This is a genomic window from Actomonas aquatica (assembly GCF_019679435.2).
Taxonomy (GTDB): Bacteria; Verrucomicrobiota; Verrucomicrobiia; order Opitutales; family Opitutaceae; genus Actomonas; species Actomonas aquatica.
On the sequence record NZ_CP139781.1, the window covers coordinates 4,919,061 to 4,976,104 of the forward strand.

Here is a 57,044-nt window from a genome sequence, read left to right on the forward strand (position 1 = left end):
TCGTCGCGGCGTTCCATGCGGGCCATGATCTCCTGGCCGTCGGCGACGAGGGGGATGACACGGGGATCGACGCTGAACTGCATGGTCATGGCTTTCATCACGCCGGGCACCTCCTCGTGCGCGACGAGCAGGGCGTTGCGTTCCGTCATGACTTTTTCGATACGTCCGCGCATGGCGTGGCCGCGGCTGGTGTCTTCCTGCGGACCGCAGCCGCAGTCGTCGACCGCGGCGCCCTCTTCGAGCGGCAGGGTGGCGATGTAGCTGGCGACGCCGGTGGGCTCGGGGCGGAGAATGAGCAGGCGGGCGGGTTGGTCGCTGCGGTTGTCGAGCAAGGTCATGCGCGGCCGGTCGTGGGGCGCGGCGGACGCCTCGCTCGGCGGCAGGGGCAGGCGGTCGATGGCGTGCATGACGCCCTCGGCGTCGACGCGGCGCAGGGCGTAGGTGCCGGGCGCTTCGACCCAACCGACCCACTGGCTGCCGTCGCGGGTGACGGCGACGGAGGCGCGGCCGATCGGGCGGGCGTCGGGATCGCTGACCGGACCGACGAGGTTCCAGCTGCGGCCGATGTTGTTGGAGCGGGCGGTTTTGACGACTGGCTCGCCGTCGGCGGCAGTGAACCAGGCGGCGGCCACGTGGGCACCGCGGCGGGAGAGGGCGGGACCGTTGACCGGGCAGGCATTGATGGTCCAACCGTCGCTGGTGGGCGCGGTGGCCTCGGTCCAGGCGCCGCGACTGTAGCGGCGGTAGGCGATGTCGCGCACCTCGTCGTCGCTGCGATCGCGGTAGGCGAGGAGCACGGAGCCGTTGGGCAGGACGGTGGTGGCGAGGCTGCAGCAATCGCAGACGCGATCGTCGATCAGAGTATCCGGTTCATCACTACCGAGCAGGCGGCTGCGCAATTGCATGGGACCGCCGTCGGTGTGGGCGCGACCGTCGAGCCAGACGGCCAGCCACTTGCCATTGATGAGCGGAGTGATGGTGGCAAATTCGGTGACGTGGCTCTCGATCGAAAGCGGGGCCGGGGGACTCCAGGTTTGGCCGTGGTTGTCGGAAGTGGCGTAAACGGCGTGGTAGGCGTGCGAGTGAGCGTCGCCGTCACCGCGTTCGAACCAGACGGCGGCGACCTTGCCGCGCAGACCGGCGGCGACGGACGGCGTGTCGGCGCTGTTGATGAACCAATTGGATCCGCTGGCGACGGTGCCGGGAGCGAGCCAAGCGTCGGCTTCGCGGTCGAAGCGCGTGATGCGCAGGGCGTGGCCGCCGTCGGTCGTGGGTTCCACCCAGGAGGCGTAGAGCGAACCATCGTAGGCGCTGGCCAGCTGCGGGGCAGTGGAGCCCGGGGCGGCGTCGAGCTGCAGGGCGTCGAAGCGCACCGGCTGAGCCCACAAAGGCGCGACAAGAAGGAGGGCGAGACGGAGCAGCGGCAGAAGCTTCATGGGTCGAAGGCGCATATTGAAGTCAGGGTGCGGGCGTTGCCAAGTCTGAGGCGGTGGTGGACGGGTGGCCGGGTGGCGGAGGGGCAGATGGAGAGGGGGAGGAGAAGGAAAACCGCGAAAGACGCGAAGGGCGCGAAGCCAGCAGGGTGGATAAGATGTCGGTTGTTTATCTTTTTTCGGGATCTAAGTAATTTGGAACTGGATCGTTGTGAGAAGTATGCGCCGCGTTTTGAGCTGGGTTTGTTCCTTCGGAGTAGTGGTCAGTGTTGCCCTTGCGGCGGAGGTGCCACCGCAACCCAAACCGGATCGCGGTCGCGGGCTGATGCCGGTGGAGCGTGAAGCGCTGCAACAGGAGTTTTGGCAGGATCTGCAGGCATGGCGGGAGGCGTTGCCGCCGGAGCAGTTGGAGGCCTTGCGGCAGCGGCAGCGCACGTCGCCTGATAGTGGGACGGGGGCAGGAGAGTCGGATTACGATTGGAAGGAGCTGGCAGATCGAATCGGGCTCACGCCGGCCGACGTGGAGCGGCTGCAGCGGGATAAGCTCATGATCGAGGACGTGCAGCTGAAGCAGATCTTTGAGGCCTACACTGAGCCGCAGGGACCGGTCTTTGTGACGAGCGATGTGCTGCTGAATGCCTTCATGGTGCTTTTCGAGGATTCGATGCGGGAGGTTGAATTGCGCCGAGCCGGACAACTGCGCATCGCGCTGGAATCGTTGGTCGAGTCGGCGCGAAAGGAGATGGCGAGCGAGCGTAATGCCTACACGGCGGAAGCCTTACGCGGAGGATGGGAACGGGCTCAGCGGGTGGTGGGACCGGCGGCGTGTTTGCTGGGCACCGATCCGGAGTTTTTCGACGAGGCGGTGCGGGTCGATATCGCGCGGGAGGTGGCGAGGATCAGAGCCGCCGCAGTCGTTGCGTTGCCCGAGTGGGTGGGGCCGCCGCGGCCGTCGCTGCAGGCGATCGACTACCGGTCGATGCGCCCGGTCGGGCTCTATGCTGGAGGGGAGTTATTGCAGAATTACTTCCGCGCGGTGCGATGGCTGCAGACGGTGCCGTTGCGGGCGGAGGTGGATGAGGAGCTTACGGCGATCGCGCTGCTGGGTTACGCGCATGGTCGGCGGGGGCAAGCGGTGTTCGACGACTTTACGGTGTGGTGGGGACGGCAGGATGATCGTGGGTTGGAGGAGGCTAGCCACGAGTTTCAGAATCTGTTGGATGGGCGTGGACCGTCCGGGGCAGAAGCAGATTGGGACCTGAAGCTGGCGGACCGGCGCCGTTGGCTGTTACGGGAGAGGATGGACACCGAGGCGTGGGGGCGGCTGCGCAATACCCTGCAGTTGCCGGATGGCGGAGAAGAGGAACTGGCGGAGTGGGAGTTTCGCGTGCTCTCCGGGTTTCGGCTGCCGGATGCCTTAGCTTTGCAGGGGGATGGCAAGCCGGGGGCATTCCGGCCGGGTCTGGTGGTGGCTGCGATGTTGGGCTCGGAACTGGCGTGGCGTGAGTTGGATCGACGTGGTGATGTTGGGCGGGACGATGAGTTTGTCGCCGCGGGCCGGGCCGAGTGGCGACCGGAGGATTTGCGGAAGGCGTATCCGCCGAGCTTATACGACGATTACCTGGAGGTTTTGGCCGCCTTGGTGGAGCTGGCGGAACCGGACGCCCCGGAGTTCATGCGTGGGGAAGCCTGGGCGGCGAAGTCCAACCAGACATTGCTGGCGGGATGGGCGCAGATGCGGCATGCGGCGACGCTGCAGGCCAAGGAGAGCGCGTTGTATTTTGGAATGGTGATGGTGCCGCCCGGGTTTGTGGAGCCGAACCCGACTTTTCATCATCGCTTCGCCAATCTGGTGGCGCGGGTGTTGAGCGAGTTGGAGAAAGAGAAGGTTTTTGAGCCGTCGGTGGCGGTGGAGGTGGATCGGCTGCGACAAGCCGCGGATGCGTTCGAAGCGTTGGGACTGCACCGGGAGGGGGCGACGGCGGCGGACTTTGAGGCGTTGTCGGAGGAGCAACAGCGCGACTATCAGGCCGCTATGCACGCCGGTTCGGAAGAGGTGTTTTTTGGAGTGATGGTGCTGGGGACAGAGGACGATTCACCGGTGGGTTTTGCCAAAGCGCATGCGGATTATCTGCAGCTCCTGCGGCAAAAGGCCGACGATCTGGAAGCGGGGCGAGTGGCGCCACCCGAGGGCGATGGGGCGTTGGAGGGCCGCTGGCGGAGCTTGGAGCGTTTGACCCGGCAGCTTGAGGCGATGGTGCACAAACAACTGCGCGGGCAGGCTTGGACACCGGAGGAGGAGCGTCTGCTCCGCGGCTTTGGCGAAGCGATGGGCGGGGTGATGGGTTACGATGGTAACTCCTGGCTCACGCCGCGTGATGATGCGCCGCGTTGGACGGCGGTGTTGAATGATCCGGCGTTTGATCGGGTGCTGGCGGTGGGCACCGGCCGACCGCGGCTGATTCATGTGCTGTATCCATGGAATGGGCACGAAGTCCTGTGCCAAGGCGCGGTGATGTCCTACTACGAATACGCCGCCCGCGAACGCCTCACGGACGGCGAATGGTTGGAGTTGTTGGACTCGAAGTATGCCCCGGCCCTGCCGGAATGGGTCGAGCCGATTTTGGTCCGGTAGGGCGGTGCCGACGGGGACGTCGGCGGTGGCGGGCGGGCGGCGGAGAGTCACGGGGAGCGGCCGAGACGGCCGCTGCTACATTCGGAATTGTAGCCGCGGGCGTGTCGCCTGCGTTTCGTTGGCCCGGTAGAGCGGTGCCGAGGCTGGAAGCCTCGGCCACGGTATCAGGCGTGGGCGCGGCATCTTGCCGCGGTCGGGGGAGTGCTGGGGCCGACGGGGGCGTCGGCGGAGAGGCACGGGGAGCGGCCGAGACGGCCGCTGCTACATTCGGGGTTGTAGCCGCGGGCGTGTCGCCCGCGTGTCGTTGGTCCGGTAGGGCGGTGCCGAGGCTGGAAGCCTCGGCCACGGTATCGGGGGTGGGCGCGGCATCTTGCCGCGGCGTCGGCGGTCCCGGCGGTCTATTGTTTCGCAACGACGGTGACGTCGTCGAGATACCAAGTGTTGTCTTCGGCGCGGTGCAGGGTGGCGGTGATGGTGTCGCCGATCTTTACTTCGTTGAGGACCTTGGGGGCGACGCGCAGGAGCATGGTCATGGCGCCCATCACACCGTGGATTTCTTCGTGCTTCACCAGCAGGGCCTGGCGATCGGGGACGACGGACTCCACCAAGCCGCGGAGCGGGTGTCCGGCGTCGGCGGGTTTGGTGGCTTCGGTCGGTTCCTCGCAGGTGCAGGCCATGGTGCATTGGTCGGCACCACAAGCGCAGGCGGCGGTGCTGGTCGCGGGCGCGAGCAGCAGGCCGGTGAGGAGGAACAGGAGGGAGGAGAGGGAGCGTTTCATGGTTGGGAGAGAAAGCAGGGGGAATTAATAACGGTAGTCGCACTTAAGCCAAGCGAAGCGACCGGGTTCGTTGACGCGGGTGGTTTGGATAAATCCGGCCACGGCGGCGCCGGCCCGACTGATGTGTTCGGCGTAGGTGGTGTCGAAGAGGTTGTCGATGCCAGCGGAGAGGCGCAGGGCGGCGGTGGGCGTCCAAGAGGCGTTGATCGACACGACGTCGAAGGCCGGCGAGCGACCGATGTCCTGGCCGACGATGTTGCCTTGATCGATGGCGACGCGGTTCTGGCGGGCGACGCCGCGCCAGAGCAGACCGGTGGACCAGGTGTCACGCTGGTAGGTGAAACCGAGGCGGGCTTCGAGCGGCGGCAGTTGGGCGAGAGGGAGCGCGTCGGTGTCGTTCTCCCCGCGCACGTAGGCCAGGCTGGTGTCGAGGTGGAGGTTTTCGCCGAAGCGGTAGCCGAGGCCGAGTTCGCCGCCGAAAGTGGTGGCGTCGATGTTGCGCGTGATGGTGGCGAGCCGCGTCATGCCCATCATGGCGGTGGGTTTGGCGACGTTGCGCTGGATGAGGATGAAGTCGTCGATGCGCGAGGCGAAGGTGGAGAGCGATAGGTCGAGGTTGCCGCGACGGTAGAGCCAACCGGCGTCGACTTGGGTGGTCTTCTCGACGGAGGTATTGAAGGCGCTGGTGCTGGTGGCGCTTTCCGGTGTGACGAGCTCCCAGTAGTCGGGGAAGCGCTGGGTGTGGCCGAGACCGAGGTAAACGGTGGAGCCGGGCGCGAAGTCGTGTTCCAGGCGGGCGAAGGCGCCAGGCAGGGTGCTTTCGCGCTGGAGGTCGGCGGTGGGATTGGGGGCGGTGCCCATCATGCCAAGACGCACATTGGTGCGCTCGTCGCGGGCGGTCCAGCGGTCGGCGCGCAGACCGGCGTAGGTCCGGGTGTCACGAGAGAGTGAATACGCACCCTCGGCGAAGACGCCGGTCTGGTGGAAGGTGGCGTTGGTGGAACGCGGCATGGCCTCGTAGGGCATCATGTCCTGATTCATGGAGTTGCGCACGCGGTGGCGGTTGCTCTGGTGATCGAGGCCCACGTCGAGACGCAGCGCCTCTGATGGCGTGAGGGCGACGGCGAGGCGGCCGCCGTAGGTGAGGCGGTCTGGATTGGAGACAGCCTTGCCCGGCATCATCATGGTGGGGGCGAAGTCGCGCAGGCTGTAGTTGTCCATGACGTGGTCGACGGCGTTGACGTAGGCCTGGGCTTCGACCTCGGCGATGAGGTCGGAGAGGCCGGTGCGGCGCAGGCGGAGGCCGAGGTTTTCGCGGTCGAACAATACGCCATCCATCATGCGATCGGCGTAGCTGGCTTCGCCGTCGGAGCGGGCGCCGGTGAGCTCCACAAAGGTTTGGGCATCGGGCGTCCAGGCGAGGGACGCGTGAGTCGACCACCGTTCGTAGGCGGAGTGCACGGTCTGGCCGGAGCCGTCTTCGTAGTCGTCCATGGACGACCAGGTGGCGGCGAGGCGACCTTGGAGCGCGGTATTGCCGCCGCGCAGATCGAGGGCGGCATCGGTGCGACCGAAGTCGCCGAGGGTGGCGGTGGCAAAGGCCGTGGCGCCAGTCTCGTCGCGGCGACCGGAGTCGCGTTCGAAACGCACGGCGCCGGCGGGGCTGACCGGACCGTAGCGGACGGACTGCGGACCTTTCACGACGGTGATGCGGTCGAAGGCGGCGGGGAAGATGTAGGCGGTGGGAGGATCCATGCGTTGGCCGCAACCGCCGAGTAGGCCCTCGCCCTCGACGAGGATGCCGAGGCGGGAGCCGGCCATGCCGCGGAAGGTGGGATCGCCGTCGGCGCCGCCTTTGCGGATGACGGCGAAACCGGGGATGTTTTTGAGCACATCGGCGCCGTCGTGGGCTGGCACGGGCTGGGCGGGGGCTTTGGGGTCGGTGACGACGGTGAGCGGATCGACGGAGCGGACGGTGGTGACGACGACCGGGTCGAGTTTGGTGGGCTCGCGGGTGGTGGATTGAGCGGCGAGGATGGAGGAGGAGAGTGCGACGATGGTGGTCGCGAGCAGGGAAAGGGAACGGGACATAGGGAGAGTGGGTTGGAGAAGGTTGCTTCAAGGCGGGCCGACGCGTCCGCGCAGGGAGGCGTGTCGGCAAACTCCGATGGCGCAGCTCGCGGGTGAGCATGCGCGTGGGAGGTGATAAAAGGTGAGCGGGCGGCGCGGGGCCTCAGGCGAGGCGCGGCGGCGGGACCGGTGGCGCGAGCGGACGCGCGGCGGGCAGGGCACAGTCGCTAAGCGACCACGGTTCGGCGACAGGGGCGGTGATCACCACGGGGGCGGAGCACGCGAGGCCGAGTTGGATTTTTTGGGTGCCGGATTCGGCAGGGGCCGGTGAGCCGTCGGTGTCGGCGGTTTGTTTGGCGTCCTGCACAAACTCACACACCCCGCACATGCCATCGACGCTGAAGGTCAGGCGGGCGGCGTCGACGTAGGACATGGTTTGCGAGTAGCTCGCGAACATTTTGCCCCAGGCGAAGGTTTGCACCAAGTCCCAGTGGCTGCCGGTGGCGAAGAGCCAGGCAACGAGGGTGAAGGCGAGGGACAAACGGCGGGGCATGGCGAGGAGAGCAAGACATGCGGGGCGGCTGAGGTGCCGCAAGGCGAAACCGAGACTTGCTTGATCTGGGTCAAGTGTCCCGGATTTTGGCAATGTCGCACGAATTGCCGCCCCTACCTGCCGAACCTCAACCCGGTCGTTACCGTCATTACAAAGGGGGCGAGTATGAAGTGGTGGGGCTGGCGCGCCACTCTGAGACGCTGGAGCCGCTGGTGGTGTATCGCGCGCTCTACGGTGAGGGCGGGCTGTGGGTGCGCCCGGCGGGGATGTGGAACGAAACCGTCACGCTGGCCGACGGGCGCAGCGTGGTGCGGTTTGCGCGGGAGGGTTGAGGGAGGCCGAGCTGGGTGGGAGCCGGCGGGGAGGCCGCACCTTGAAGGGTCAGGCTTGGATCGTGGGCACGTCGTAGCGCGGGATCCAGGCGTCGCGCGTTGCCAGGACCAGCCCTTCGCACAGCGCTTGGGCGATGAGCAGGCGGTCAAACGGGTCGGAATGGAGGGGCGGCAACGAGAGCGTGTGCGTGGCGTGGGCCGCGGTGACGGGGAGTTCATCGAAACCGTCGTCAACCAAGATGGCCGTGAAATCGGACGGGATCCGCAGTTTGCCTTTGGCGACCTTCAACCCGAGTTCCCAAATTGAAGCCGGGCTGAAATAGGCGGTGTTGCCGGGGTCCTGCAGCAATGGACGCAGCTCCGGGCTCAGTTGCCGGGGATCTTCCAGCCACCAGATCAGGACATGCGAATCGAGCAGCAGTCTCACGGACGGTCCTCGGCGGCGTGAGGGGGGAGGCTGGGCTCTACTTGATGGTAGAGGGGAGCGTCAGACATCTGTGCGATGAGATCCTCGTCGGTCTCCCAGCAATCGGGTGATGCCCAAATCTGCCCCTTGAGCTGGCCACCTACCCGTGGCTTCCTGGCGACCTGAAAAGGCACGAGTTTGGCCAGCGGTTTTCCGGCCTTGGCCAGAATGATCTCCTCTCCGGCGGCGGCTTGATCCACCAAACGCGACAGGTGGGTCTTGGCCGCCTGAATGTTGATGGTTTTCATATCAACCAGACCAAGTCTGGTCTGGTCGGGTTGTCAACGGCGTTGCCGCGGGCTGGGGCCGATCTACGGTTGGTAGAACATGGCCAGGGCGTAGACCATGGAGGCATCCCAGTTGATGGCGTTTTCGTTGGTGCGGTAGCTGGGCATCTCGTCGAACCAGTCGGTTTCCTTCGGGTTCGGTCCACCCACGAGGTGACCCGGCCAGGGGGCGTCGATGTCGTCGCCGGCGCTGGGGCGATGATGCGGGTGGAGCGGCGGCTCGTGGCCGTCGCCGGTCACGAAGGAGCGGGCGAAGGGATTGCGACCGTAGAGGTAGGCGACCTGATTGAAGGCGGTGTCGCGGTAGATCGCGGCGTCGGTTTCGCGGTGGGCGGCGTCGAGCAGGACGGCGAAGTTGGCGATGGCGCCGTTGACGCCCCAGAAGTTGTGCGGCGTGGCGCGGCCGTAGGCGTGCTGTTGGCTGCGAACCACGATGGCGTCGGCGGCACGTTGGAGGTCGGCGACGAGGTGGGCGCGGGTGGTGGGATCGGCGGCGGCGGTGTCGCTGGCGAGCCAGGAAAGCAGACCGAGGTTGCCGGCGTTGCCCCAACCCCAATCGACTTCAAAGATCGGTTCGGCGGAGCTGAGGATGGCGGCGAGTTCGGCCTGTTCGTCGGCGGTGAGGAAGTCGGTGCCGAAGGCGAGGCTCAGCTCGAGGAGGCCCCATTGGTGATTGCTGGCAGGGTCGGCGAAATAACCGCCGGTGGAGAACATGGAGGTATCGGGATGTTCAACCGGCATGGCACGGGCGGCGACCCAGGCACGTTGCGCGGCGTCGAGCCAAGTCTGCGCGTAGGCGGCGTCGAAGGGCGCGTAAACGCGGGCGATCATGCAGCCGAGCGCGGCGAAGGATTCGGTGGCGTAGCGGCTGTTGGGGCTGAAGTAGCGGGGGGCCGGGTTCTGGTGGGGCAGGACCATGCCGCCGAAGTGCAGGGTGGTGAGCTTGTGGGCGACCTCGCCGTTGGGCATCTGCATTTTGAGCTGCCAATCGAGGTTGTATTTCAGCTCGGCGAGGTAGTCGGGCAGGGCGCCACCGTGCTCGGGAATCATGGGCAGCTCGAGTTGGCCGAGAGCTGCGGCGTGTTTTTCCCAGGCGGCGAGCATGACGCCGGAGGTGAAGGCGGAGTTGACGGTGTATTTGCCGTAATCGCCGGCATCGTGCCAACCACCGGTGCCGTCCTGACGTTCGCCGGCGCGGGCCGGGTCGTTGTAGTCGAGGTAACCGTCTTCGAGGTGGCAGGCCGGGTAGCTGTAGGTGTTGCCGTTCCAGGTGAGCTTCACGGCTTGGCCGCAGCGTTGGCCATAGAAGCCGGCCATGAGGCATTCGAGGGAATGGTTGAGGCTCTGGTCGCCGATGGTGAAGGCGGGGGAGTCGGGCAGACCCGGCACGCGCAGGATGTAAGAGCCGGATTGGCGGAAGCCGCTGAAATCGGCGGTGCGGGCCTGCTCGTCGGTCTCGGGGCTGGCGGTGACGGGGCCGAGCGAACCGGAGAGGGCGGTCTCCTGAGAGGAGGCATCGATGAGGGCGAAGGATTCGGCGTCGTCGGCGCCGACCACGGTGGCCTGCTTTGGGGAGTCGGGCAGATAACCGACGGTGGACAGTCGCACGCCGGGACCGGCGGGGTCGGTGGCCGGCAGAGAACCGGCGGTGGCGGCGGCCGTGGCAGAGGCCAGGAGACGGAGAGTCCAGCGATGGCGGAGGCGGCGGATTTGGAGCATGGCGGAGTCGAGGTTACGGGGAAAAGGGGGAGGGGAAGTGACGATTTATCGATAAACCAGGATAAGAGGTCAACCTCCACCGCGTGCTGACAATTGATTGCGGTTGAGGTTGCATCGCGGGTTGTGGGGATCACCGGGCAGAATCGGCCGTTCCGGCTGGCATGGGCGTGTGTCTTGCTCATGGTGCGCGCCATGTCTGCTCGCACCAATCACCCCCTACGCGAAGAAGGCTTCCGGGCTCTCCGGGAGGAGTTGCACCTCTTGACCAATGGTTTTGCCGCCGTCCTGCGCCGGATGGGCGAGACGGAACTCGCCGATGTCCTACCCTGGGTCGGCGCCAAGGCCGAGCAGGCGGGCGACTTCAAACGCTCCCTCGGGCAGGCGTATTCGATCGCCTTCCAGCTGCTCAACATCGTCGAGGAGCGCACGGCGGCCCGCGTGCGGCGGCGGCGCGAGATCAAGTCGGGTCCGCAGGCCGAGAAGGGCCTCTGGGCTGACAACCTCGCCCACCTCTGCGACCTCGGACTCAACGAGGACCAGATCCTCGAAGTGCTGCGCGATGTGACGGTCGAGCCCGTGCTCACCGCCCACCCGACCGAAGCCAAACGCGCCACCGTGCGTGAGCTGCACAAGGAAATCTACCGTCTGATCAACGCCCACGAGAACACCGACTACACCCCGCGGGAGTTGGCGCGGTTGCGGCACCACATTGAGACGCGCCTCGAGAGCCTGTGGCGCACCGGCGAGATCCAGGTAACCCGACCGACCATCGAGGCCGAGTTGGACAACGCGCTGCACTACCTGCGCGACATTTTTCCGGAGGCGGTGAAACGCAGTCACGTGCACCTGCGCGAGGCGTGGAGCACGCACGGTTTTGATGCCGACCGGTTGGCGGAAGCGGGCAGCTTTGTGCGATTCGGCACGTGGATCGGCGGCGACCGCGACGGGCATCCGTTTGTGACGGCCGACGTCACGCGCTCGTCGCTTTCGCAGCTTCGCCACAACGCTCTGCGCGTGCATCGCCGCGGCTTGGAAACCTTGGCCACCGACCTGCCGTTGAGCTCACTCTTTCAGGCCCCGCCGGCCCCGCTGGCGTCGATGATCAAACGTATTGAGCGCGAGTTGAAGGCGGCGCCGACGGCCGAGGTCGAAGCGATCCGTGACCGCGATCGGGAGGAGCCGTGGCGCCGCGCGACTTATCTCATGCGGGAGAAAGTCCTGCAGGCGATGGCGGATCCGGATGCGCCGGGCGCCTACCAGAAGCCGGCCGAACTCGATGCCGATTTGCAGGTGTTGGCCGAAGCACTCACCGAGATCGGCGCGGCTGCGCTGGCCCGCGATTACATCGAGCCGCTGCGCTGCCAGCTGCAGGTGTTTGGGTTTCATCTGGCGACGCTCGACGTGCGCCAGAACTCCGCCTTCCACGAGAAGGCGCTGGGGCAATTGCTGGAGGCCGCGGGCGTCGTCAAAGCCGCCGAGTTTGCGGCGTGGGACCGCCCGCAAAAACGTGCGTTGCTCGATCGCGAACTGGCGTCACCGCGCCCCTTTCTGGCCGATGGGGCGAAGGTGGGCAGCGAAGCCGAAGCGGTGCTCTCCTGCTACCGGGTGCTGGCGGCGCATGTCGCCCGTCACGGGCGCGACGGACTGGGCGCGCTCATCGTGTCGATGACGCGCTGCACCGAGGATCTGCTCACGGTTTACATGCTGGCCCGCGAGGTGGGACTGGCGCAATGGGAGGACGGCCAGCTGCGCTGTCCGCTGCCGGTGGTGCCGCTCTTCGAAACCATGGGCGACCTCGAAGCCGGACCGGGTATCGTATCCGATTTTCTGGGACACCCGGTTACGCGGCACAGTCTGGGTTTGGACGTCGCGGGCGAAACCGCCCCCGCGCGGCCGATCTTCCAGATGATGGTGGGTTACTCCGACTCCAACAAGGACTGCGGCATTTTCGCGAGTCAGTGGGCGTTGCATCGCGCGCAGCACGAGCTCGCGCAGGTGACGCAGGCGATGGGCGCGAACCCGGTGTTTTTCCACGGTCGCGGTGGCACGGTGGGGCGCGGCGCGGGACCGACGCATTGGTTCATGGAAGCGTTGCCGGCGGGCTCGCTGCACGGCTGTTTGCGCATGACCGAGCAGGGTGAAACCATCGCGCAGAAATACGCGCACCAAAGCTCGGCGGTTTACAACGTGGAGTTGCTCATGGCCTCGGCGACGGCGACGACGGCGGCGCATCGTTTTGGCGCGGATCGCGACGAATCGCTGTGGCCGCTGCTCGATCAAGTGGCGGGCCGGAGCCGCGATGCGTATCGTGAGCTGCTGCATGCGCCGGACTTCATCGCGTTTTATCGTGAAGCCACGCCGATCGATGCGCTCGAAAATGCGCGCATCGGTTCGCGGCCCTCGCGGCGCACCGGGCAAGCTTCGCTGGATGATCTGCGTGCGATTCCGTGGGTGTTTTCGTGGACGCAAAGTCGGTTTTATCTGCCGGGGTGGTTTGGCGCCGGCTCGGCGTTGGAGCGACTGCAGGCGGAGGACCCCAAAGGTTTTAAGCAGCTGTGCAAAGCGGCGCGCGCGATGCCGTTCCTGCGCTACGTGCTGACCAACATCGAAAGCTCGGTGGCGAGCGCGAATGTGGAGATCATGGAAAGCTACGCCGCGCTGGTGAGTGATGCGGCGGTGCGCGAACGCTTCATGAATGTGATCCGCGGCGAGTATGATCGCACGCGCAACATGATGAAGGAGATCTTCCGCGGCACCTTTGAGGAGCGCCGACCGCGGCTGGCGTTTACCTTACAGATTCGCGAGGAGGCGTTGGTCCAACTGCACCGTCAGCAAGTGAACCTGCTCAAGGAATGGCGGGCGCTGAAAGGCCTCGAAGCCGAAGCGCTGCTGCCGGACCTGTTGCTCTCGATCAACGCGATCGCCAGCGGCCTGCGCACGACGGGCTGAGGGTGGAGGATTTTCTTTTTACAGGAGGTAAGGTAGCAAAGAAAGCAAAGGTCCCGGCGGGCCACTTCTCTGTAGCCAGTCTCGTTGAGGCCGGGCCGGGGTTAATGACCCCGACTACAACATTGAACGATTTTCGCCGCGCGAACGCCTTCAGTAGGTTCGGCGTCGTTGCAGAACGGATACGATGACCAGGAGGACGAAGGAGAGGACGAGCAGCGTCGCGGCGAAGGCGTGGGCGGACGGGTAGTCGAGCTTTTGCACTTCGTCGTAGAGGGCGATGCTGGCCACGCGGGTTTCGCCGGCGATGGAGCCGCCGATCATGAGCACGACGCCAAATTCGCCGAGCGTGTGCGCGAAGCCCAGCGTGAGTCCCGCACCGATGCCGCGGCGGGCGAGGGGCAGGTGCACCCGCCACCAGGTGCGCCAGGCGGTCGCGCCGCTGGCCCGACTGGCGTCGAGCAACTCCGTGGGCACCGCGCGCAGGGCGGCTTGAAAAGGCTGCACCGCGAAGGGCAGCGAATACACCACCGAGGCCAGCACGAGGCCTTCGAAGGTGAAGGAGAGCGGCTCGCCGGTGAGTGCGACCCACCAACTGCCGGGCGGGTGTTGGGGCGAAAACGCGACCAATAGGTAGAAGCCGATTACGGTCGGTGGCAGCACGATGGGCAGCGTGACCAGCGCTTCGAAGATCGGCACCAGGCGGTTGCGGGTGGAGTTGAGCCAATGCGCCAAGGGCAGGCCGAGCAGAGCGAGGAAACCGGTCGTGACTGCGGCGAGTTTGAGCGTGAGACCGAGCGCCTGCCAGAGTGGCGGCGACAGCCAAAGGGTGCTCAACACGGCGGTGGATTCCATCACACGCTCAGTGAGCGGGTTTTGTGCCTAGTCGTCGATGCCGGGATTGGTTGCCGGTGGCGCGGGCGGAGGGGCGTAGCCGTGTTGCTGCAGCAAAGTCTGAGCGGGTGGGCTGAGTAGCCAGTCGAGAAACACTTGCGCATCCTCGCGGGACGAGGCGCGGTGCAGGATAACGGCAGTGTGATTCAGTGCTTCGGTTTCGACGGTGAGCACCAAGCAATCGGCGGGGGAGTCGACGGCGTTGCCAACGAGTAGAGAGAGCGCGACGAAACCGTAGTCGGCGTTGCCGCTGGCGACGAAGTGCAGAGTTTGCGCGACGTTTTCGCCGGTGACGAGGCGGGGCTGTAGCGCATCCCAGAGCTCGGCCTCGCGCAGGAGTTGACGAGCGGCGCGGCCGAAGGGGGCGGTGTCGGGTTGGGCGATGGCGATGCGACGCACGGCGGGGTCGAGCAGGGCTTGTGTCCAGTCGGCGGGAGCGCCGTGAGGGGTGGGCCAGAGCACCAGTTGGCCGGTGGCAAAGGGGATCACGCTGTCGGCGGTGGCGTCGCCGCTGGCGACGAGCGTGGCCGGGTGGTCGGGGTCGGCCGCGAGGAAGACATCGAAGGGCGCACCGTGGCGAATCTGGGCGACGAGGTTGCCGGTGGCGCCGAAGGAGGCGCGCAGATCGAGCTCGGGGTGGGCGGCCTCAAAGGCGGCTTCGAGCGGCGCCATGACGCGAGTCATGTTGGCGGCGGCGGCGACGCGGAGGGGGCGGGGACTGGCGGCCAGAGTGCTGAGCGCGAGCAGGCCAAGCAACCCGCTGCCAACGATCACACGGCGGACCCGACTCATGGCAGGGAGGGGACGCGGAAGGTGACCGCGGTGCGCAGCTTCTCGCGGCTGTGTTGGTTCATGCCAATGAAGGTGGCGGTGATCGACAGGCGCTCATCTGCGATGTCGATGAGCCCAAAAAACTCTTCGGTGGGGTCGGGCTCGATGGGGCCTTGGGTCCAGTCGCCGGAGGTGGGTGAGGTGGGGCGCAGGTCGATGTCGCCGACTTGAAACTCCGGCAGCACGAAGGGGGTGCTGCCGCCGGATTGGGCGGCGAGGGCGCCGGCGTTGGCGCTCACCCAGATGACGCGGTCGATTGCGTTGGCAATGAGCCAGTCCTTGAGGGCGGCTTTTTCGGCGGGGAAATTGGCCCAGGATTCGACTGCCGGGTCTTCGGCGTTGGCGGCGTCGGCATGCCACGGGACCGATGATAACACGAGCGTGAGGGCGTGGGTTTGTTGGGCGGCGGCGAGCTCACGACGTAGCCAATCGTTTTGCCAGAGACCGAGCATGGTGCGGGTCGCGGGGTCGCCGGTCGACTCGCGGGCCGAGCGGGTATCGAGCACCAGCACGCGCACCCGACCGATGGAGAAGGCCTGCGCGACGGGACGCTCGTTGAGTGGGGTATCGCCGAAGAGCGCGCTGCTGTCGGCCGGGAAGGGATGGTGGGGCGTGAGTTGGCGGAAAGCGTTTTGGGCTGAACGACCGGAGGTGGCGCCGCGCTCGCCGTAGTCGAAACGATCCCACGTGTAGACCAGCGGCACACGACGCACGAGTTCGGCGCGGGCGAAGGAGTCGAGCGAGGCGAGGTAGGCCTTGGTAAAGTGGGCGGGGTCGTCGGCCTGTGGGGTGGCGTTGTGCAGGTTGCCCAGCTGCACGAAGAAGAGCGGTTTTTGGTAACCGATCTCAGCGAGTCCTCCGGCCTCGGAATCAGCCTCGGAGCCGCCGGCGACGGCGAAACGGAAGGACGTGGGTTGGCCTTCGAGCGGGAAGGTGCGCAGCTCGCCGATGCGTTCGTATTCGCGTTGGTTACCGGCCCGCACGCGGTAGTAATAAAGCGTGTCGGGCTCGAGGTTATACAGCTTGTAGCGAGTGAGCAGGGGGATGTCCTGCGGGCGCCGCGGCTGTTCCGGCACGGAGGTGAAGCGCGTGAAGTCGCGCACCTTGCTGATCTCGAGACTGGTGAGGCGCGACTCGAAGAGCACGAGGTTCACCTCGGCCGAGTAGGGAGTGATCGCTCCGCTCCACGGACCACGGGCGACGAGTTGGGCGAAGCTCGGGGTGGCGCTCAGCAGGCACAGGCCCACGAAGGCGAGGAGTGGCAGCATGCGGCGGCGCATGGTGGAGGCGGGACGGCGAATCGAGTCGAGGAAGGGAAAGGGCTCGCGCGACGACGCTATGGTGTGGTGGCACCGGCGGTCGCGCGAGCGGAGTGGTGGGCGTGAAACCGGCTTAGAACGGCGGTTCCTCGTCCATGTTCCCGGCATCCATCTCGGGCTCGCGCAGGGGAGGACCGTCGTCGGGACCGGATGCGCTGGCGCCGCCGGACTCGATTTTCCAAGCGTTGAGATTCACGTAGTAGTTTTCCTTCCACTCGCGGCCGCGGATGTCGAAGGACACTTTGATTTCGTCGCCGACCTTGAGCGGATCGAGGAGGTTGGTCTTGTCCTTGACGGTCTCGAACTTGATGTCCTGCGGGAAGCGACCGTCGGGGACCGTCAGCACAAACTCCCGCTTGTTGAAGCCGCTGCCAAAGGTCTGCTCGTCGAAGATTTTTTTAATGGTTCCGGAGATTTCGAACATGAGGCCCACAACGTGAAAGCGGGGCGGGCGCTCGGCCAGAACGCATTTGGCGTTTTTTTGGCTTTCCCGGATACGCCCTATGGAACGCGCTGTTCGCGGGCCTGCTCGGTGAGTTGGTCCACGATCAGGTGGCCGGCGATCGCTACGACCACGACGTAGAGCACGACAAACAGCGTCTTGCGCAGCTGGCTTTCGTCGGCCCGCGGGGAGGACACCTTGCTACTATGATGGCGCACCCAACGGCGGACACCGCGACGTCGTCGCCGACGCGGCGGAGTCGTCCCAGCGGCGGTCGAGTCCGGTCTCTCTGCGGTCGAGGACGATGATTCGGCGGTCGAGGTGGAGGCGCCTTCGGGCTCAGGATAGGGGAGCAGCAGCGGCGCCCCGTCGTAGGTGGTGTGGATCAACGCGGGGCCGTCGGTCGGCGCGGCGATCTGTTGCAGAATCCAGGAATCGAGGGAAGCGGGGTGGTGGGTCCCGGGGGCGGCGATGGGCGGAGCCCACGTGATCATGTTGACCACCCGGGCAATTTGGGCGGTGAGCGGACCGAGGCGGGGGCCCAGTCCGAGGATCGCCAGAACCTGGCCGTCCGTATGATGGCCGAGTGACATGCGCAAGGGGGCCACCAGATCGTCGAGGATGGTGGAGGGGAATTCCGTCCAATCAAAATCCTCGTTGAACATCAGGTCGAAGGCCGAGCTGCGAAAGTGGAGATCGAGGTCGCGCTGGACCAAGTCGATGAGCCGGTTGATGCCCGTGGGCACCTCCTCGAGATGCACGCGGCCGTCGGGGCAGAGTTTCACCAGTTGCGAATCGTCGAGTCCCAGCGCCCATAACCAGATCGGGCGGCCAGCGTCCATCGCCTGTTGCCGGAGGGAGATGGCGGTGGCGAGCCAAAGCGGGGACGCGTGGGCGGCTCCGGCCCGCATGGCGTCAACGTCGGCGGACGGAGCGACACAGTTGAGCCACTCGCCGAACCCGGTGAGACGAGCAGAGGCCACGCTCATCGTGGTGGAAGAGGTGCGGCGCAAGTCACTGAGCGTCAGGCGATCGCGCCCGGTATCGACCAGGAGCGGACAGTCGGCGGGCACGGTCGTCGGCGCCGGCGCGGACGGGTCACTAACGGGAGGTGGGGCCGGTTCCAGCCGCAGGGGGCCGCGGCCGAGGGCGGGGTCAATGGCTTCGTCGCTCAGATAGCACCGGGTGGTCGGAGTGTGGAGCCCGAGGGCAAGACGTTGACTGGGTTCGGACGTCATTGGAGCGGTGCGGCGTTCACTGCAGGAGGGGGCGGGGGGCGTCGCAAGCGAAATGGCTAGGTAGAATCACGCAATTTGCATTATGAGCTTCGCCTCCGGTCGTCTAGGGTGAAATAACTACTCCCTCGTTTCGATGCCCCAACGTTCGGTATATCTGCAGCGCCTTTTGAGGACTTCGGTGCAGGAGGTCATAGTGACCTTCGACCAGGAGTATGCTCACGCGCGCCTGCTATCGGCAGCGACGTCCGGGGCTTCCCTCGAGACTCCGGCCGCGGGTCTGGCGCTGTTTGATGGACGCGAAGCGGAGAGTCCGGATGGCGTTGGCGTGCAGGTTGAGGCCTACCGGCAGAAACATCCGGGAGTCCCGCTCTATGTGATCGGGGAGCGGCGTTTGGAACGGCCTCTCATGCAGGCGACGGGTCTGGGGCTGAGGCATTTAATCAGCACGCCGGTGACGTTCAACGAATTGGCGGCGGCGATGGTGCGAGGGTTGAAGCCGCAGTCCGGCGGCATGCCGGCGCATTGGCTGCGGCGCTCTGAACTCATTCGCTTGTTGGTCGACTACACGCGTAGTCCGGAGCGTTTTTTGGCGGTGCCGGAGCGTCGTTATCCGGCCGGGGCCGAGGGCGCAACGAAGAGTCTGCCGTCGGCGCCGCCCATGCTGGTGGAGCCGGATGCCGGGTCGAAGGTCGCGACAAAAGAGGAAGTTGCGAAGCCGGTGCAACCCGCTGCGGACGCGGGCGAAGACATGGCACCGGCGGCGGTTCCGCCACCTGAGGCCGCGATCGCCGATGGGTTGGCGCGGCTCGCCCGTCAGGAGAAGGTTGTGGCGGAGGCTGCGGCCACCTTGGCGGAGCGCGAACGCGAGTTGCAAAAAGCGCGGCAGACCTTGGTGGGCGATCAGGCTGAATGGGACGGCGAAGTGGCCGCTCTGAAGCAGGCTCGGGCGCAGCTGACAGAACAGCAGTCGGGGCACGAACGGCAGGAGGCGGATTTGGCCGCACGGGCGGCCGCGTTGGTGGAACGCGAGGAAGCGCTGGCTGCGCGTGAGGCGGAATTGGCCGGGCGCGAAGCAGCGCTGCAAAAAGCGGAAGGGGAGCGGGCGCAGGCCGCGGCGGCGTTGGATACGACGCGCGCCGAAATCGCCGCCAGCCAGGCGGAAGGCGTCGCTCAACGTGAGGGGATGCAGGTGGAGGCCGCCCAGTTACAAGCCCTGCGGCAGGAGCATCAGACCGCTCAGCAGGGATTGGAAAAACTGCGGACGGCCCTCGATGCGCGGGAGGCGGATTTGGCCGAACAAGCGCGAACGCTGGCGGCCGCCCGGGACGCGTTGGGCGAAGCCGAGGCGAACCAGCGGCAGGCGACCGAAGACGTGGCGGAGGAGCGGGCAAAGCTGACCCAGCACCGCACCGAGTTGGCCGCGCAGGCGCAGGAGCTGCAAGAGCGTAGTCAGGAAATGGATACGGAAGGGGCGGCCTTGGCCGACCGGGCGGCGACCCTGACGGCCGGCGAAATCGAACTCAAACGGGCGGAATCAGCATTGGCCGAAGCGCAAGCGGAGCACACGGCGGCAGTGAGCAAGCTCGCCGCGGCGCGGGTGGAGCAGGAACGTATTCTGGCGGAACGTGAGGCCGAACTGAAGCGGACGCAGGAGGCGTTGGCCGAAGTGCAGGCCAAACAGGAGGAGGCAGCGAAGTCGGCGAGTGAAGACCGTGCAGCGGCGGAGCAGCAGTTGGCCGAGCAACGTGAAGCGTTGGACCGGGCGCGGGCGGAGCTCGCGACGAAGGTGGGCGAGGCCGATGAAGCGCGGGTGGAGCAGGAACGCATTTTGGCGGAGCGTGAGGCCGAACTGAAGCGGACGCAGGAGGCGTTGGTCCTGGCGCAGGCCGAACAGGAAGAGGCCGCGAAGTTGGCCTGCGAGGACCGTTCAGCAACGGAACATCAGCTGGCTGAGCAGCGCGAAGCACTGAACCGGGCGCAGTTGGAGCACGCGGCTAAGGTAAGCGAAGCCGATGCAACGCGGGTGGAACAGGAACGAGCTTTAGCCGAGCGTGAGGCGAAGCTGGAGCGCGCGCGGGAAGCGCTGGCTCAAGCGCAGGCTGAGCAAGAGCAAGCGGCGAAGACGTTGGGCGAGGGTCGTGCGACGTTGGAACATCGCCTCGCCGAACATACGGCAGCCGTGCAGCGGTTGGCGGAGCAGCGCGAGGCGTTGGTCCAGGAGCGAGCAGCGCATGAAGCCGCGCTGGCCGAAGCCGAGACCGCGCGGGTGGAACAGAAACGAGCTTTGGCCGAGCGTGAAGCAGATGTGGAGCGAGTGCGGGAGACGTTGGCTCAAGCGCAGGCTGAGCAAGAGCAAGCGGCGAAGACGTTGGGCGAGGATCGTGCGACGTTGGAACATCGCCTCGCCGAACATACGGCAGCCGTGCAGCGGTTGGCGGAGCAGCGCGAGGCGTTGGTCCAGGAGCGAGCAGCGCATGAAGCCGCGCTGGCCGAAGCCGAGACCGCGCGGGTGGAACAGAAACGAGCTTTGGCCGAGCGTGAAGCAGATGTGGAGCGAGTGCGGGAGACGTTGGCCCAAGCGCAAGCTGAGCAGGAGCAAGCGGCGAAGACGTTGGGCGAGGATCGCGCGGCGTTGGATCAGCACCTCGCAGAGCACGCGGCAGTAGAGCAGCAACTTGCGGAGCAACGTGAAGCGTTGTCCCAGGAGCGAGCAGCGCATGAAGCCGCGTTGGCCGAAGCGGAAACCGCGCGGGCGGATCAGGAACGGGCTTTGGCTGAGCGTGAGGCGGAGCTGGAGCGCGCGCAGGAGACGTTGGCCCAGGCGCAAGCTGAGCAGGAGCAAGCGGCGAAGACGGCGGGCGAGGGTCGTGCGACGTTGGAACAGCACCTCGCCGAGCACGCGGCAGCCGAGAAGCAACTTGAGGAGCAACGTGAGGCGTTGGTCCATGAGCGAGCCGCGCACGAAGCCGCGTTGACTGAAGCCGAAGCCGCACGGTCGGAACGGGAACGAGCTTTGGCCGAGCGTGAGGCGGAGCTGGAGCGCGCGCGGGAGACGCTGGCTCAAGCGCAGGCTGAGCAAGAGCAAGCAGCGAAGACGTTGGGCGAGGATCGCGCGGCGTTGGAACATCGCCTTGCCGAGCATACAGCAGCCGAGCAGCGGTTGGCGGAGCAGCGGTTGGCGGAGCAGCGGTTGGCGGAGCAGCGCGAGGCGTTGGTCCAGGAGCGAGCAGCGCATGAGGCCGCGTTGACTGAAGCCGAAGCCGCACGGTCGGAGCAGGAACGAGTTTTGGCTGAGCGTGAGGCGGAGCTGAGACGCGCGCAGGAGACGTTGGCCCAGGCGCAAGCTGAGCAAGAGCAAGCGGCGAAGACGTTGGGCGAGGATCGTGCGACGTTGGAACATCGCCTTGCCGAACATACGGCAGCCGAGCAGCGGTTGGCGGAGCAGCGCGAGGCGTTAGTCCAGGAGCGAGCAGCGCATGAAGCCGCGTTGGCCGAAGCGGAACCCGCGCGGGTGGAACAGGAACGAGCTTTGGCCGAGCGTGAAGCAGATCTGGAGCGAGTGCAGGAGACGTTGGCCCAGGCGCAAGCTGAGCAGGAGGAAAAGGCGAAGACGTTGGGCGAAGACCGAGCGACGTTGGAACAGCACCTCGCCGAGCACGCGACTGCCGAGCAGCGGTTGGCGGAGCAGCGCGAGGCGTTGGTCCATGATCGAGCCGCGCACGAAGCCACGTTGACTGAAGCCGAAGCCGCACGGTCGGAGCGGGAACAATTTTTGGCCGAGCGTGAAGCAGAGCTGGAGAGATCCCGGCAAGCGCTGGCTCAGGAGCGGGCTGAGCAGGCGAAGACGGCGAATGAAGATCGTGCGGCCGCCGAGCAGCAGCTTGTCGAGCAACGCGAAGCATTGGCCCAGGCGCGCGCGGAGCATGATGCGGCGGTGGCCGAAGCCGCGAAGACAAATTCAGAACAGGCGCAAAAGCTGGCGACTCGCGAAGCCGAGTTGAAGGCGGCGCAGCAGGCGCTCGCTCAGACGCAGGCCGAACAAGCCGCGGCTGCGCAAGCGGAGTCCGACCGCAGCGCCGCGCTGGAACAACGCGAGGCCGCGCTCGCGACCGAGGTCCATCAACTCGCCGAACAACGTGAGACTTTGGCGAAAGCGCGCGCGGCGCAGGTGGCTGCCAGCGAAAAACTGGCGGAGGACCGGGAGGCCTTGATCGCGGCGCGGGCGGAGTTTGCCAGAGTCTCAGCGATCCACCAGGAGGCGGTGCGGACGTTTGCGGCGGATTGTGCGTCGTTGGCCATGACGCGATCCGACCAGCAACACGCGGCCAAGCAGCTGGCGACCGAGCGCGAGGCGTTCGTTTCGGAGCAGTCAGCCCATGCCTCGGCCGTAGCGGCGTGGCAGGCCACGCAGGCGACGCGTCGCTCCGAACTCGATCAACGTGAGACCGCACTCCGGGAACGCTCCGAAGCGCTGCGGGCGCTGGAGGTGCAAGTGGCGGCGCGACAGGCCGAGACGGCAGCCGCGACGAGCGAACAGGATTCGACCCTGGCGGCATTGGAAGCAGACCGGCAGGAGTTGGCCGCGGCCAAGGCGCAGCACGCGGCGCAAGCCACCGCGTTGGCCGACGAGCGAGCGGCACTCCAACAGATGCAAAAGGCGGCGACCGAGCGGGAGGCCGAGCTGCAGAAACGCACCGACGCGTTCCGACAGCAGGAATCCGATTTGGCGGCGGCGCGGTCCCGTTTGGACGAAGCGCTCGAGGGGCAGGCGCAGACGCAGGCCCAGCTCACGCAGGACCGCGAGGCATTGGCGCAGGCCGAGGCGAAATTGCGGGAACGAAGCGCGTCGGTGAACGCAGCCGCCGAGGGCCAGGAACGGTTGGCGGAACGTGAAGCCGCCGCCGCAGCGGAACGTTCGGCCGCTCGAGTGGCCCTCGCGGAGCAGCAGGCTGCGGTGGATCAGGCCACCCAAGCGCTGGAGTCGCGCGCGCAGACTCTGGCCGCCCAACAGGATTCCTTGGCCGAAAAGAGTCGTCAGATCGACGCGCGGGCCGCGGCGCTGCAGACGGCGGAGGCGGCGTTGGCGGAACAACGCGCGGCCGTGGCGACGCGGGGGGTGGAGTTGGCGAGTCAGGCCGAATCGCTTTCCGGGCGTGAGCAGGAGCTCGCCGAACGTCGCGAAACTTTGGATACGCGGGATCAGGCCAGCGTCGACGCGACTGCGGCGCTGCACCAGGGAGAGGAAAAACTGCGCCAACGGGAGGCCCGGTTGCAGGAAGCCGAGGCGCGGGTGGCGGAGCTGGCCCAGCAGGAGGAGCGGGCTGCACGGCAGGAGGAACGTTTGCGCCGCCAGCAGCAGGAGCTGGAGCGGAGGGAGGCGGCGTTGACTGCACGAGAGGTTGCGTTGCGGGAGCAGGAGGCCGCCGCCGAAGCGGCGCCCGTGCCGTCATCGGCGATCGTGAAAGTGAGCGAGGCCGAGGTGGCCGAACTGCGCCGGCGCGAGCATGCTCTGGCCGAGCGGGAGCGCCGCCTGCAGGCCCAGGAGCGCGAAGTGAAGCAGATTCAATCGCAACTTACCTTGCAGCAGACGATGTCGCCGGAAACGGCGGGGGATGCCCAGGCTCGGCAGCTGGCCTTGGCCGAGCAGGCTCGGAAGTTGGAGGAGCGGCGTGCCGGGTTGGCGGAGCGGGAGAAAACGCTCAGCCGGATCGAGATCGAATTGGCCAAGGCACGAGTCAAACTCGCCGCGCGCGAGCGGCAGTTGGGAAGTGACTGAGCCGGAGCGGGCAGGACCGGATTCAAGATTATAAGATTGACCCCTTAGGCTCGGGGAGGACGAGGTTGAGGAGGATGCCGGTGAGAGCGCCGAGACCGATGCCGCTGAAGCTGACGCCGCCGAGATTGAGGGTCATGCCGCCGATGGCGAAGACGAGGATGAGCGCCACCACGATGAGGTTGCGGGGCTGGCTGAGGTCGACCTTGGCATGGATGAGCGTCTGCATGCCGATGGCCGCAATGGTGCCGAAGAGTAGCAGCAGGATGCCGCCCATGACCGGCACCGGCACAGTGGCAAGCAAGCCACCGAGTTTGCCGCAAAAGGCGAGCGCCACGGCAAAGAGTGCCGCCCAAGTCATGATGGCCGGATTGAAGGCGCGGGTGACGGTGACCGCTCCCGTGACCTCCGAATAGGTGGTGTTGGGCGGACCGCCGAAACACCCAGCCAGCATGGTGGCGAGGCCGTCGCCCAGCAGGGTGCGATGCAGGCCGGGTTTCTCCAGGTAGTCGGTCCCGGTGACGCGGCTGATGGTGAGCATGTCGCCGATGTGTTCGACCGCCGGCGCCAGCGCGATGGGCAGGATGAAGAGGATGGCTTCGGCGTTAAACTGCGGCCACACGAAGTCGGGCACGGCGAGCCAAGGCGCGGAGCCGACGGCCTCGAAGCTCACGTGACCGAGCACGAGGGCGGTGGCGTAGCCGGCGGCGATGCCACTGAGGATGGCGAGCAGTTTCCAGAGGCCGCGGGCGAGCAGGGTCATCAGGATCGTCACCGTGAGCGAAATGCCCGCGAGCCAGAGCGAAGGGGTGGCGGGCACGAGTTGAGTGGCGCCGTCGCTGGTGCGGCCCATGGCCATGTTGGCGGCGACGGGGGCGAGCATCAGGCCGATGCTCATGATGACGGGACCCACCACGATGGGCGGCAGGTAGCGGTGCAGGATGCGCGTGCCGAAGCGTTTGATGGCGAGGCTGAGCACGACGTAGAGCAGACCCGCGGCGATGAGGCCGGACAGCGTGCCGGGTATGCCCCAAGTTGCGACGCCATGCGAGATGGGCGCGATGAAGGCGAAGGACGACGCCAGGAAAATGGGCGGCACGGCGCGGCGGGTGATGAGCTGAAACAGCAGGGTGCCGGCGCCGGCGGTGAACAGGGCGACGTTGGGGTTGAGCCCCGTGAGCAAGGGCACGAGGACGAGGGCGCCAAAGGCGACCATGAGGAATTGCAGGCCGATCAGGGCATCGGCGGGGCGGAAGCGGTAGTCCGTCGCACTCATGGGCAGCGACGCTGGGTGGCGGCTGAGGGAGCGGCAAGCCGAGGGACCGTTTCGCCGCAAAAATGGCAAAGGGTGCGCGTTGCGTTTGGCGCGAAACGTTTGGGCCATGACGCGGCCGGGGACGTCCGCGTCCACCTTACCAGCACGATGTGTCGCGCATTGCGTTTTGCGTGATTTCGCATCCGTTGGCGGCAAATGACTACAGAGAATGATCGTCCGATCGCGGCCGGGGTAACCGTGGGCCACGTGCATCTGAAGGTGGCCGACTTGGAGCGGGCCCTCGGCTTTTATTGCGGAGTGCTGGGCTTCCAGTTGATGCAGCGCTACGGCACGCAGGCGGCGTTTGTGTCGGCCGGGGGTTACCACCATCATATCGGGCTCAACACGTGGGAGAGCGCCCACGGATCCCCGCCGCCGCGCGGCAGCACGGGGCTTTACCACTTGGCGCTGCTTTATCCGACGCGAGCTGATCTGGCCGATGCGCTGTTGCGTTTGCAACGCGGTGGCGTGGAGCTCGACGGCGCGGCTGATCACGGCGTGAGTGAGGCGCTTTACCTGCGTGATCCCGATGGCAACGGCGTCGAGCTGTATTGGGATCGTCCGAGAGACGAATGGCCCTTGGACGATGCGGGCCAGCTGGCCATGTATACGCGTGCCCTCGATTTGCGCGGTCTGCTGGCCGAGCTGCGGGCGGAGGATTGAGCAGGTCTTTCTGATCTGCGCCGAGAGGCAGGTGGGAGCGGCCGACACGGCCGCTGCTACATCGGATGGGTTGCCCGCGTTTGGGTTGCGGGGACGCAACCGAGGTCACCGACCTCGGCTACAGCGCGGTGCATTGTTGTAGCCGGGGGCGTCGACCCCGGACTTGCGTGGGGGCGGACTTAGTTGCTGCCGCCGTTGCTTGTGACGCTGACGTCGACCTCCAGGGTTGAGGTCACGTTGGGGTCTTCGCTGGCGAAGCCGCCCGCGACGGGCGGCAGGGTTTCCGGGTCGCGGCCGACGGCGACGGCGATGTGTTTGGGGCCGGTGACGACGCCGCCGGTGCTGTCGAAGCCCTTCCAACCGGCGCCGGGCAGGAAAACTTCTGTCCAGGCGTGGGTGGCGCCCATAGCGGCCGGGATGTCCTCGGTGGAGGCGTAGCCACTCACGAAGCGGGCGGGCAGGCCGAGGTAGCGGCAGGCCTCGATCATGAGTGTGGCAAAGTCGCGGCAGGAGCCGGATTGTTTGGCCAAGGTTTTGGCCGGGCGTTGCACGCCGGGTTCCTCGCGGGCGGCGTAGGTGAAGGTGTCGGCGATGGTGCGGTTGAGGCGATCGAGCAGGGCGTAGGTTTCGACGGTCTGGCCGGTGGGGGCGAACTGTTTGGCCCATTCGCCGACGACCTTTTGATCGGCGTTGAAGACCGGCGTGAGGTAGGGGGTGAGGTCGATGCGTTCGGCCGGGTCGAGCACGAAAGGGTAGTTTACGGCCCGGTCTTCGACGATGAAATCGAGGGGTTTGATGTCGTAGTGTTCCACCTGCACCTCGCTACGGAGGGTGAGGTGATCGGTGGGCGTGTCCGTGAACGTGACGGAGGCGACCGAGTTGTTATGCACGTCGCGCGACCAGGTGATTTTGGCCGGGGTCGGGTCGATCTCGAGGCTGGAGCTGGTGATGCGCAGGTCGTGACCCACGCGTGGTCGCAGGAGCAAGCGGTGACCGCCGAGGCGGACAGGGCTCGAGTAGCGGTAGGACGTGGTGTGACGGATGACGAGGGGAGTCATGGCAAGGAGGTTTGCCCGCACGTAGACACCAGACCGGCAGCGCACGCAAGCGGCGGGGGAAGGTGGGTCGCTTGATTCGCGCCTCATCAAGCGTTTCCTTTCGCGGATGCGTTTTAGCGCTGTGTCGCAAGGAGGGCGGGTGATGGGAGACGGCGGTTGAAGTTCTCAACTCGTCAATGGTGGTATCGACGAGCAGGATGCGGACGCTTCCTGCGACTGGCCCTCGGCACTTAGCGCTGCTTTCCCGAATTTCGGCATGAATCTCGCCATGCTTTTCCCCAAAAAACGCCGCGCCAGACCGTCGCTTCCGAACTCTGCAAGGCTCGGTCCCCGCGCTAACGGATCGGGCAAAGAGATGGGATCCGCCTTCGCTAAACCTGCCGCTTTGAGAAACCATCGAACGCTCATTCTATTTCTACTCGCTTGCCTCTGGCTGGTCTCGGTTGGTCTGCGCGCTGATTCGAGAAGCGAAACCCTGGCAAACCTCGCCGAAGCGGCGGCTCGAGAACAATACGCCGGCTTACTGGAGGCAGAAGCAATGCGGATGGGCGTGATCGGAAATGGTGCGATTGGTCGTGAGCATTTTCGGAATGCCGCCAACCACTATCGATCCGCGCTGGCATTTGTGAAGGCCAACGGCTTGGAGGAAGCGCCGGAAGCCGAAATCGCGAAGGTGCTCAGTGCGCTCTATACCCGTATCGCTTGGTTTTCATTCAAGACCAATATGGACCGTTACCTGGCGATCGACAGCGCGGCGATGGTCGAGAAGGCGCTCGAGTGGGATGCCGAAAATGCCTTGGCACTCTGGGCTTCCGTGGAAATCAGGATCGGTGCAGAAGGCGCCCATGCCGTCCTGGATTCGGAGTTTGCGATGACAAGGATTCAGCGGGCGTTGGAAATCAAACCTGCGTTTCCGGAAGCGCTGTTGCTACTAAACAGATTTAACGGGCGGCGGGATGATCGGAATGCCGCGCAGATCGCCTTGGATAGGTTCCTGGACTGTTTGGAGGGTTTCTCGCCCGAACTGTCGTTCTATGACACGGCCTATCCGGCCGTCGGTCACATGATATTGATCGCCGAGAACACCGTGTTGGAACGAAAGAACTACCGCAACGACGACGAACGATTCGCGTTGAGATGGACGAACTGAAGAGGTCTTAGGGAGACGCTTTCCAAACGGGCGGGGCGGTCGGGGATCACCGCGTTGGCGGGACCGGCGTTGGTGGTGCGACGTGACTGCCCCAGTATTTTAGCAGCGATGAAAACCGAATTGGAGGAGCGGGGTCAGCGCAGGCAGCGAGTGCTTCAAATTCCTGAACACCATCGCATTTCATCCTATGAACTTACTCCTCGTTGTCCTCTTGCTCCTCCTGCTGTTTGGCGGTGGTGGTTTTTATGTCGGTGGTCCGGCGATCGGCGGCAGTGGCCTCGGGCTGGTGCTGCTGATCGTGCTCATCATCTATCTGATGGGCGGCTTCAAAACGAAGTGACTGTGGCGCGCTCACGCGCCCGGGACTAACCGGTGGTCAGGCCGGCCACGATCGCGCCGTCGCGGTTGGGGCCGGGTGGGACACATACCACGGTGAGGCCGTCGGCGGCGCGAAACCATGAGGCCCGCGAACGTTGGCGAGAGGACGTCTGATGGCGGCGCCACCATTGGCTGACCTGCTGGTGCAGCCTGGCATCGGGCTGCGGCGCGAGGGGCGCCAGGTGCGCGCTGAGTTCGCGTTGAAAGGTCGCGGTGCCGGTGGGCAGGTCGGCGAGCGGCAGGATGCGCAGGTGACGTGACGTGCGGTGCGAGGTTGGCGGTCCCAGATGCAGGGACGCGGCGTTGCGCAGGTGAGGGGCCAGCCAAGCGAGCGCGCGGCGGTCTTGCTCGGTGAAGCTGCGTTGTTCGCGAATGGTGCAGGCGTTGAGCATCCGACCATCAGCGAGTCGCCAGTCGGAGCCGAGGGCATCGCCCATTTGCAGATGAGGTCGCGCGGCGCGATACATGGCGCGTTCGCGCCAAGCGGTGGCGCTGAGCACCTCGGAGATGCTGTGCACCTGACCCTGACAGCGATAGATGAGTGGGTGGCTGTCGGCGGTGCTCATGGTGCTAAGCAGAAATGAATCACCATCGGTTCCGCCGCTGTGGGCGTAGTCGAACTCCTGTTGGCGGGAAGAGGTAAATGCGAGGTGGAGGGCGCCGGGCACGAGGTCGGCGAGGGAGTGAGTGGTGGCCTGCAACCAACCGTGTTGCACCGCATCTCGGTAGAAACGTGCCACGGCGTCGTTGAGATCGATGGTGGGACGCGCGGGTCGGGGTGGGGACGCGGGAGCGGGGCGAACGGCGGGCGACCATGCGGTGGCGAGTTCGTCGGCGACGGCGTTGAGGCGGGCGGCGTCGCGGCAAGGTTGGCCGTCGAGGTGAACCTGCACCTGATGCGGCGGGAGCTGGTGGGCGCGAAAACCGACGGCGTGGCGCACCGCGCCACCGGGGTCGCGACCGGCGGTGTTGAGCTCGAGCAGGTTTTTGAGGTGGCAGTGGCCGCGATGGTCGGAGAAGGCGGTGGCGGCACTGCTGCGCTCGGGGTGTTCGAGCAGGTTGGCCAAGGTGCGGGCGGGGGTGCCGCGACCGCCTTGCACGGTGGCCCAGGTGTCGGAGGTGGCGGCGTGACGCAGGACCAACAGCACGATCGCTTTCATGGCGCGGGTCCAGGTGAGCGCGGTGGCGAGGCGCCCGTAGCGATCACCTCGATGGGCGTGCTTGGCGGGGGCGGTGACATCGCAGCGGAAGCGCCACTGGTCGAGTTCCCAACCGTGGTCGCCGCTGACAAGAAACACTTCAAGGTGGCAGCCGTCCTCCATTGGGGCGCGGAGCGTTAAAAGGTCCGGGGACAGCGACAAGGGCAAAGCTCCGGAAAACACCGCCGGAAGCGTCGTGCGTGCATCGATGGTAGGGTGAGCACGATCATGTTGAGTCGACTCCTCATCACCTCCGTCACCGATTTTCGGGTTGTTCTGCTGACCGGCCTGCTGGCCCTCGCTCCGGTCGGGCTCTCCGCGCAGTTTGCGAGCTCGGTGGAAATCAACAATCGCCTCTCAGCGGCCGAGGCCTTGGACACCGGCACCGCCGGAGCCTCGGCATCCGTGGATTATGCCAGTGGGGCCATGACCGTGCAGGCGGGTGGCACCGTGACGGCGAGCTACGGGGTGACGCACACCGAGGCCTATTTCACCAAAAACTCGACGACGGGTTTTGGCACGGACCTGACTGGCTCGACCGCCACGCAGACGGCCTTTACCGACACCCTGCGTATCGATCCGGCGAACCCGGCGGAGATCGGCACGGCGGTGCGCGTGCAGGTGGTGCTGGAGATGACCGGCACGGCGGGCTACTCGGGCATCGATGGCACCAGCGGCCGTTACACGATCTACAGCAGCTTGAGTATCGGTGAAGTGGATACCGAGGACGACAGCACCTTTGCGGTGACCACGCTCTCGAACAATGCCGGCACGACGGTCAACTCCAGCGGTGACATTCAGGCACAGAGTTATCCGGCCTCGCCGACGTCGACCTTTGGTTACCTTTACCTGAATCTCGGTGAGACCATCACCTTTCGCGGCACGCAAATTCTGACTACGCAGGTCACGCGATCGACGAGCGGGCAACGCGCGGGCGGCGGCGTGACGGCGGATCTGGATGGGACGTTTTCGTTTCAGGCGCTGCTGGACGACAGCCTGCAGCTGGACGTGGAGAACTACACTTTCGTGACCGGCTCGGGCACGGACTATTTCAATCTGTCGGCCGTGCCGGAGCCGTCGACTTACGCGGCACTGGCGGGCCTCGGGTGCCTCGGTTTTGCTTGGTGGCGCCGCCGTCGCGGCGGACTTGCTGCAGGGTCAAACGACTGAGGTCGGCGAACGCGGTTGTTTGCGGCGGCGATGAAACCAGATCAGCGCGCCGCTGAGGGTGAGGGCGCCGGGGGCGAGGCCGGCGAGGCACCAGAGGATCTTGGAAACGAGTCCGCCGAAGTCGCCGAAGTGGAGTGGCTCAAAGCTGTCGACGACGCGCGCCCAGAGTCCGGCGTTGCGCAGGTCTTTCTCGTAGTTGATTTCCAATGACGCGGCATCGAGCCAGAGCGTGCTGCCGTAGCGACTGCGCAAGGCCGCGCCGGGTTCGGTCTGGCCGAAGACGTAGAACTGTTGGTCCTCGGCGGTGGGCAGGTAGACGTAGTTGAAGGCGTAGCCCGGCCACTGGGATTCGGCCAAGGCGGGCAGCTCATCGACGCGATCGAGGCGACCTTCGTAGGTCGTCCAGACCTCCGCTTCCTCGTGGTCGTGACTCATTTCCTCGATGACGTGGGCGATGTTCCAGTAGGCGCCGGTGAAGCCGAGCAGCAGGTTGAAAGGCAGTGAGGCGATGCCGACGGCCTTGTGCACGTCGGACGAGAAGAGGCGCCAGCTCTGGCCCCAGCGCAGGCGGAAGACGGTTTTGAAAAACGCACGATGCAGGTAGAGGCCGGAGAGGCTGAGGAAGATGAAAATGATCGCCAGCAGAGCGGTGAGCACGAGACCCACGTGGTCGGCGAAGAAGGTGTAGTGCAGGTCGACGAACCAGCCGTAGATCGTGTCGTGTGTGGCGACTGGCGTCGCCGTGCCGAGTGTGCCGGTGGCAGGATCGACCGTCACGATGTGCCAGTCGTTCGAGTCGGCGTGGGGCGTGAGGTAGGCGACGTCACGGCGTTCGTCGCCGTGGTAGAGCAACCAGCCGCGCACCCAGAAGTCGGGCTGGGCGGTCTCGACCGTGGTGATGAGTTGCGAGAGCGGCAGGCGTGGAGCGTCGACCGGCGATTCGCGCAGGACACGGTCGGGTTGCAGGGCGCGGGTGATCTCGTGGTGAAACACGAGCACGCTGCCGGTGAGGCCGATGAGGACGAGGCCCAGCCCGGCGAAGAGGCCGAGCCAGGAGTGCAGTTGCCAGAGGCGTTTACGCATGGAGCGGGCAGGACGAGTTTTTAACCACGGATGGACACGGATGGGCTTCACTACCGTTCAGCTTCCAATCCCGCCATCCAGCTGCGGTGCGTAGGCGGTAGCCGAAGCCTTTCGTGTCCATTCGTGGTTTAGAACTTGTAGTCGAAGGCGACGGAGAATTGGCGGGGGGCGCCGTAGATGGCGCCGTATTGGACGGTGCGCAGGTATTTCTCGTCGGTGACGTTGTCGACGTTGAGCCGGACGGTGGCCTTGCGGTTCAGTTCGTAGGCGGCGAAGGCGTTGACGAGCAGGTAGGAATCCTGACGGGCGCCGCCGTCTCTGGAGACGTCGGATTGCCAACGGAGGCCGGCGCCGAATTTGAGCTGCGGCAGTGCGGCGAGGCGGGTGTCGGCGCGCAGGCTCACGATGGTGCGCGGGATCCATTCGTAGATGTCGTTGCCGTCCGGGCCGGTGAGTTCCATGCGGGTGATGCCGGCGGTGAGGTGAGTGCGCTCGCCAATGCGACCGGTTGCTTCGAACTCAAAGCCGCGTGAGCGCACGTCCCGCGGTTCGTAGTAGGATTGTTGGGCGACGGGATCGAAGCCGGCTTCGGTGGCGAGGCCTTGTTGTTCGGCGTCGAAGTAGGCGGCGGTGGTGAGGAGGCGGCGGTTGAGCCACTCGGCTTTGAGGCCGACCTCGAAGTTGACGCCCTTCATCGGGGCGAGAAAGGCACCGTTGATGTCGCGCTGATCCTGCGCCTGGAAGATGTCGGAGTAGGAGGCGTAGGCCAGGACGTGGTCGGTGAGGTCGTAAGTGAGGCCGGCATAGGGGCTGACTTTTTCGGTGGTCTCGTTGTCGAGGTTGACGCCGCCGCCGTAGATGGAGGTGCCGTCGCGCTCGAGCTTAATGGCGTTGATGCCGCCGATGGCTTTCAAGCGGTCGCTGAGAGCGAGGCGGGTGGCGGCGTAGAAGCGCAGGAGGGACTGGTCGCCGTCGCTGCCGACGTAGGTGTCGCCCCAGACGGGCTCGGGGAAGATGTCACCGGCGTAGGGGAAGGCGGGCAGGGTGGTGTCGGCCGAGCTGACGATGTTGTAGGCGTCGGTATAGGTGTCCTGCTGCGAATAACTGAGGCCGGCGATGACCTCGTGGCGGCGGTCGAAGGCGTCGAAACGGCCGGTGAGGCTGGCGTCGACGATGTTGGCGCTCGACTCGGAGTCGCTGCGGTAGGGCCAGCCGACGAGGCCGGTGTAGTCGTTGTTGAGGGCGCCGGTGAAGGTGTAGGCGTAGAAGAGTTTCACGGCCTCGTCGCCGGAGCGGTGGTTGTAGGTGAGCTTGGCTTCCCAGTCGTCGGAGAAGGCGTGGGCATACTCCACGAAGGCGTTGAGGGCGCTCAGCTCCCAGCGGGTCCAGTCCTGCGACGTGGAGGCGGAGGGGTCGAATTCGGCCTGGGTGCCATCGGCGAGCAGGAGGGTGAGTGAACCCCACATGGGCGACTGTTGCAGCGACTCGGTGTAGGAGAAGCCGGCGGTGAGCACGCCGGAGGCGCCGACCTGGCCTTCAACGACGCCATAGACGGTGGTGCGGCGGTCCTGGAGGGCGCGGAGGTAGGAGTCGGTGTCTTCGTGGGCGACGACGAAACGGGCGGCCCAGGAACCGGAGTCGGTGAGGACCTGGTTGTAGTCGAGGGTGGCGCGCAAGAGATCGTGGGAGCCGGCGCGGAGGCTGAACTCGCCGCCGTTGGTATTGGTGGGGCGCTTGCGCACGTAGTTGATGGTGCCGGAAGCGTTGCCCACGCCGGTGAGCAGACCGTTGGCGCCGCGGATGAGTTCGATGCGGTCGAACAGGTAGGTGTCCTGCTGGCCGACGACCAGGCCCCAGTCGTTGGTCATGCCGAGGCCGTCGACCTGCGTGAGCATGATGTCGAAGCCGCGGGAACTGTAGGACGTGCGGCTGGTTTCCCATTGGTCGACGGTGATGCCGGTGCCGAGGCGCAGGGCGTCGTGCGTGCCGGTGGTGGCGAAATCGCGCATGGCTTCCTGGTCGATCGTGCTGATCGACTGCGGCGTCTCCTTGAGCGTGAGCGGCAGATTGGTCGCGCCTTGGGAGGTGCGGTATTCACGCTTGGCGGTGACGGTGAGCTCGCTGAGCGAGAGGGTGTCGGCGTCGGGGAGCGTTTGCGCGTGGGCGTTTGCGGCCAAGGCGAGGGCGAGGAGCCCCGCGCCGAAGCGGAGGAATTGGGACGGAGAAACGGCAGTGATGTTCATTGCGGTGTAGTTTCGGAAATCGGACTCAGTGGAAGATAGTGGCGGAAAAGGAGGAGCGGGCGGTCCGGAGTCAGCGCATCGGAGCCGGCCGCGGTCGGCGGATGGGTGGGGCGACTAGGCCTTGGCGTTGCTGCGGCGGTCGGAGCGGTCGCAGTGGCCGGTGTCACGCAGCGACTGGCAGTCGGCCTCGATGCGCAGGTCGAGTTTGCGCGGATTGAACCCTGCTTGCCGCACGCCGAACGTTTCGCGCATGGCCAGACAGGGAGCGTGGAGAGGATGCAGTTCTCCACAGTCGCGGCAGACGACGGTGACGGCGCTGGCGAGCGTCCCGGCGCGTTCCGGGGGCACGACGGCGTAGCAGCGTTCGTCGTGGGTGCCGCGGCTCTCATGGAGCAGGCCGAAACGACTGAGGTCGCCAAGGGTGCGGTAAATGGAGGCGAGGGAGATGCCGCGATCGACGGCGCGCACCAGCGGCAGGAGTTGATCGGCGGTGAAAAGGACGTCGCGCACGGCCACGACCTGACAGATGATCGTGCGCACGTGGGTGATGCGCTGACCGGCGCGCTGCCAGTGTTGGGCGGCCGCGGTGACGAAGGCGTTGTTGGCTGAGGCGACTGGAATGGAGTCGGACACGACTTAAGCCGCGGCGGAGGAGGCCACCGGCGAGGTCGGGGTGGCGGAGCGGAAGCGGAAACGGAGTCCGATCTCGCTGGATTGCGGGTAGGCCCGATCCTCGAAGATGTGGTTCATGGCCCGGCGGCAGCAGGACTCGAGATCGGCGTCGTCGAGTTGCAGCGGCAGCACCTCGAGGAGGGTTTGGCGTTGATCGTCGGTCGCGGTGATTTCGATGCGTGCTTCGAGCCAGCGGCGCAACGGGGTGAAGCGCGGCGTGAGATCGGCGGGCGCGGCGGCGAGGAGTTTAAAATAGCAGCTCACGCAGCGGCCGGGATGTGGGTCGGCGGAGGCGGCGGCACGCAGATCAAGGATCGTGTCGGCCTCGCGGGCGAGGGGAGACGCGATCTCAATAAGCAGGTGGTCAATCTCAGTAATGGGACTCATTCTCAAGAAGTTGCCGTAGAGGATCGAGAATGAGACGCGGTTTCAAGAAGAAAGATGAGAATGGGTCGCAGAATTTGAGTAAGGGCCGGCGGGGCGAAACGATTGAGGGGTAGAGGGAATGAGGGGCAAACGCGGCGACGGGGATGACCGCGTTGGCGGGGTGGGCGTCGGTGGTCCCTGGGATTGGAGCGCAAAAAAGCCGCTGACCGGGGTGGTCAGCGGCGAAAGGGGGAGGTAGGTAGGCTGAGGGATCAGGCCTGCTCGTATTCTCCGCACCAGTCGGAGGCCTTGGTGGTGGGGAAGCGGGATTCAAACTTCACATCGTCGTCGACGTTGAACGCGATGGTTTGCGGCGCACGACGACGGCACTCGCCCTCGGTGGCGTCGGTTGTCTTGAAGTGGGAACAGGTGGCGCAGGCCTTGGTGGTGGTGGCGGTCGTGGTTTCCATATTAAGATCCTTTCAGGGAGTGAGGTGGTTATTGGCTAACTGGTCTCAATATGCGCCGAGGCCCCGCGCGGCGCAAGAGGACGGGCACGTCCGGGGCGAATTGGTTTTGATAATCAATCGCATTCTCAGCTGTGCCGCGACGATGCGACCAACGACCCGGAGCGGCGAGGTCATGGCGGGCTCAGCTTCAGTGGAGCGACAGGATGAAGGCGGTGGTGATGAGCAGGGCGACGATGGCTGCCACGACGAAGCGCAGTGTATCCATTTGTTCGCGACGACTGGGGCGGAGGTGGGGCATCACGTTCCGGAGGTTTCGCGTTCGACGGCCAGGCGGGTGAAGAAGCGATCGGCCCAGGCTGGGAAGGTCTCGTCGAAGTCGAGGTCGGCATCAAAGCGATCGAGCAGACGCGTGGCCCCGAGGGTGGCGAGACGAGCGTCCAGTTGCCGGGCGAAGCCGTTGAACTCGGTGTAATCCTTGTCCCCGAGACCGAAGACGGCGAAGCGCATGCCGGATAGATCGAGGTTGGCCTCTTCGAGCGCATACCAGAAATCGGCGGCATCATCGGGCGGCTCGCCGTCACCCCAAGTGGACACGATGAACACGGCGAGTTCGCGGTCGGTGAGATCCTGCGGTGTCAGGTCGCCGAGGTCGTGGACATGGGCAGTCCAGCCTTCGTCGGTGGCGCGAGATTGGGTGTCGGTGGCAACGGTTTCGGCGTTGCCGGTCATGGTGGCAAAGTGGATGTGAAGGTCGGGCATGGCGGAGGAGGGAGGAGGGGGAGAGCCGACGGAGATCACCGCGTCAGCGGAACAGGTCAGAGGTTGAAGCGTTGGTGTAGGGTGTGATCCCAGGCGGCGCGGGCGGGGCCTTCGGCGTCGCCGGGCCCGAGGGAGAGGAGGATGGAACCGGTGGCGTCGGCGAGGTGAAGCCAGAGGCCGCGGGTGCTCGCCTCAAGGTGCGGATGCAGTGCGTTGTGGTGGGCGAGTTGCACGGTGGTGCGACGATCACCGGCCTGCAGCAGGTGCGGGTCGCAGCTCACGGCGGCGGGCACGAAAACACGGTGGTGGAAGACGTCGCCGGTGTGCAGGCAAACGGTGACCGGCTGAGGGTCGGCACCGAGCTGTTGGAGGAATTCGCTGATCGCGGCCGGCGAGGCCTCGAGGGCCCACGCCCGACGCGGCAGGCGCGGGAGTTCGTAGGAGGAAAACGGGGCGGCTGGGAGCTCGGGCAGTTCCGCTGGAGTCCGTTCAGCCAAGGTGCCGAGCAATAGGGCCCAGGCGATGGCCGGAGCATCGGGCGCGGCGCATACCTGCATAAATTCGGCTCCGTGAGTATTGATAAAGTCGATACGACCCGGTGATCCGCAGCAGTCGCAGGGGGACAGCTGGGCCCAGACGTTGCTCCAGTTGTGGTAGTGAAAACGCAGGCGGCAATCGGGCCGCTGGAAATCGCCGGAGATGGTGTCACCCACCGGGAAGGGGCCGAGCGATATGAGTCGGGCGCGGGCGTGCCGGGTTTGGAGGGCGAGCCGGGGTTCTTCGCCCAGGCGTTGAAAGTGTCGCGGCCAGTCCAGGGTGAGGGGGATGCGACCATCGGCGGTGGTGGCGAAGCAACGGGACAGCCGGGCGGAGGTCGTGGCCGAGGGCGAGGACGGATGGGCGGAAAAACGGGAGAACATGAGTGTGGTTGCGGGCGGTCGAATTGAGGCCGTTAGCATCGCAGATTCGGCGGTGGATTCTCCACTCGCGGCCGGTCAATTAAGGCCCGCCGAGGGTCCCTGCGGCAGGGATAAGTCCGAGCCGCAGGGAAAGGCCGAGGCGGTTGACGATGGGACCGGCGCAACCGACCACCGGAGTCAGAATTCGGCGGTGAAGGTCACGGTGGCGTTGAAGGGTTCGCCCGGGCGGCCGCCGAGAAACTGGGCGAGGTCGTAGTAGGCCTCGTCGGTGACGTTGTTGAGGTTGAGCTGGACGTTCCAGTGGTCCGGATTGTCGTAGCGCACGATGGCGTCGATCGTGGTGAAGGCGTCGACGTAGGCCTGGGCGATACCGAAGGAGGTGGAATTGATCGAGCGCCGGCCGGTATGGGTCACCCCACCGCCGAGGGTCACCCGACCGCCCGCAAACTCGGTGGCCAACACATGCTGGGCCCAGACCGAGCCAAAGACGCGGGGCAGGCCTTTCTGCAGTCCCGTGACCGTGCCGGTGCCCGGATCCCGGCGGGTGCGGGGATCCTGGTAAGTGGCGTTGGCGTTGATCATCCAGCGGTCGGTGAGGTTGACGTTGAGATCAAGCTCGGCGCCGCGGGTTTCCTCGTAGCCGTCGTAGCGGTAGGGATCCACCTCGATGTTGTAGGTCGGTGAACCAGGGTCGTCGTCGTAGAGTGGGTTGCCGTAGCGGAGGTGGGTCCGCGAGGTGGCGAACAACGCGGTGGAGAAGAGGAGACGGCCGTCGAGCATCTGGTGGCGCAGGCCGATCTCGAAGTTTTCCGATTCGCTGTCGGGCGGGTTGTTGAGACTAACCGAGCCCGTGACACTGTAGGCCGTGCGCCCTTGTGCGGCGGTCACGAAGACCGAGGTCTGGGGCCGCACCCGCCAGGACAGGCCGGCGTTGTAGTTGAGCCCTTCGTCGCTGGAGGCGACCGGCAGGGGATCGCCGGAACGTTGGAGGTTGTTGTCGTAGTCCTGTTTGATGCGGTTGTAACCGACGGCGAAGCGGGCCGTGAGATCGTGGGGCAAGGTGATCACATCCTGCAGGCCGGCTCCGATCGAGGTCACGTCCTTGGTGTAGTCAGATGATGGATACTGCTCGTAGTCTTCGAATCGACCGGTGGGCCAGTTGGGGGAGCGGATATCGTAGATGTAGGGGACGGGGTTGGCGGCCGAGCGGGAATTGTCGGCGTCGTAGACGCTCCAGTTCTGCGTCTCGTAGTCTCGCCATTCGAGGTAGGATGTCGCCAGCAGATCGTGGGTGACCTCGCCGCGGGAGATGCGGTGTTTCAACTCCGCGAAGTATTGCAGAGTGTCTTCCTGAAAATCGACCTTGCGGTATTCCTGACGGCGGGCGGCGTAGGGATACAGCACGCCGTTTTCGACGAGGGGGGCGCGGGGAGCGGCGTTGATGCTGCCGTTGCGGTTCCAGTAGACGTAATTGTAGGCGCCGGTCTGGCGCACGTAGTCGGAGCCGTAGGAACGGAACTGCGCGTATTGGGCGAAGGCGGTGTCGGCGCCGATGGACCAATCATGGCGGACCTTGAAGCGGAATTCCTCGCCGTCGGTCGGTCGGGCCAGGGGTGAGATGAGGCTCACGTTCCCGAGGTCGAACGGTTGCGTGCCGTCGCCGGGCGCGAGGCTGTCGATGAGTTGTTGCTGTTGATCGGGCGTGAGCTGCACGCGTCCGCCGCCGGTCGGGCCGTTGGGGATGTCGGCGACCGTGGCCTCCGCGGCCGGCACGCCGGTGCTGCTTTCGTCAAAGATGCGCACGGGGTGGCCGATGGAATCGACCTGCACGCGGTCGGCGATGTAGGCGCCGGTGAAGAGCAGGGTGTGGTCGGCGTTGGCGTCGAAACGCAGGGAGGGATAGAACTCGGTGCGGTCTTCGTTGAAGTTGCGATAGCCCTCGCTCTGGCGGGTGGAGGCAATGAAACGGAAGCTCCAACGTTCGTTGAGCGGACGGTTGAAGTCATACTCGGCGCCGTAGGTTTCCCAGGTGCCGACATAGGCGCGGAGGCGATCGTGTGCGACGGGCTGCGGGCGTTTTTCCACCAGGTTGACGATGCCACCGGCGCCACCGATGCCGTAGAGCGTGCCGGCGGGCCCCTTCAGCACCTCGACGCGCTCAACGTTGGTGAGCGAGCGCACGGTGGCCCCGGAGCCGCCGCCGCTGCCACCGGACCCGGCGTCGAGTCCGTCGTAGGTGTAGGAGATTTCCTGGCCGCGGATGACGAGTTGGTCGCCGATGCCGTAGTTGTTGCCGGCCTGACCGAGTCCGCTGAGGTTGCGGATGGCGTCCTGCAGGCTGACGGCCCCTTGGGCGTCCAGCAATGCCTCGGTGGCGAGGCTGACGGAGGCCGGCGTATCGAGCAGGGCGGTGCCGGATTTTAGAGCGGTGTAAGCCTGGGAGATCTGTTCGGCCTCGCCCTCGACGATCATGGTGTCGAGGGAGACAGGCTCCGCTTGCGCGAAACTGTGAGGTGGGGCGGTGACCCATAGGGCCGCCGAGAGGGAAGCGAGGGCGCGGAAGGTCACTCGCAGGAGGGAATCGTGGGTAGGTTTCATGGTGAGGTTAAAAAGGGGCCGAGGATTCGACCTAGGCGGACGCGCGACGGCGGGAGCGGAAGCGCCGCCAACGCCGCCAAGTGAGGGCGAAGCCGGTGTAAACGAGGATCAGTCCGCCGACGCAGGAGAGACTGGCGACGGCCTTGCCGATGACGCCGAAGGCCTCTCCGGTGTGCAGGGTGTCGTTGAGCACCCGCATGGCTTGAGAGGGCGAAAGGGTCTCCCAAAGCGGTGCGCGCAGGAGTTCCCCGGAGTAGGGGTTAAAACGCAGCGTCGTGTAGGGAGCGGTCGGCCATGACGCATCCCGAGTGTAGATGGTGAGGGGGCGCGGGATGAGAGTGCCGTCCTCGCGGAGGCGCGGCAGGTAGAAGATCATGTAAGTCCAGTCGGGAACCACCTCGGTGATGCGCTCGAAAACCAAATCGGGTGAGGCGGCGGGTGCATCCGGGGATGGGGCGATGATTTCGACCGGTGCTTCGGTGGACCCGGGATAGATCGCATTCCGCACCGCCTCGAATGAGATCGCCAGGCCGGTGAGGCACATCACGGCCAGCGGCAACAGCATCCAGAAGCCGAGAGCGTTGTGCCAGTTCCAGTCCCGCTTGAGTCCCCTCAGGTCCAAGCGCACCCGGGCAAGCTGGCGGAAGGTTCGCCAGTTCATTCGGCGTGGCCACCACAGCCAGAGGCCGCTGAGGCACAGGAAGAGAAACACGCCGGTGGTGATGGCGATGATGCGATTGCCAAGGTTGCGGTTCCACCACCGCGCTTCCTTCGCAGAGGAACGCGGCGCGGCGAGTTGACGGTGCAGACTCAGGTTGAAACTGAAAAACTTCCGCCAGGCGCCACGCTCGTTTTCCATCATGGCGAATGTGCCGGGGTGCAGGTAACGCGTGGGTTGGTCGCGGAAACTGACCCAGTAGGGTCGGCGCGGGTCCCGGTAAAAGCGCAGCGATGTGACCCGATCGCCGGGGTGGAGTGATTCGATGCGTCCGATCACAGTGGTGGGGTGAAAGGGCCGCACCTCGGCGGCTTCGGCCTGGCTGAGTTGGGGCGGCGGTTCCACCCAGGCCAGGACCTCGTCCTCAAAGGCCAGCACCGCCCCGGTGAAGCAGAGAATGGCGATGACCGCGCCGGCCACCAACCCGCAGATCAAATGGCCCCAGAACAGCACGGAGCGCAACTGCTGTCGCAGTCGGGCCATGGCCTAGCGAAGGGCGGGGGCGAATGGGACCCGCGGCAGGACCGAGGGCGCATGAGCGAAGTGCGGGATCGTCATCAGGGCCGCCCAGTTTCGCAGGTTGGGTCGTGGATTCTCCACCTGCGGAGGCTCGTTTTTGAGCCGGAGCGGGTCAGCGTGCGCGGTTGGCGAGCTGGTGGGATTTGGGGTTCAGGCCAAACTCCCGCCGGAAGGCGGCGGCGAAGTTGCTGGGGTTGCTGTAGCCGACGGCGGCGGCGGCTTCGAGCACGGTGGCGGTGCCGGCTTCGAGCAGTCGGCGGGCGGCTTCCATGCGGCGGCGTCTCAAGTATCCGAATACAGTGAGGCCGAAGACACGGGGGAAGGCGCGCTTGAGGGTGGTTTCGCTCAGACCGACGCGGCCGGCGAGATCGGCGAGGGCCGGCGAGTGTTCGAGGTCGCGTTCCAGAATTTCGGCCGCGAGGTGGACGGCGGTGGTGGCGTTGGGTGTGGTGACCGGAGCGGGTTGCAGTGCGGCGCTCCAAGCGGTGAGGCACTCCACCAGCAGATCGTGGCAGCGGGCGGTGAGCGCCATGGTGCGGCAGACCCCGACGAAGGGACAGCGTTGGATCGACTCGACGGCGAGATGGGCGCGGGCGCTGAGGGGGTGTTCAAAGCCCGGACCGTGGCCGGCGATGAAGCGGCGCAGCGCGGCGGCACCGGCGGAAGGGTCGGCGGCGAGCATCTCGTCGGCGGTCGCCGGGGAAAGCAGGATTTCGACGCTGAAGCCGGAGGGCGCCGGAGCGTTGACGGTGGAAAGCTCACCACGATGCGTGCGCAGGCACCCGGGTGTTGGTTCCAGCTGAAACGCCACCCGGGGAGCGTCGGCGGGCGCGATCGCGGCGAGATCAAGGGCCAGCCCCCAGCGCAACTCCAGGCCGCGCCGCACCGGCATGCGGTTGACGGCGGTCGAGGCGGCACACCGCATTAGGAGGAAGCGGGGCGGAGCTTACGGCGGGCGAAGCTGGCGAGGCCCAAGACGATCAGGCTGAGGCCGACGAGGGGGAAGAGGATCGCCAGGACCACGATGGTGGCGGCGATGGTTTTGGGGACCTGCTCGTTCCGGGTTTTGCGCGGGGCGCCGAAGGTGCCGGCGGGTCGGCGGCGCCACCACATCCACACGCCGGTCACGCTCATGGCGATGATGACCAGGCAGGCGAGCACGGCCAGGATCTTGGTGGGCAGTCCAAAGACCGAGCCGGTGTGAATGGAGTAGAACATGAGCGCGGTGGTCGCGCCGAGGGAGAGTTCGTCGTAGTGGATGACGGCCAGGGTTTCGCCGGTGGTGGCATCGACGTAGACGACGCCATCCTCGAGGTCGCCGGTGTCGGTGGGACCGAAGAGATCCCACGCCCCGTTTTCTTCATGGGGAGCGGCGAGGAAGAAGGCCGGGAACGGATAGTGGGTGCGGGCTTCGGCGACGATGGTGTCGATCGAGGCGGGCTCGGCGCCGTCGGGCAACGGCGTGGAGTGCGGCGGGCTGACGTAGGCGGGCGGGAGTTGGCCGCCGACGTAGAGTCCGGCGAAGAACGCGTTGCCCCAGACCTGGGTGTAGAGCAGGCCGGTGACCATGATGGCGAGGGCGACGCCGAAGAGGTAGAGGCCGGGGATCGTGTGCAGATCGCGCAGCGCGAGTTTGCCGCCTTTGCGCAGGCGTGGCAGCCAGACGCCCCAGAGTTTTTCTTTACCGCGCGGCCACCAGAGCAGCAGCCCGGTGAGCAGGGAAACGATGCCCCAGCAGGTGGCGAGTTCGACGGCGTAGCGGCCGATCGCACCACCCAGCAAGGTGCGGTGCAGATCGAGCACGATGCCAAAAAAGCTCTGTTCCAAATCGAGCTGTCCCTGCACCTCCGCCGTGTAAGGATTTACGAATACATAACGGTGAGCGTGTTCGTGTTCGTCCTCGTGTTCATGTGCTCCGTCGTCGCTGGTTTCGGGGTGAGGCAGACCCTCGGATTCAAAGATGATCTCATCGGCTCGACCGGGGGCGACGGGGCGGCTGAAGGCGCTGAACTCCCACTCGGGTCCGAGCGTGGCGCGGGCGGCGGCGACGCGTTCGCTGAAGGGGCGCGGGGTGGCGTCGCCAGGCACGCTGACCGTCATGGCCTTGGCGTGCGACCAGACTTGGAGCTCCTCCTTAAACACGTAGAGCGCGCCGGTGAGCGACACGATGATGAGGAAGGGCGTAACGGCGAGGCCGGCCCAGAAATGCCAGCGCCAGACCGCCGGGTAGAGGGCGGCGAGCCAGGAGCGGGCGCGACGTGGTGCGGCGCGAGCAGCGGTGGGGCGGTCGGACGGAGGCATGGGAGAGCGGCGGGACTTAGAACTTCGCTTCGATGCCCACGCCGGCGACGCGCGGGGCACCGGGACGGGCGCCGAGGAGGGTGGCGCTTTGGCTCCAGAGGTTGTCGAGGTAGTCCTCGTCGAACAGGTTCTGGGCGTAGACGTAGGCCGACCATTGGCCCCAGCGGTAGCCGAGTTTGGCGTTCACCAAGGTGCGGGCGGGCAGGACGAAGTCGGGATCGTTTTCGGCGGCGGTGAAGCTGTCGTCGACGTAGGACACGGCGAGGTTGCCGAAGAGGCCTTCGGCGCGTTGGTAGCTCAGGCCGGCGCTGAGCGTCCACTGCGGCGAGTTGGGGAAGGCGTTGCCGGAGTAATCGCCGGCAGTGGAGGTGAACTCGACAAATTCGGTCTGGGTGTGGCCGAGGGATTGGTAGGCGCTCCAGCCGTGGCCGAGGTCTTCGCGCAGCTCGACCTCGAAGCCGTAATATTCGGATTGGCCGGCGTTCTCGACCTGGCGGTCATAGACATCGGAGGAGAGTTGGACGGCGACCTGTTGGTCGGTCCAATCGACGTAGAAGGCGTTGGCGTTGAACATCACCTTGCCGTCCTGCCAGACCGAGCGGAACGAGAACTCGTAGTTGCTGGTGAACTCGGGATCGAAGCCGACGATGGAGGCGCGGCGTTGGTTGAAGGAAACGCCACCGGAGCGGTAGCCGCGGGTGTAACTGAGACCGGTGCTGATGTCGGGCGTCCAGTGGTAGGTGATGCCGGCGGAGGGCAACACGGTGTTGAAGGCGTCGTCGCCGAGGGCGGCGGCGGTGGCGTCGCCGGCGATGGCCTGGAGGGCGACGTTGGCCGGAGTGCCGGCGGGGATGCCGAGGGACGGGACGTCGATGAGGGCGTAGTTGTCGGGGAAACCCTGGAGCAGCAGGATGTTTTGCGCGGAATCGCGGTCGGCCTCCTCGCGGTCGAAACGCAGACCGGCGGAGAGGGTCCAGCGCTCGTTGGGTTCCCAATCGCCGTTGAGGTAGATGGCCTGGTTGGTGGTCTCGATGGAGGAATCGGACTGCACCGAAAGCAGCGCGCGGGCGCCGGTGGGCAGACCGAACACCTGGTCGAGCGGGGCGGGCACGGTGTAATAAAACGGTCCGTCGGAGTAGTAGCTGCGCAGACTCTCGGCGTAGTAGAGGCCGGTGAGCAGGGACCACGTGTCGCCCTTGGCGAGGAGGCGGATTTCCTGGGTGAGGGAGTCGTTGTCGTAGCCGTAGCCGTATTCGAGGTCTTCGGTGGGCGTGCGGTCGCCGTCGTAGAGGGTGTCGACGATCAGGTCGCTCCAGCCGGTGGTGGCGGTGAGCAACCAGCCGTTGGCGAACTCCTGGTTGATCTCGAGGGAGGCGAGCTTGCTCTCGGAATCGAACATCGCCGCGGTGTTTTCGTAGGCGAGCCGGTCGTAGAGCTCGTCGATCGTCGAGCCGTAGGCGTAGGCGCGGTTGTTGTTGGCGGAGTCGGTGTGGGCAAAGGTGGCGAGGGCGGAGAAGCCCTGCCAGGACTTGGGCTGGAGGAGGAGCTTGCCGCGCAGGGTGCGGTTCTCGGCGTATTCCCAGTCGTCCTCGTTGCGGGTGACGTTGGTGATCGAACCATCGGTGCTGCGGTCATCGACCGTGACGCGGAAGGCGAGCAGATCGGGCACGAGCGGACCGCCGGCGGCGAGGGCAAGTTGGTGGGTGTTGTTTTCGCCGTAGGTGGCGCGCAGGGCGCCGTCCCAATAAAAGGTCGGCGCGCGGGTGCGGGCGATGACGGCACCGGCGAGGGAGTTGCGACCCTGGGTGGTGGACTGTGGACCGCGCAGGATTTCCACCTGGTCCATGTCCCACACGGAGACGCCCTCGAAGCTATACATCTGCGCGTCCACGGTGGCGCCATCGACGAGCACGGTGGCCATGTCGCTGCCCTCGGAGAAGGTGAAGCCGGAGTTGGGAATGCCGCGGATGGTGAACCCCTGCGCGCTGGTGAAGGTGTTGGCGGTGCGGTTAAAGATCTCGGACATCTCCGTGTCGGTGGAGGCCTCGAGCTCGACCCCGCGGAGGGCGGCGACGCTGATCTGGGATTCCTGGAGCGTGCGGCCGAGTTTTTCGCCGGTGACCTCCAGGGCATCGAGGGTGAGGACCTCGGAATCGGTGGGCACCGTGGTTTGAGCAAAGCTGAGGACCGCGCCGGGTAGGACCAGCAACGAGAGCAGAATGGACTTAGACTTCATGACGGAAAGGAGAGGGCGTTGAAATTTCAGACTGGGACTCAGTCTCAATTGATTGGCAAAAAAGAGGGCTCACGGCGGTGTGAGGGTCGTGAGCCCGGAGAGTTGGAGGAGGCCTTGACTGGGCGAGGCGCCGGTGAACACCGCGTTGGCGGGGCTGGCGTCGGCGGTCCGAAGCGGTCAGGCCGGAGTGGCGTCGGCTTTGGCTTTGCGGCCGAAGAAGCGGCGCCAGCTGAGGGCGAAGCCGGTGTAGACGAGGAAACAGCCGGCGAGGCAGCCGACGGCGCCGATCGCCTGACCGATCCAGCCGAGCGCCTGGCCGGTGTGGAGGAAACGCAGCCAGCTGCGCCATTGGCGGCCGGTGCTTTGGTCGGCGAAGGTCTCGCGCTCGGTTACGGTGCCGGCGGTGCCGTCGACGGTGAGGGTGGTCGAGGCGGTGCGCGGCCAGTCGTGCGGCGTTTTGACGGAGACACGGGCTGTGTCACCGCGCACGGGCAGGCTGAGGCTGAGGGAGGTCCAGTCGGGGCTGGCGGCCGCGGCGGTGGTGAAGAAGGTGTCGAGGGCGACGGGGGCCGACGGGGCCTCCTGGGTAGAGGGAGCCGAGGCGGAGGCCGGCGGTCCCGGAGGGCCGCGGCGGGTGGGGGCTTCCTCACCGGCGAGGGTGTAGACCAGTTTGCCGGCCCATTGGTAGGAGATGACCATGCCGCTCACGGCCATGACGGTGATGGGAATGAGCATCCAAAAACCGAATACGTTGTGCCAGTTCCAGTCGCGGGCCTTGCCGGAAGCGCCGGTGAACCAGAGCGAGGGGCGCAGGGCGCGGCGGGCCCAGCGGCGCGGGAACCAGAGGTAGAGGCCGGTGACGGCGAGCACGACATAGGCGGCGTTGCTGGCGCCCGTAATGGCTTTGCCGATACCGCGGCTGTCACCGCTCTGGCCGAGCCAGCGGTGCCAGGCGACCATGGTGTGCATGAAGTCCTCCATGGCGCTGGAGCCGGGTTCGAGCACGGCGCCGGTGTAGGGATTGAGGTAATACGTCTCGCGGCGACCGACGCGCACGACGGCGGCATCGGCGGGGTCGGAGGAGAGAGCAAGGGTGGAGGCTTCAGTATCCGGGTGGGCGGCGCTGAAGGCGGCGAGCAGCGCTTCGGCGGAGAGCGGGGCGGTGTCGGCGGGCGGATCGACCCGGCGGGAATCGCGCTGCGACCAGTCGATGAGCTCCTGTTCAAAGGCGAGGGCGAGTCCGGTGAAGGACATCACAAAGATGATCACGCCGGCGACGATGCCGGCGCAAAGGTGGATCCAGAAGAGAACGGAGCGGAAACGTTTCACGATGAAGAAGACGGAGCGGTGGTGGCGCGTGTTTCGAGCCAAGGCAAGGGAACGGAAAAGTTGTGGCGAAGTGCGGCCAGAGCGTGGGCAGCGGGATCGTCGGCGTCGAGGGCACGCGGGCGGTCGAGATCGGCGCGGACGGCGGCCACGGCTTCGGCGGCGATCTCGCGAAACGCCGCTTCATCGCGAAAGGGCGCGGCGCCCGCGGTGGGATCGAGCGACTCGCGCAGGAACTCGAGCAGGAAGTGCGGTTGGTGGCGGCCGTAGGTGATCGCGCCGAGGCGGAAGAGGGTGGCGCCGAGTTCGGCGGCGGTGGGATGGTCGCGGGCGATCCAACGCGCGGTGAGGGCGAGGCCGGTTTCGAGGGTGTCGGTGAACGCGGCGAGGTCGTCGGCTTTGAGCACGGCTTCGCGCAGGAGCAGGTCGAGGCGGGTGGCTTCGAGGACGAGGCCGGCGGCGATCGGATCGGTGGCGGCGAGCGGGGCCAGCCAGTCCTGCAGACGGGCGACCAAGGGGGCGAGTTCGGCGTGGTGTTCGCGCAGGTGGTCGTCGTTGCCGAGGTGGGTGAGCACGAGGTTGAGCGCGGCGCCGGCGGCGTTGCGGCGAGCGGTGTCGCCGTGAGTGGCGTCGGTGAAGGCGGGCGTGAGCTGATCGATGGCGCGCTGGAAGGCGTGGCGAGCGGCCGGCAGGTGATCCTCGCGGAGCAGGAGGCGGCCGCGATTGGTCCAGAGGGCGCCCTGGTGGAGCCGGATCATCGACGTGAGCTCCAAGGTGGACAGGGCGGCGCTGGCGGCATCGTAGGCGGAGTGCGCGGCGGGGAAGTTGGCCGGACCGAGTTGCTGCAGCACGTTGCCGCGGTTGAGCCAGGAGAGGGCGAGCCAGCGCAGGGTGGCGGTGTCGCTGAGATCGGGGCCGGCGAGTTCGCGGGCGCGATCGTAGCAGTCCAACGCCAGCCGCAGGTCATCGCTCCGACCCGACGCGGCACAATGATGTCCGCGTTGCAGCCAGGCTTCGGCGTTGGCCGGGGGAACTGGAGGCGTGGACAACATGAGTGGCGCGCGGCGGGGGAGGCGTTTTACATCTCCGCCCAGCGGCGGAGGAGGTTGTGGTAAACGCCGGTGAGTTGGACGACGGACGGGTGGGAGGCCATGTCCTGGCCAAAACGCTGGATGGCGATGTCGAGGTCGAAGAGCATGGCGCGGTCGGTGTCGGAGCGCACCATGGACTGCAGCCAGAAGAAGGAGCAGAGGCGGGTGCCACGGGTGACGGGCGTGACTTGGTGCAGGCTGGTCGACGGGTAGAGGATCATGTGGCCGGCGGGGAGCTTCACGCTCTTGGAGCCGTAGGTGTCCTCGATGATGAGTTCACCGCCGTCGTATTCCTCGGGGCCGGCGAAGAAGAAGGTGCAGGACAAGTCGGTGCGCAGGCGTTGGCCGGTGCCGGGGACGGTGCGAATGGAACCGTCGACATGGGTGCCGAAGGTCTGGCCGCCGGCGTAGCGGTTGAACATGGGCGGCAGGATGTGCAGCGGCAGCGCAGCCGACATGAACAACGGGTTGGCGCCGAGCGCTTGGAGAAGGACGTTGCCGACCTCGACGGCGACCGGGTGCTCGGCGGGGAGCTGTTCGTTGTTTTTGACGCGGGCGCCCTGGTGGCCGGCGGAGACTTTGCCGTCGACCCAGTCGGCCGCCTCGAGCTTGGCGCGACAGTCGGCGAGGACGTCGGGCGGGAGAATGTCGGGAATGGCGAGAATCATGGCGGGATACGGGATACGGGATGCGGGATGCGCGATGCGGGATGCGGGATGTCGGGCGTGAAGCCGGACCCACATGGTGGTGCGATGCGGGGTCTTTATTCCTCTTTATCTTTCTCTTTCTCCCCATTGGGCGGGAGGCGGTCGGATTGCGATCGGCGGGGATAAAGAGAAAGATAAAGAGGAAAGAGAAAGAGCGGGTGCCGTGGGCGGTGTGGTTCTAAAACGAGTAGTAGGCGCTGAGGAGGACTTGGCGGGCTTGGCCGGGGATGTGGTGGCCGCCGCCGATGCGGTCGATGTAGTCCTCGTCGGTGAGATTGGTGCCGTTGAGACGCAGGGTGAGGGCGTCGTTGACGCGGTAGGAGGCCATGGCGCTGAACAGCCAGTAGTCGGGGATTTCGTCGGCGGTGGCCGAGGTGTTACGCGACACGCTGTCCATGTATTGGGTGCCGCCGCCGATGGAGAAGGCGTCGGTGATACGGTAGGTGCTCCAGAGGTTGAAGGAGGTGTGCGGGGTGAGACCGAGTTCCACGCCCTCGAGGTCGGCGGTGTTGGAGGCGAGGACTTCACTCTCCATCACGGAGAGGCCGGCGAAGACGTCCCAACGGCGGGTGATGCGGCCGGCGGCGGAGAGCTCGATGCCCTGCACGCGCTCACGACCGTCGAGGACGATGGGCGGGTCGTTGGGATCGATGCCGGGGGTGCGGGCGTTGGTCTTCTCGGTGAGGAAGAAGGCGGCGCCGAGCGAGAGGCGGCTGTTGAAGGTGTCCCATTTGACGCCGACCTCGTAGCTGTCGGTCTGCTCCGGATCGACGTCGGAGAGATCGGTGCGGCGGGAGGAGAGGCTGAGGCCTTCGGCGGACGGGTTGAAGGAGTTGGCGTAGCCGATGTAGAAGGAGGCGTTTTCTTGCGGCTTGTAGATGAAGCCGAGGCGGGTGCTCAGCTCTTCATCCTGGCGGGAAACGGAGGCGGAGGAGCCGTCGGTTTCGACGTTGGTTTGGGTGGCGTCGAAGATGTCGTAGCGGGCGCCGGCGAAGACCTGCCATTGTTGACCGGCGAAGACATTGTCGAAGGCGTAGAAGGAAACGGTTTCGCCCTCTCCCTGACCGTAGGCGCCGGTGCGGGTGATGTTGCCGTTGTAAGGATCGCGGGTGTTGGGGTTGAGCAGATCGGTCTCGGGCAGGACGGTGCCGTCGGCTTCGGCGCGGGCGTAGTTGCGCTCCTTTTCCTTGGCGTATTCGACGCCGGCGCTGATGGCGTGATTGATGGCGCCGGTGCGCAGCTCGGCGTTGAGGTGGGTCTGGTTGGCGAAGATCTCGTTGGTCTGGTCGCGGGACTTCCAATCGTCGCGGCGCACCATACCGTCGGTGGTGCGGGAGAGGCGCGGCGAGGTGTGGACGGAGTCGCGGTAGGTGTGGCCGTAGCGGGTGAGGTTGCGCAGGGTGAAACCGTCGCCCTGATGCTCGACGGTGAGGGTGGCGAGGTCCTGCTCGATGTTTTCGCGGTCGCGATCGCGCAGACCATACCAGTTGGAGGACGGCACATCGACGCCCTCCTCGAAGGCCTGACGCGGCAGACCGTAGTCGGGCACGTTGTCCTGCTCGAGGCGTTGGTAGGCGACGGTGACCTTGGTCGGGCCGTTGGTGCCGAACGCGTAGGACGGCGCGAGGCCCCAGGAGGAGTTTTTGACCACGTCACGGCCCGGGACGCCGGCGTCCTGCCACATGGCGTTGACGCGCAGGGCCTGGCCCTCGGCGGTGGGTTGGTTGAGGTCGAGGGTGGCGCGCTGGTAGTTGTCGGTGCCAACGACGGCGGACCCGGAACGGAAGGCGCGATCGTGGGGGGACTTGGTAACGAGATTGACGGAGCCGCCGGTGGAGCCGCGGCCGGCGGTGGAGGAGGAGGGGCCCTTGGCGACTTCGACCTGTTCGAGGTTGAAGGAATCGCGGGAGTAACCGCCGAGGTCGCGCACGCCGTCGACAAACATGTCGGTGCGGGCGGAGAAGCCGCGGATGGTCATCTGGTCGCCGGCCGGCGTGCCGCCCTCGCCGGCTTGGAAGGTGATGCCGGGAGAGTTGCGCAGGATGTCACGCAGGGACGTGGCGGCTTGCTCCTCCATGAGGCGCTGCGGGATGACGGTGACCGTCTGCGGGGTGTCGAGCAGGGGCGCGTTGAACTTGGGCGAGGAGAGCTGGCGCTCGCGCGAGCCCTCGACGGTGGTGGTGTCGAGGTGGACGACGTCGTCGTCATTGCCGGTGGCGATGGCGGTCTGGGCCAGCGCCGTGGTGGTGGCGCCGGAGGCGGCGAGCAGGGCGGCGACGGGCATGGCGCGGCGCGGCAGTTCGCGGGAGAAAGAGCAGGCGGGAGCGAGGGTCGATTGCATGGCGGGTAAGATGTGCAAGACGGAGGCGGAGATACGGAAATACGGAGAGGGTCGTCGGGGGGCGTCAGTGGGTCGGGGACGCGGCGGCGGATTCGGCAGCGAGGAGCCGATCGAGGGTGGGGCGCAGTTGGCGCGGATCGGTGAGGCGGACTTCCTGGCGGGTGCCGTCGGCGGTCGTGTGCCGGATCAGGAAAGTCGGCAGGGCGGTGATGCCGAGCTTGCGGGCGGCTTTCAAATCGGCCTGGGCGGCACGGCGGGCAGAGCCGTCGTGCAGGGCGGCGAGCATGGGCCCGCGGCCGGGCAGGTCGCCTTGTTCGACGGCGCCGAAGATGGCGCTGGGCGAGCGAGCGGCGTAGCTGAAGAGGAAGTCATTGATTTCCCAATACACGCCGGCGGCGTGGGCGGCGCGGGCGACCTCGAAGATGGTGAGGCGCGGGTTGCGATCGTCGGCATCGAGGCTGCGCCAGTGGACGCGGCCGGTGTCGATGTAGGCCTCCTGCATGAGCGGGAAGGCTTCGGACTGGAAGTCGTGGCAGTGGCCGCAGCGGAAGGAGCGCACGGCGATCACGCTGATGGGGGCGTCGGCCTGGCCGAGGCTCGGCAGATCGTCCGGCAGGACGGCGAGCGGCTCGGCGGCGGCGGTGGTGACGGAGAGCGCGGCCGTAGTGGCGGCGAGGATACACGCCGCGAGCAGGCGGGGAATGACGCGGGAACGGTTCAAGCGGCTCAGAACGTGTAAGTGGCGCTCATCCAGAGGCGGCGCGGTTCCTGGTGGTTGTTGAAGAGGTTCGTGTAAGCGACGGAGCCGTTGTTGTCGTAAGGACGGTAGTCGATGAAGTCCTTGTCGAAGAGGTTGGAAACGGTCGCGTTGAGGGTGATCTGGTCGGTCACGGTATAGGCGCCGCCGAGGTGGAAGAGGGTGTAGGCGCGGTAGTCGCCGTAGAGGTCGCGGGCGGCCCCGTCGCTGCGGAGGCGCTCGCTGCGGTATTCGCCGCTGATCCAGGCCGAGAAGCGCTCGCTGCCGTCCCAACGCAGGCGGGCGTTGAGCATGTGGCGCGGGGTGTTGGTGAGGGGCTGGCCGATGTCGGCGCCGCTCTTTTGCTCGCTGTCGGTGTAGGTGTAGTTGGCGGAGGCGGTCCAGTCGGTGGCGAAGCGAATGCGGCTGGAGAACTCGGCGCCCTGGGTGATGGCTTTGTCGATGTTGACGCTCTGGCTGTAGAGGTCGACGGCCGGCCAGTAGCCGTAGTCGACGCAGCCGGGGCGGTCGGGGCTACCGGCGAAGGAGCAGTTGAAGAGGCCCTCACCGGTGGCGATCTTGTCGTCAAAATCGTTGCGGAAGAAGGTCACGCCGGCGGAGAAGTTGGAGCTGGGAGCGTAGGCGAAACCGAGCTCGGTGGTGGTGCTGGTTTCGGGGGAAAGGGTGGGCGTGCCGATGAAGGGAATGGTGCCCTGACCGCGGAAGCCGGTGATGCCGTCGGCGAGTTGATCGAGGCGCGGAACTTTGAAGCCCTGGCTGATACCGGTGCGCACGGTCCAGGCGTCGGAGACGTTCCAGACGAGGTAGGCGCGCGGGCTGGTGTGTTCACCAAAGGCGCTGTGGTCATCGTGGCGGAAACCGAGGGTGAGGCGGAGGTCGGGACGAAGCAGCCACTCGTCTTCGGCGAAGAGGGCCCACTGGGTGTGGGTGTAGGGGGCGGGGGCGACGCCGTCGACCATCTCGGCATCCCACCACTGGCCGCCGACGGTGAGGGTGTGGGCGTCGCCGATCTGGGTGACATACTTGGAGTCGACGACGAGGTTGTCGTTGGTGAGTTCGCGCGGGTCCCCGGCTTGGGCGGTGGCGGTGTCGTCGGGCAGGATGCGACCGATCGTTTCGGTGTTGTTTTGCATCACGCTCGTTTCGAGTGAACCGTTGCCGTGGCGCCAGGTGTGAGCGGCGGTGACCTGGGTGCGATTGAAACGTTGTTCGGGGGCGTAGCCACGCACGCCGAGGGTGCCGAGTTGGCCTTCGGAGTTGTCGTAGGTCTGCTCGGAGCGGTCGTAGTCGATCCAGAAATCGTGCTCGGGCAGGGCGACGAGGGTGAGGCGGCCGCCGTAGGAATTGATGTCGGCTTCGACCGGGCTGGGACCGCGGCGGCTGACCTCGATGGCGTCGCCGTTCTCGTCGAAATACTCGAGCTCGGAGGCCATGCGGTGGTAGGCGGAGCCGCGCAGGGTGAGGCCGAGGACGTCGGGGATGACGGGGCCGCTGAGGTAGAGCTGGCCGGAAAGGGAGTCACCGAAGTCGCGGTTCTCCTGCAAGGTGCCGCCGGCGGTGATCGTGCCGTTCCAGGCGGCGTCGACGCGGCGGGTAATGATGTTGACCACGCCGCCCATGGCGTCGGAGCCGTAGAGGGTGGACATGGGGCCGCGCACGACCTCGATGCGTTCGATGGCGGCGGGCGGGGGGAGGAAGCTGGTGGAGGTGCCGCCGAAGCCGTTGGGGGTGACGTTGCCGGCGGCGTTTTGGCGGCGGCCGTCGACGAGGAAGAGGGTGTAGTCGCTCGGCATGCCGCGGATGGAGATGTCGAGGCCACCGGTCTTGCCGGCGGAGTCACCCACATCGATGCCCTCGATATCGGAGAGGGCCTCGGCAAGGTTGTTGACGCGGCGCTCGGTGAGCTCGGTGCGGGAGATCAGGCTGATGCTGGCGGGCGCGTTGCGGATCTGTTGCTCGAAGCCGGCGGCGGTGACGACAAATTGCTCGAGGGCGACGGCCGACTCTTCGGTCGTGTCGTCGGCGCGCAGTTCGATCGCGGCGGAGCCGGCGAGGGCGAGCGCAGCGAGGCGGGCGGCGGAGGAAGTGAGGGAGCGAAGGTGCATGGCAAGGCTGGAAAAGGCGTGGTGTTCGGTGGCGAGCAGAGGCGCCAAACGATGTCGTTTATGGGCGGCGCCGGTCGCAGAGACAGGTAGGCCGCCGGGCGACCAAACCCGGCGGCCAATGGACCGTGACCGACCCGCCTATGGCAGGGAGAGTCGGCCTCTCTGATGAATGGGCTTACCTACAATAAATTGCGGGTGAGACCCAGTCGCATAAAGAACGAGTTGAGATAGGGTCTCGTTTTCAAGATGGGTCAATGCTTTTTTAGAGATTAAATCTCAATATCATTAATTTTACGCACGAAGGATGCGTTACTTGCTGCGAGGCAGGAAGAAGCGTTGAGAGGGGATTTGGGCGGGCAACGCGTTCGCAAGAGCGGGAAGCTTGGCAGCGGTGGTCGGTGTCGCTTGGGATGGGGCATGGACACGCAGACTGTTGAGACGGGAAAACCGGCGGTGACGGTGCTGAGCGGCTTTCTGGGCGCCGGCAAAACGACCTTGTTGCGACATGTGTTGGCGCAGGCGGAGGGGCGGCGCTGGGCGGCGGTGGTCAACGACGTGGCGGCGCTCAACATCGACGGGGCGGTGGTGGAGAACCTGGGCGGGAGCGGCGGCGCCGAGGTGGTGAAGCTGGAGAACGGCTGTGTGTGCTGTTCGAACCGCGATGACTTGGGGGAGGGCTTGGCGCGACTGGCGGCGGAGGGGGAGTTCGCGCACATCTTCGTCGAAGCCTCGGGCGTGGCGGAGCCGCGGGCGCTGGCGCAGTTGTTTGTGCAGAAGAACCCGTTCGGGCGGTCGCTGGGGGATTTTTGTCAGTTGGCCAACTTGGTGACGGTGGTCGATGTGGCGGTGTTGGCGGAGCAGTTGCGCGACATGCGCGATGGCACGTCGGCGGCCAAGAATCCGCCGGTGGTGCCGGGTGCGCCGCGGCCGTTGGTGGAGCTCATGCTGGAGCAGGTGGAGTGCGCCGATCTGGTGGTGCTCAATCAATGTGATCGCGCGGAGGCGGCCGACCTCGCCGCGGTGCGGGCGGCGGTGGCCGGGCTCAATTCGCGGGCGGAGGTGGTCGAGACCGAGCAGGGGCAGGTGGCGAGTGAGGTCATGGTCGACCGGATTCGGTTTGACGCGGCGGAGACGCTGGGCGGCGCGGCGTGGATTCGGTCGTTGAACGCGGTGGCGGCGGCGACGACATCGGCGCGTGGGGCGGCGGGCGAGGGCTTGGTGCGGAAGCCGGCGGCGGCGCGACACGAGGAGCGGTTTGGGCTGACGAGTCTGGTGTATCAGGCGCGACGACCATTTCGGCGCGAGGCCTTGCGGGCGTGGGTGGAGGGCGGCGTGCCCGGGCTGGTGCGGGCGAAGGGGTTTTTGTGGCTGGCCGAGGCGCCGGACGAGATGGGGTTCCTGTCGCTGGCGGGTGGTATCAGCCGATGGGATACACTGAATCCGTGGTGGGCGGCGATGATTGAAGCCGGCCGGGCGACGCGCGAGCAGTTGCCGCCGGGCGTGCGCGCGGCGTGGGTGGAACCGCACGGCGACCGTCGGCAGGAGTTGGTGTTCATCGGCGTGGGGCTCGACGAAGCCCAGCTGCGGGCGGCGCTCGATGCCTGCCTGGCCGGCGAGGCGACGGGGTAGGTTTTTACAGAAGCAGCGGATGTCGGGCGTAAAGCCCGACCCACACCCTTGAAGAGAGTCTTACTTGTGGGTCGGGCTTTACGCCCGACATGAGCGCGTTACCCGATTCGACTTTCCCAGACACACCCTCAGGAAGAACGGGACGCTCTCCTGCCGAGCTCTCTTTCCCTCTGCTTCCTCCCGTGGGAACGCGGTGGTGCCCGGGGGCGCGTCAGGCGAAGCGTTTGAGGTCGCCGTAGGGGAAGTATTTGCCCGGGCAGAGGGTGTGGTTGAGGTCGACGCGTTTGTGCACGGTGACCTCCACGTTGGAGCGCACGTAGCCGGAGCAAAGGTAGTCGAGCAACTCGTTGACCGCGGCGCGCTGGCGGCGGGTGGGGCGATGGTTTTCGAAGTTGCCCACCATGCAGATGCCGATGCCGCTGTCGTTGACGCTGGTTTTGCGCACGTGGCCGCCGCGCAACTGCTTCTTCCACCGCGGACCGATCTCGATCTCGCCGTCGCCGGAGTCGCGGCCGTTGCCGATGACAAAGTGGTAGGCGAGCCCGTGTTCCATGCCGCGGCGCAGGTGAGCCTTGCCATAGATCTCGGCGTTGCCGGCTTCGATCGCGCTGTGGTGGCACACGATGTATTTCCAGCGGGAGGAATCGACGCGGATCTTGTCGGTCGCGGCGATCACCGGGGCGAGGGCGGCGCTGTTGCTCGGCGCGCTGCCGCCGGAGGGCACGGAGAGTTTTTGGCCGACGCGGATGAGGTCGGACTTGAGATGGTTGACGCGCTTAAGCGTGCGGACGTCGGTGCCGTGGTGGCGGGCGATGAGGCCGAGGGTGTCTCCTTTTTTTACGACGTAGGTGGAAACCGTGGCGACCTGGGCCCCGCTCGGGATGGAGAGTTTTTGGCCCACCTTGATGAGTTCGGTGCGCAGGCCGTTGGCGTTCTTGATGGCCTTGACGGTGGTGCCGTAGTCGCGGGCGATTTCGATGAGGGTGTCGCCTTTGCGCACGATATGCATCTGACCATCGGCCGCCCACAACGCGGTCGGTGCCGCCCACAAAGCAAGGGCGGACCAGAGGGTGTGATGCAAAAACTCCCGGCGAGTAGGCACGTGGCAGAGTATCAGGTCGGTCAAGCAGGGGACGGTTGCAGCGCCTGCTGGACGATAAATTTGGCGACGGCGTAGCGTTGTCGAGTGAGTTTCCAACGCCGGGTGGAACCGTCGGCCCCGAAGACGGCGATGTGGGTTTCGACCAGCGGGCAACCGGGGTCGACGCAGGCCGCTTCCATGACGCTCACCACGTCGTCCTCGCCGAGCTCGAGGATCTCGCGCACCCAGCCCTTAATGGCCTGTGTATGGGAATCGTCGATACCGCTGCGCGTATCGGTGGCGGGGATGAGGTTGTGCATGGGGATGGTTCGAATCTTTCGTCCTTCTCTTTCCTCTTTATCTTTATCCCGGTCGGTCGGATGGCGGGCGAATTTCGCTCAGTGGGGATAAAGAGAACGATAAAGAAGAAAGAGAAAGAGCCTGCGGTCTCAGGCTTCGACGCGGAGGACGT

General features: G+C 66.1%; 45 protein-coding genes (2 of these 45 cut by a window edge). 9 read left to right on the plus strand and 36 right to left on the minus strand.

The window, feature by feature from the left end; genetic code table 11:
- Positions 1 to 1,436: the 5' portion of a copper-binding protein gene (locus tag K1X11_RS18800; RefSeq protein ID WP_221030701.1), read on the minus strand. It extends 49 nt beyond the left edge of the window; only the first 1,436 of its 1,485 coding nucleotides appear in the window; its start codon is at positions 1,434 to 1,436; the stop codon falls past the left edge of the window.
- A 283-nt stretch (positions 1,437 to 1,719) separates the two neighbouring features.
- Here K1X11_RS18800 and K1X11_RS18805 point away from each other — a divergent pair, with 283 nt between their 5' ends.
- Positions 1,720 to 4,068 carry a DUF3160 domain-containing protein gene (locus K1X11_RS18805; RefSeq protein ID WP_324726024.1) on the plus strand — a complete coding sequence of 783 codons (2,349 nt, stop codon included), beginning with the start codon at positions 1,720 to 1,722 and terminating at the stop codon, positions 4,066 to 4,068.
- 398 nt (positions 4,069 to 4,466) lie between these two features.
- On the opposite strand, the gene K1X11_RS18810 is transcribed toward K1X11_RS18805, so the two are convergent.
- The 3 genes from K1X11_RS18810 to K1X11_RS18820 form a co-directional block, all read right to left on the minus strand.
- On the minus strand, positions 4,467 to 4,847 hold the full coding sequence (locus tag K1X11_RS18810) for a copper-binding protein (RefSeq protein WP_221030703.1): 381 nt from the start codon (positions 4,845 to 4,847) through the stop codon (positions 4,467 to 4,469).
- Positions 4,848 to 4,871: 24 nt separating this feature from the next.
- On the minus strand, positions 4,872 to 6,938 hold the full coding sequence (locus K1X11_RS18815) for a TonB-dependent copper receptor (RefSeq protein ID WP_221030704.1): 2,067 nt from the start codon (positions 6,936 to 6,938) through the stop codon (positions 4,872 to 4,874).
- A 142-nt stretch (positions 6,939 to 7,080) separates the two neighbouring features.
- Positions 7,081 to 7,470, minus strand: coding sequence for a hypothetical protein (locus K1X11_RS18820; RefSeq protein WP_221030705.1), 390 nt, complete (start codon positions 7,468 to 7,470; stop codon positions 7,081 to 7,083).
- A 92-nt stretch (positions 7,471 to 7,562) separates the two neighbouring features.
- Between K1X11_RS18820 and K1X11_RS18825 the strand changes: the two genes are divergently transcribed.
- Entirely contained in the window at positions 7,563 to 7,802 is a 240-nt protein-coding gene (locus K1X11_RS18825) for a DUF1653 domain-containing protein (protein WP_221030706.1), read from the plus strand.
- A gap of 49 nt (positions 7,803 to 7,851) precedes the next feature.
- Here the strand turns inward: K1X11_RS18825 and K1X11_RS18830 are convergent, their stop codons facing one another.
- From K1X11_RS18830 to K1X11_RS18840, 3 genes are all read right to left on the minus strand, one after another.
- A complete protein-coding gene (locus tag K1X11_RS18830; RefSeq protein ID WP_221030707.1) occupies positions 7,852 to 8,229 on the minus strand; it encodes a type II toxin-antitoxin system VapC family toxin in 378 nt (125 codons plus the stop codon).
- Positions 8,226 to 8,516, minus strand: a complete 291-nt coding sequence (locus K1X11_RS18835; RefSeq protein WP_221030708.1) for a type II toxin-antitoxin system Phd/YefM family antitoxin — start codon at positions 8,514 to 8,516, stop codon at positions 8,226 to 8,228. The genes K1X11_RS18830 and K1X11_RS18835 overlap by 4 nt, the downstream gene beginning before the upstream one ends.
- 63 nt (positions 8,517 to 8,579) lie before the next feature.
- Positions 8,580 to 10,274 carry a glycoside hydrolase family 9 protein gene (locus tag K1X11_RS18840; RefSeq protein WP_221030709.1) on the minus strand — a complete coding sequence of 565 codons (1,695 nt, stop codon included), beginning with the start codon at positions 10,272 to 10,274 and terminating at the stop codon, positions 8,580 to 8,582.
- Between the two features lie 192 nt (positions 10,275 to 10,466).
- Between K1X11_RS18840 and K1X11_RS18845 the strand changes: the two genes are divergently transcribed.
- Positions 10,467 to 13,223 (plus strand): phosphoenolpyruvate carboxylase, encoded by a 2,757-nt coding sequence (locus K1X11_RS18845; RefSeq protein ID WP_221030710.1) that lies wholly within the window; start codon positions 10,467 to 10,469, stop codon positions 13,221 to 13,223.
- A gap of 150 nt (positions 13,224 to 13,373) precedes the next feature.
- On the opposite strand, the gene modB is transcribed toward K1X11_RS18845, so the two are convergent.
- From modB to K1X11_RS18870, 5 genes are all read right to left on the minus strand, one after another.
- Positions 13,374 to 14,075: a molybdate ABC transporter permease subunit gene (gene modB, locus K1X11_RS18850; protein WP_221030711.1), complete on the minus strand. Its 702-nt coding sequence runs from the start codon at positions 14,073 to 14,075 to the stop codon at positions 13,374 to 13,376.
- A gap of 27 nt (positions 14,076 to 14,102) precedes the next feature.
- Positions 14,103 to 14,906: a molybdate ABC transporter substrate-binding protein gene (modA, locus tag K1X11_RS18855; protein WP_221030712.1), complete on the minus strand. Its 804-nt coding sequence runs from the start codon at positions 14,904 to 14,906 to the stop codon at positions 14,103 to 14,105.
- Positions 14,903 to 16,225, minus strand: a complete 1,323-nt coding sequence (locus tag K1X11_RS18860) for an alkaline phosphatase D family protein (RefSeq protein ID WP_221030713.1) — start codon at positions 16,223 to 16,225, stop codon at positions 14,903 to 14,905. Before K1X11_RS18860 ends, modA begins: the two co-directional genes overlap by 4 nt.
- A gap of 112 nt (positions 16,226 to 16,337) precedes the next feature.
- On the minus strand, positions 16,338 to 16,688 hold the full coding sequence (locus tag K1X11_RS18865; protein WP_221030714.1) for a DUF3127 domain-containing protein: 351 nt from the start codon (positions 16,686 to 16,688) through the stop codon (positions 16,338 to 16,340).
- Between the two features lie 77 nt (positions 16,689 to 16,765).
- Positions 16,766 to 17,944 carry a hypothetical protein gene (locus K1X11_RS18870; RefSeq protein ID WP_221030715.1) on the minus strand — a complete coding sequence of 393 codons (1,179 nt, stop codon included), beginning with the start codon at positions 17,942 to 17,944 and terminating at the stop codon, positions 16,766 to 16,768.
- Between the two features lie 133 nt (positions 17,945 to 18,077).
- Here K1X11_RS18870 and K1X11_RS18875 point away from each other — a divergent pair, with 133 nt between their 5' ends.
- Entirely contained in the window at positions 18,078 to 23,720 is a 5,643-nt protein-coding gene (locus K1X11_RS18875) for a hypothetical protein (RefSeq protein WP_221030716.1), read from the plus strand.
- A gap of 28 nt (positions 23,721 to 23,748) precedes the next feature.
- On the opposite strand, the gene K1X11_RS18880 is transcribed toward K1X11_RS18875, so the two are convergent.
- Entirely contained in the window at positions 23,749 to 24,993 is a 1,245-nt protein-coding gene (locus tag K1X11_RS18880; RefSeq protein WP_221030717.1) for a uracil-xanthine permease family protein, read from the minus strand.
- Positions 24,994 to 25,188: 195 nt separating this feature from the next.
- On the opposite strand from K1X11_RS18880, the gene K1X11_RS18885 reads away from it, so the two are divergent.
- The gene (locus tag K1X11_RS18885; RefSeq protein WP_221030718.1) at positions 25,189 to 25,695 is read left to right on the plus strand and encodes a VOC family protein; all 507 of its coding nucleotides are present in this window, start codon (positions 25,189 to 25,191) and stop codon (positions 25,693 to 25,695) included.
- 179 nt (positions 25,696 to 25,874) lie between these two features.
- Here K1X11_RS18885 and K1X11_RS18890 read toward each other — a convergent pair whose 3' ends face one another.
- Positions 25,875 to 26,753 (minus strand): transglutaminase family protein, encoded by an 879-nt coding sequence (locus tag K1X11_RS18890; protein WP_221030719.1) that lies wholly within the window; start codon positions 26,751 to 26,753, stop codon positions 25,875 to 25,877.
- Positions 26,754 to 27,009: 256 nt separating this feature from the next.
- Between K1X11_RS18890 and K1X11_RS18895 the strand changes: the two genes are divergently transcribed.
- Together K1X11_RS18895 and K1X11_RS18900 are read left to right on the plus strand one after the other, a co-directional pair.
- Entirely contained in the window at positions 27,010 to 27,903 is an 894-nt protein-coding gene (locus tag K1X11_RS18895) for a hypothetical protein (RefSeq protein WP_221030720.1), read from the plus strand.
- A 187-nt stretch (positions 27,904 to 28,090) separates the two neighbouring features.
- The gene (locus tag K1X11_RS18900) at positions 28,091 to 28,243 is read left to right on the plus strand and encodes a hypothetical protein (protein ID WP_221030721.1); all 153 of its coding nucleotides are present in this window, start codon (positions 28,091 to 28,093) and stop codon (positions 28,241 to 28,243) included.
- Positions 28,244 to 28,268: 25 nt separating this feature from the next.
- Here K1X11_RS18900 and K1X11_RS18905 read toward each other — a convergent pair whose 3' ends face one another.
- Entirely contained in the window at positions 28,269 to 29,642 is a 1,374-nt protein-coding gene (locus tag K1X11_RS18905) for a hypothetical protein (protein ID WP_221030722.1), read from the minus strand.
- Between the two features lie 66 nt (positions 29,643 to 29,708).
- Between K1X11_RS18905 and K1X11_RS18910 the strand changes: the two genes are divergently transcribed.
- Positions 29,709 to 30,650: a PEP-CTERM sorting domain-containing protein gene (locus K1X11_RS18910; protein ID WP_221030723.1), complete on the plus strand. Its 942-nt coding sequence runs from the start codon at positions 29,709 to 29,711 to the stop codon at positions 30,648 to 30,650.
- Here the strand turns inward: K1X11_RS18910 and K1X11_RS18915 are convergent.
- The 18 genes from K1X11_RS18915 to K1X11_RS19000 form a co-directional block, all read right to left on the minus strand.
- Positions 30,639 to 31,733 carry a PepSY-associated TM helix domain-containing protein gene (locus K1X11_RS18915; RefSeq protein ID WP_221030724.1) on the minus strand — a complete coding sequence of 365 codons (1,095 nt, stop codon included), beginning with the start codon at positions 31,731 to 31,733 and terminating at the stop codon, positions 30,639 to 30,641. The genes K1X11_RS18910 and K1X11_RS18915 overlap by 12 nt on opposite strands.
- Before the next feature lie 128 nt (positions 31,734 to 31,861).
- Positions 31,862 to 33,976, minus strand: a complete 2,115-nt coding sequence (locus tag K1X11_RS18920; RefSeq protein WP_221030725.1) for a TonB-dependent siderophore receptor — start codon at positions 33,974 to 33,976, stop codon at positions 31,862 to 31,864.
- Between the two features lie 114 nt (positions 33,977 to 34,090).
- On the minus strand, positions 34,091 to 34,609 hold the full coding sequence (locus K1X11_RS18925) for a Fur family transcriptional regulator (RefSeq protein ID WP_221030726.1): 519 nt from the start codon (positions 34,607 to 34,609) through the stop codon (positions 34,091 to 34,093).
- A 3-nt stretch (positions 34,610 to 34,612) separates the two neighbouring features.
- Entirely contained in the window at positions 34,613 to 35,035 is a 423-nt protein-coding gene (locus tag K1X11_RS18930; RefSeq protein ID WP_221030727.1) for a hypothetical protein, read from the minus strand.
- A 251-nt stretch (positions 35,036 to 35,286) separates the two neighbouring features.
- On the minus strand, positions 35,287 to 35,484 hold the full coding sequence (locus tag K1X11_RS18935; protein WP_221030728.1) for a hypothetical protein: 198 nt from the start codon (positions 35,482 to 35,484) through the stop codon (positions 35,287 to 35,289).
- A gap of 297 nt (positions 35,485 to 35,781) precedes the next feature.
- Positions 35,782 to 36,243, minus strand: a complete 462-nt coding sequence (locus tag K1X11_RS18940; protein WP_221030729.1) for a flavodoxin domain-containing protein — start codon at positions 36,241 to 36,243, stop codon at positions 35,782 to 35,784.
- Positions 36,244 to 36,299: 56 nt separating this feature from the next.
- The gene (locus tag K1X11_RS18945) at positions 36,300 to 37,163 is read right to left on the minus strand and encodes a hypothetical protein (RefSeq protein WP_221030730.1); all 864 of its coding nucleotides are present in this window, start codon (positions 37,161 to 37,163) and stop codon (positions 36,300 to 36,302) included.
- A gap of 177 nt (positions 37,164 to 37,340) precedes the next feature.
- The gene (locus tag K1X11_RS18950) at positions 37,341 to 39,761 is read right to left on the minus strand and encodes a TonB-dependent receptor (protein ID WP_221030731.1); all 2,421 of its coding nucleotides are present in this window, start codon (positions 39,759 to 39,761) and stop codon (positions 37,341 to 37,343) included.
- A gap of 31 nt (positions 39,762 to 39,792) precedes the next feature.
- On the minus strand, positions 39,793 to 40,962 hold the full coding sequence (locus K1X11_RS18955) for a PepSY-associated TM helix domain-containing protein (RefSeq protein WP_221030732.1): 1,170 nt from the start codon (positions 40,960 to 40,962) through the stop codon (positions 39,793 to 39,795).
- Between the two features lie 148 nt (positions 40,963 to 41,110).
- Entirely contained in the window at positions 41,111 to 41,923 is an 813-nt protein-coding gene (locus K1X11_RS18960; protein WP_221030733.1) for a helix-turn-helix transcriptional regulator, read from the minus strand.
- The gene (locus K1X11_RS18965; protein WP_221030734.1) at positions 41,923 to 43,299 is read right to left on the minus strand and encodes a PepSY-associated TM helix domain-containing protein; all 1,377 of its coding nucleotides are present in this window, start codon (positions 43,297 to 43,299) and stop codon (positions 41,923 to 41,925) included. Before K1X11_RS18965 ends, K1X11_RS18960 begins: the two co-directional genes overlap by 1 nt.
- 16 nt (positions 43,300 to 43,315) lie before the next feature.
- Positions 43,316 to 45,535, minus strand: a complete 2,220-nt coding sequence (locus tag K1X11_RS18970; protein ID WP_221030735.1) for a TonB-dependent receptor — start codon at positions 45,533 to 45,535, stop codon at positions 43,316 to 43,318.
- Between the two features lie 177 nt (positions 45,536 to 45,712).
- Entirely contained in the window at positions 45,713 to 46,864 is a 1,152-nt protein-coding gene (locus K1X11_RS18975; RefSeq protein ID WP_221030736.1) for a PepSY-associated TM helix domain-containing protein, read from the minus strand.
- A complete protein-coding gene (locus tag K1X11_RS18980) occupies positions 46,861 to 47,913 on the minus strand; it encodes a hypothetical protein (RefSeq protein WP_221030737.1) in 1,053 nt (350 codons plus the stop codon). The genes K1X11_RS18975 and K1X11_RS18980 overlap by 4 nt, the downstream gene beginning before the upstream one ends.
- Before the next feature lie 26 nt (positions 47,914 to 47,939).
- Complete coding sequence (locus K1X11_RS18985) at positions 47,940 to 48,620, minus strand: Fe2+-dependent dioxygenase (protein ID WP_221030738.1); 681 nt, start codon at positions 48,618 to 48,620, stop codon at positions 47,940 to 47,942.
- Positions 48,621 to 48,837: 217 nt separating this feature from the next.
- Positions 48,838 to 51,000, minus strand: coding sequence for a TonB-dependent receptor (locus K1X11_RS18990; protein WP_221030739.1), 2,163 nt, complete (start codon positions 50,998 to 51,000; stop codon positions 48,838 to 48,840).
- A 64-nt stretch (positions 51,001 to 51,064) separates the two neighbouring features.
- The gene (locus K1X11_RS18995) at positions 51,065 to 51,721 is read right to left on the minus strand and encodes a thioredoxin domain-containing protein (RefSeq protein WP_221030740.1); all 657 of its coding nucleotides are present in this window, start codon (positions 51,719 to 51,721) and stop codon (positions 51,065 to 51,067) included.
- A 5-nt stretch (positions 51,722 to 51,726) separates the two neighbouring features.
- Complete coding sequence (locus tag K1X11_RS19000; protein WP_221030741.1) at positions 51,727 to 53,862, minus strand: TonB-dependent receptor domain-containing protein; 2,136 nt, start codon at positions 53,860 to 53,862, stop codon at positions 51,727 to 51,729.
- Between the two features lie 417 nt (positions 53,863 to 54,279).
- Between K1X11_RS19000 and K1X11_RS19005 the strand changes: the two genes are divergently transcribed.
- Positions 54,280 to 55,491, plus strand: a complete 1,212-nt coding sequence (locus K1X11_RS19005; RefSeq protein ID WP_221030742.1) for a CobW family GTP-binding protein — start codon at positions 54,280 to 54,282, stop codon at positions 55,489 to 55,491.
- 211 nt (positions 55,492 to 55,702) lie between these two features.
- On the opposite strand, the gene K1X11_RS19010 is transcribed toward K1X11_RS19005, so the two are convergent.
- The 3 genes from K1X11_RS19010 to K1X11_RS19020 form a co-directional block, all read right to left on the minus strand.
- Positions 55,703 to 56,617, minus strand: a complete 915-nt coding sequence (locus K1X11_RS19010; RefSeq protein ID WP_324726025.1) for a LysM peptidoglycan-binding domain-containing protein — start codon at positions 56,615 to 56,617, stop codon at positions 55,703 to 55,705.
- The gene (locus tag K1X11_RS19015; RefSeq protein ID WP_221030744.1) at positions 56,614 to 56,892 is read right to left on the minus strand and encodes a hypothetical protein; all 279 of its coding nucleotides are present in this window, start codon (positions 56,890 to 56,892) and stop codon (positions 56,614 to 56,616) included. Before K1X11_RS19015 ends, K1X11_RS19010 begins: the two co-directional genes overlap by 4 nt.
- Before the next feature lie 129 nt (positions 56,893 to 57,021).
- A protein-coding gene (locus tag K1X11_RS19020; RefSeq protein ID WP_221030745.1) for a WD40 repeat domain-containing protein crosses the window boundary here: on the minus strand, positions 57,022 to 57,044 show its end. Its footprint extends 994 nt past the window's final position; only the last 23 of its 1,017 coding nucleotides appear in the window; the start codon falls outside the window, past its right edge; its stop codon occupies positions 57,022 to 57,024.

What these genes read in the sequence shown, in the direction of transcription:
- K1X11_RS19000 (WP_221030741.1), bottom strand. Translation starts at nt 53,862, where the DNA reads ATGCACCTTCGCTCCCTCACTTCCTCCGCCGCCCGCCTCGCTGCGCTC.
- K1X11_RS18865 (WP_221030714.1), bottom strand. Translation starts at nt 16,688, where the DNA reads ATGTTCGAAATCTCCGGAACCATTAAAAAAATCTTCGACGAGCAGACC.
- K1X11_RS18950 (WP_221030731.1), bottom strand. Translation starts at nt 39,761, where the DNA reads ATGAAACCTACCCACGATTCCCTCCTGCGAGTGACCTTCCGCGCCCTC.
- K1X11_RS18940 (WP_221030729.1), bottom strand. Translation starts at nt 36,243, where the DNA reads ATGCCCGACCTTCACATCCACTTTGCCACCATGACCGGCAACGCCGAA.
- K1X11_RS18965 (WP_221030734.1), bottom strand. Translation starts at nt 43,299, where the DNA reads ATGCCTCCGTCCGACCGCCCCACCGCTGCTCGCGCCGCACCACGTCGC.
- K1X11_RS18845 (WP_221030710.1), top strand. Translation starts at nt 10,467, where the DNA reads ATGTCTGCTCGCACCAATCACCCCCTACGCGAAGAAGGCTTCCGGGCT.
- K1X11_RS18910 (WP_221030723.1), top strand. Translation starts at nt 29,709, where the DNA reads ATGTTGAGTCGACTCCTCATCACCTCCGTCACCGATTTTCGGGTTGTT.
- K1X11_RS18820 (WP_221030705.1), bottom strand. Translation starts at nt 7,470, where the DNA reads ATGCCCCGCCGTTTGTCCCTCGCCTTCACCCTCGTTGCCTGGCTCTTC.
- K1X11_RS18885 (WP_221030718.1), top strand. Translation starts at nt 25,189, where the DNA reads ATGACTACAGAGAATGATCGTCCGATCGCGGCCGGGGTAACCGTGGGC.
- K1X11_RS18810 (WP_221030703.1), bottom strand. Translation starts at nt 4,847, where the DNA reads ATGAAACGCTCCCTCTCCTCCCTCCTGTTCCTCCTCACCGGCCTGCTG.
- modA (WP_221030712.1), bottom strand. Translation starts at nt 14,906, where the DNA reads ATGAGTCGGGTCCGCCGTGTGATCGTTGGCAGCGGGTTGCTTGGCCTG.
- K1X11_RS18920 (WP_221030725.1), bottom strand. Translation starts at nt 33,976, where the DNA reads ATGAACATCACTGCCGTTTCTCCGTCCCAATTCCTCCGCTTCGGCGCG.
- K1X11_RS18875 (WP_221030716.1), top strand. Translation starts at nt 18,078, where the DNA reads ATGCCCCAACGTTCGGTATATCTGCAGCGCCTTTTGAGGACTTCGGTG.
- K1X11_RS18835 (WP_221030708.1), bottom strand. Translation starts at nt 8,516, where the DNA reads ATGAAAACCATCAACATTCAGGCGGCCAAGACCCACCTGTCGCGTTTG.
- K1X11_RS18960 (WP_221030733.1), bottom strand. Translation starts at nt 41,923, where the DNA reads ATGCGGTGTGCCGCCTCGACCGCCGTCAACCGCATGCCGGTGCGGCGC.
- K1X11_RS18915 (WP_221030724.1), bottom strand. Translation starts at nt 31,733, where the DNA reads ATGCGTAAACGCCTCTGGCAACTGCACTCCTGGCTCGGCCTCTTCGCC.
- K1X11_RS19015 (WP_221030744.1), bottom strand. Translation starts at nt 56,892, where the DNA reads ATGCACAACCTCATCCCCGCCACCGATACGCGCAGCGGTATCGACGAT.
- K1X11_RS18935 (WP_221030728.1), bottom strand. Translation starts at nt 35,484, where the DNA reads ATGGAAACCACGACCGCCACCACCACCAAGGCCTGCGCCACCTGTTCC.
- K1X11_RS18860 (WP_221030713.1), bottom strand. Translation starts at nt 16,225, where the DNA reads ATGCGCCGCCGCATGCTGCCACTCCTCGCCTTCGTGGGCCTGTGCCTG.
- K1X11_RS18930 (WP_221030727.1), bottom strand. Translation starts at nt 35,035, where the DNA reads ATGAGTCCCATTACTGAGATTGACCACCTGCTTATTGAGATCGCGTCT.
- K1X11_RS18815 (WP_221030704.1), bottom strand. Translation starts at nt 6,938, where the DNA reads ATGTCCCGTTCCCTTTCCCTGCTCGCGACCACCATCGTCGCACTCTCC.
- K1X11_RS19005 (WP_221030742.1), top strand. Translation starts at nt 54,280, where the DNA reads ATGGACACGCAGACTGTTGAGACGGGAAAACCGGCGGTGACGGTGCTG.
- K1X11_RS18890 (WP_221030719.1), bottom strand. Translation starts at nt 26,753, where the DNA reads ATGACTCCCCTCGTCATCCGTCACACCACGTCCTACCGCTACTCGAGC.
- K1X11_RS18870 (WP_221030715.1), bottom strand. Translation starts at nt 17,944, where the DNA reads ATGACGTCCGAACCCAGTCAACGTCTTGCCCTCGGGCTCCACACTCCG.
- K1X11_RS18825 (WP_221030706.1), top strand. Translation starts at nt 7,563, where the DNA reads ATGTCGCACGAATTGCCGCCCCTACCTGCCGAACCTCAACCCGGTCGT.
- K1X11_RS18945 (WP_221030730.1), bottom strand. Translation starts at nt 37,163, where the DNA reads ATGTTCTCCCGTTTTTCCGCCCATCCGTCCTCGCCCTCGGCCACGACC.
- K1X11_RS18980 (WP_221030737.1), bottom strand. Translation starts at nt 47,913, where the DNA reads ATGTTGTCCACGCCTCCAGTTCCCCCGGCCAACGCCGAAGCCTGGCTG.
- modB (WP_221030711.1), bottom strand. Translation starts at nt 14,075, where the DNA reads ATGGAATCCACCGCCGTGTTGAGCACCCTTTGGCTGTCGCCGCCACTC.
- K1X11_RS18955 (WP_221030732.1), bottom strand. Translation starts at nt 40,962, where the DNA reads ATGGCCCGACTGCGACAGCAGTTGCGCTCCGTGCTGTTCTGGGGCCAT.
- K1X11_RS18880 (WP_221030717.1), bottom strand. Translation starts at nt 24,993, where the DNA reads ATGAGTGCGACGGACTACCGCTTCCGCCCCGCCGATGCCCTGATCGGC.
- K1X11_RS18985 (WP_221030738.1), bottom strand. Translation starts at nt 48,620, where the DNA reads ATGATTCTCGCCATTCCCGACATTCTCCCGCCCGACGTCCTCGCCGAC.
- K1X11_RS18970 (WP_221030735.1), bottom strand. Translation starts at nt 45,535, where the DNA reads ATGAAGTCTAAGTCCATTCTGCTCTCGTTGCTGGTCCTACCCGGCGCG.
- K1X11_RS18900 (WP_221030721.1), top strand. Translation starts at nt 28,091, where the DNA reads ATGAACTTACTCCTCGTTGTCCTCTTGCTCCTCCTGCTGTTTGGCGGT.
- K1X11_RS18895 (WP_221030720.1), top strand. Translation starts at nt 27,010, where the DNA reads ATGAATCTCGCCATGCTTTTCCCCAAAAAACGCCGCGCCAGACCGTCG.
- K1X11_RS18990 (WP_221030739.1), bottom strand. Translation starts at nt 51,000, where the DNA reads ATGCAATCGACCCTCGCTCCCGCCTGCTCTTTCTCCCGCGAACTGCCG.
- K1X11_RS18840 (WP_221030709.1), bottom strand. Translation starts at nt 10,274, where the DNA reads ATGCTCCAAATCCGCCGCCTCCGCCATCGCTGGACTCTCCGTCTCCTG.